Origin of the sequence: Corynebacterium gallinarum (assembly GCF_014837045.1) — a bacterium.
GTDB classification, from domain to species: Bacteria; Actinomycetota; Actinomycetes; order Mycobacteriales; family Mycobacteriaceae; genus Corynebacterium; species Corynebacterium gallinarum.
On record NZ_JACSPR010000008.1, the window covers coordinates 1 to 55,469 of the forward strand.

General features: G+C 62.3%; 59 protein-coding genes and 3 pseudogenes (1 of these 62 running past the window's edge). 28 read left to right on the top strand and 34 right to left on the bottom strand.

Going from position 1 to position 55,469, the window contains the following annotated elements; genetic code table 11:
- The 7 genes from H9627_RS10795 to H9627_RS10825 all read right to left on the bottom strand — a co-directional run.
- The coding region (locus tag H9627_RS10795) for an AAA family ATPase (RefSeq protein ID WP_191734051.1) at positions 1-983 on the bottom strand (983 nt) is incomplete at its 3' end.
- Positions 984-1,238: 255 nt separating this feature from the next.
- Positions 1,239-1,700 carry a hypothetical protein gene (locus tag H9627_RS10800; RefSeq protein WP_191734052.1) on the bottom strand — a complete coding sequence of 154 codons (462 nt, stop codon included), beginning with the start codon at positions 1,698-1,700 and terminating at the stop codon, positions 1,239-1,241.
- Positions 1,701-1,702: 2 nt separating this feature from the next.
- Positions 1,703-1,972 (bottom strand): hypothetical protein, encoded by a 270-nt coding sequence (locus H9627_RS10805; protein WP_191734053.1) that lies wholly within the window; start codon positions 1,970-1,972, stop codon positions 1,703-1,705.
- Between the two features lie 2 nt (positions 1,973-1,974).
- A complete protein-coding gene (locus H9627_RS10810) occupies positions 1,975-2,244 on the bottom strand; it encodes a hypothetical protein (protein ID WP_191734054.1) in 270 nt (89 codons plus the stop codon).
- A gap of 9 nt (positions 2,245-2,253) precedes the next feature.
- Positions 2,254-2,829: a hypothetical protein gene (locus H9627_RS10815; RefSeq protein ID WP_191734055.1), complete on the bottom strand. Its 576-nt coding sequence runs from the start codon at positions 2,827-2,829 to the stop codon at positions 2,254-2,256.
- A 5-nt stretch (positions 2,830-2,834) separates the two neighbouring features.
- Entirely contained in the window at positions 2,835-3,095 is a 261-nt protein-coding gene (locus tag H9627_RS10820; protein ID WP_191734056.1) for a hypothetical protein, read from the bottom strand.
- A 1-nt stretch (position 3,096) separates the two neighbouring features.
- Positions 3,097-3,309, bottom strand: a complete 213-nt coding sequence (locus H9627_RS10825; protein WP_191734057.1) for a helix-turn-helix transcriptional regulator — start codon at positions 3,307-3,309, stop codon at positions 3,097-3,099.
- 148 nt (positions 3,310-3,457) lie between these two features.
- On the opposite strand from H9627_RS10825, the gene H9627_RS10830 reads away from it, so the two are divergent.
- The 4 genes from H9627_RS10830 to H9627_RS10845 all read left to right on the top strand — a co-directional run bounded on the left by H9627_RS10830 (position 3,458) and on the right by H9627_RS10845 (position 7,437).
- Positions 3,458-4,066, top strand: a complete 609-nt coding sequence (locus H9627_RS10830) for a helix-turn-helix transcriptional regulator (RefSeq protein ID WP_191734058.1) — start codon at positions 3,458-3,460, stop codon at positions 4,064-4,066.
- Complete coding sequence (locus H9627_RS10835) at positions 4,053-5,264, top strand: tyrosine-type recombinase/integrase (protein WP_191734059.1); 1,212 nt, start codon at positions 4,053-4,055, stop codon at positions 5,262-5,264. Before H9627_RS10830 ends, H9627_RS10835 begins: the two co-directional genes overlap by 14 nt.
- A gap of 247 nt (positions 5,265-5,511) precedes the next feature.
- Positions 5,512-6,510 carry a helix-turn-helix transcriptional regulator gene (locus H9627_RS10840; RefSeq protein ID WP_191734060.1) on the top strand — a complete coding sequence of 333 codons (999 nt, stop codon included), beginning with the start codon at positions 5,512-5,514 and terminating at the stop codon, positions 6,508-6,510.
- Positions 6,511-6,618: 108 nt separating this feature from the next.
- Positions 6,619-7,437, top strand: a complete 819-nt coding sequence (locus H9627_RS10845; protein WP_191734061.1) for a Bax inhibitor-1/YccA family protein — start codon at positions 6,619-6,621, stop codon at positions 7,435-7,437.
- Between the two features lie 94 nt (positions 7,438-7,531).
- Here H9627_RS10845 and H9627_RS10850 read toward each other — a convergent pair whose 3' ends face one another.
- The 3 genes from H9627_RS10850 to H9627_RS10860 all read right to left on the bottom strand — a co-directional run bounded on the left by H9627_RS10850 (position 7,532) and on the right by H9627_RS10860 (position 9,209).
- Positions 7,532-8,008 (bottom strand): hypothetical protein, encoded by a 477-nt coding sequence (locus H9627_RS10850; RefSeq protein WP_191734062.1) that lies wholly within the window; start codon positions 8,006-8,008, stop codon positions 7,532-7,534.
- Between the two features lie 15 nt (positions 8,009-8,023).
- Positions 8,024-8,548: a transcription elongation factor GreA gene (gene greA, locus H9627_RS10855; RefSeq protein ID WP_191734063.1), complete on the bottom strand. Its 525-nt coding sequence runs from the start codon at positions 8,546-8,548 to the stop codon at positions 8,024-8,026.
- 175 nt (positions 8,549-8,723) lie between these two features.
- The gene (locus H9627_RS10860) at positions 8,724-9,209 is read right to left on the bottom strand and encodes a DUF4307 domain-containing protein (RefSeq protein ID WP_191734064.1); all 486 of its coding nucleotides are present in this window, start codon (positions 9,207-9,209) and stop codon (positions 8,724-8,726) included.
- Positions 9,210-9,439: 230 nt separating this feature from the next.
- On the opposite strand from H9627_RS10860, the gene mca reads away from it, so the two are divergent.
- From mca to H9627_RS10885, 5 genes are all read left to right on the top strand, one after another.
- On the top strand, positions 9,440-10,315 hold the full coding sequence (gene mca / locus H9627_RS10865; protein ID WP_191734065.1) for a mycothiol conjugate amidase Mca: 876 nt from the start codon (positions 9,440-9,442) through the stop codon (positions 10,313-10,315).
- 56 nt (positions 10,316-10,371) lie between these two features.
- Complete coding sequence (locus H9627_RS10870; protein WP_191734066.1) at positions 10,372-10,692, top strand: hypothetical protein; 321 nt, start codon at positions 10,372-10,374, stop codon at positions 10,690-10,692.
- Positions 10,693-10,930: 238 nt separating this feature from the next.
- On the top strand, positions 10,931-12,025 hold the full coding sequence (locus tag H9627_RS10875) for a 3-deoxy-7-phosphoheptulonate synthase (RefSeq protein WP_191734067.1): 1,095 nt from the start codon (positions 10,931-10,933) through the stop codon (positions 12,023-12,025).
- Positions 12,026-12,244: 219 nt separating this feature from the next.
- Positions 12,245-13,015: an isoprenyl transferase gene (locus H9627_RS10880; protein WP_191734068.1), complete on the top strand. Its 771-nt coding sequence runs from the start codon at positions 12,245-12,247 to the stop codon at positions 13,013-13,015.
- A gap of 26 nt (positions 13,016-13,041) precedes the next feature.
- Positions 13,042-13,560 carry a flavodoxin domain-containing protein gene (locus H9627_RS10885; RefSeq protein WP_191734069.1) on the top strand — a complete coding sequence of 173 codons (519 nt, stop codon included), beginning with the start codon at positions 13,042-13,044 and terminating at the stop codon, positions 13,558-13,560.
- Between the two features lie 39 nt (positions 13,561-13,599).
- On the opposite strand, the gene coaA is transcribed toward H9627_RS10885, so the two are convergent.
- On the bottom strand, positions 13,600-14,586 hold the full coding sequence (coaA, locus tag H9627_RS10890; RefSeq protein WP_191734070.1) for a type I pantothenate kinase: 987 nt from the start codon (positions 14,584-14,586) through the stop codon (positions 13,600-13,602).
- Between the two features lie 225 nt (positions 14,587-14,811).
- On the opposite strand from coaA, the gene glyA reads away from it, so the two are divergent.
- From glyA to H9627_RS10905, 3 genes are all read left to right on the top strand, one after another.
- Complete coding sequence (glyA, locus tag H9627_RS10895) at positions 14,812-16,116, top strand: serine hydroxymethyltransferase (RefSeq protein WP_191734071.1); 1,305 nt, start codon at positions 14,812-14,814, stop codon at positions 16,114-16,116.
- A gap of 88 nt (positions 16,117-16,204) precedes the next feature.
- Complete coding sequence (gene pabB, locus H9627_RS10900; protein ID WP_191734072.1) at positions 16,205-18,073, top strand: aminodeoxychorismate synthase component I; 1,869 nt, start codon at positions 16,205-16,207, stop codon at positions 18,071-18,073.
- Complete coding sequence (locus H9627_RS10905; protein ID WP_318247784.1) at positions 18,070-18,807, top strand: aminotransferase class IV; 738 nt, start codon at positions 18,070-18,072, stop codon at positions 18,805-18,807. The genes pabB and H9627_RS10905 overlap by 4 nt, the downstream gene beginning before the upstream one ends.
- On the opposite strand, the gene H9627_RS10910 is transcribed toward H9627_RS10905, so the two are convergent.
- Complete coding sequence (locus H9627_RS10910) at positions 18,804-19,157, bottom strand: DUF5997 family protein (protein WP_225213794.1); 354 nt, start codon at positions 19,155-19,157, stop codon at positions 18,804-18,806. The two genes, H9627_RS10905 and H9627_RS10910, sit on opposite strands and share 4 nt — an antisense overlap.
- A 63-nt stretch (positions 19,158-19,220) precedes the next feature.
- Between H9627_RS10910 and H9627_RS10915 the strand changes: the two genes are divergently transcribed.
- The gene (locus tag H9627_RS10915) at positions 19,221-19,901 is read left to right on the top strand and encodes a type 2 periplasmic-binding domain-containing protein (protein ID WP_191734075.1); all 681 of its coding nucleotides are present in this window, start codon (positions 19,221-19,223) and stop codon (positions 19,899-19,901) included.
- A gap of 68 nt (positions 19,902-19,969) precedes the next feature.
- Complete coding sequence (locus H9627_RS10920; RefSeq protein WP_191734076.1) at positions 19,970-20,503, top strand: GNAT family N-acetyltransferase; 534 nt, start codon at positions 19,970-19,972, stop codon at positions 20,501-20,503.
- On the opposite strand, the gene H9627_RS10925 is transcribed toward H9627_RS10920, so the two are convergent.
- The 4 genes from H9627_RS10925 to H9627_RS10940 form a co-directional block, all read right to left on the bottom strand.
- Positions 20,500-21,387: a 5-oxoprolinase subunit C family protein gene (locus H9627_RS10925; protein ID WP_191734077.1), complete on the bottom strand. Its 888-nt coding sequence runs from the start codon at positions 21,385-21,387 to the stop codon at positions 20,500-20,502. The two genes, H9627_RS10920 and H9627_RS10925, sit on opposite strands and share 4 nt — an antisense overlap.
- Positions 21,384-22,043, bottom strand: coding sequence for a 5-oxoprolinase subunit B family protein (locus H9627_RS10930; protein ID WP_191734078.1), 660 nt, complete (start codon positions 22,041-22,043; stop codon positions 21,384-21,386). Before H9627_RS10930 ends, H9627_RS10925 begins: the two co-directional genes overlap by 4 nt.
- Positions 22,033-22,800: a 5-oxoprolinase subunit PxpA gene (locus H9627_RS10935; protein WP_191734079.1), complete on the bottom strand. Its 768-nt coding sequence runs from the start codon at positions 22,798-22,800 to the stop codon at positions 22,033-22,035. Before H9627_RS10935 ends, H9627_RS10930 begins: the two co-directional genes overlap by 11 nt.
- Before the next feature lie 82 nt (positions 22,801-22,882).
- Positions 22,883-24,061 (bottom strand): NRAMP family divalent metal transporter, encoded by a 1,179-nt coding sequence (locus H9627_RS10940; protein ID WP_225213796.1) that lies wholly within the window; start codon positions 24,059-24,061, stop codon positions 22,883-22,885.
- 299 nt (positions 24,062-24,360) lie between these two features.
- On the opposite strand from H9627_RS10940, the gene H9627_RS10945 reads away from it, so the two are divergent.
- Both H9627_RS10945 and H9627_RS10950 read left to right on the top strand, forming a co-directional pair.
- Positions 24,361-25,038 carry a GntR family transcriptional regulator gene (locus tag H9627_RS10945; protein ID WP_191734080.1) on the top strand — a complete coding sequence of 226 codons (678 nt, stop codon included), beginning with the start codon at positions 24,361-24,363 and terminating at the stop codon, positions 25,036-25,038.
- Between the two features lie 165 nt (positions 25,039-25,203).
- Positions 25,204-26,466, top strand: coding sequence for a hypothetical protein (locus tag H9627_RS10950; RefSeq protein WP_191734081.1), 1,263 nt, complete (start codon positions 25,204-25,206; stop codon positions 26,464-26,466).
- Positions 26,467-26,569: 103 nt separating this feature from the next.
- Here H9627_RS10950 and H9627_RS10955 read toward each other — a convergent pair whose 3' ends face one another.
- On the bottom strand, positions 26,570-27,979 hold the full coding sequence (locus H9627_RS10955; RefSeq protein ID WP_191734082.1) for a class II fumarate hydratase: 1,410 nt from the start codon (positions 27,977-27,979) through the stop codon (positions 26,570-26,572).
- A 262-nt stretch (positions 27,980-28,241) separates the two neighbouring features.
- On the opposite strand from H9627_RS10955, the gene H9627_RS10960 reads away from it, so the two are divergent.
- Positions 28,242-29,006 carry a GntR family transcriptional regulator gene (locus H9627_RS10960; RefSeq protein WP_191734083.1) on the top strand — a complete coding sequence of 255 codons (765 nt, stop codon included), beginning with the start codon at positions 28,242-28,244 and terminating at the stop codon, positions 29,004-29,006.
- 75 nt (positions 29,007-29,081) lie between these two features.
- Here H9627_RS10960 and H9627_RS10965 read toward each other — a convergent pair whose 3' ends face one another.
- Positions 29,082-29,426 (bottom strand): CoA transferase, encoded by a 345-nt coding sequence (locus tag H9627_RS10965; protein ID WP_225213780.1) that lies wholly within the window; start codon positions 29,424-29,426, stop codon positions 29,082-29,084.
- On the opposite strand from H9627_RS10965, the gene H9627_RS10970 reads away from it, so the two are divergent.
- Entirely contained in the window at positions 29,425-29,619 is a 195-nt protein-coding gene (locus tag H9627_RS10970) for an antitoxin VbhA family protein (RefSeq protein ID WP_191734084.1), read from the top strand. The genes H9627_RS10965 and H9627_RS10970 overlap by 2 nt on opposite strands.
- Entirely contained in the window at positions 29,606-30,292 is a 687-nt protein-coding gene (locus tag H9627_RS10975) for a Fic/DOC family protein (RefSeq protein WP_191734085.1), read from the top strand. Before H9627_RS10970 ends, H9627_RS10975 begins: the two co-directional genes overlap by 14 nt.
- A gap of 195 nt (positions 30,293-30,487) precedes the next feature.
- On the opposite strand, the gene H9627_RS10980 is transcribed toward H9627_RS10975, so the two are convergent.
- From H9627_RS10980 to glpX, 10 genes and pseudogenes are all read right to left on the bottom strand, one after another.
- Positions 30,488-31,300, bottom strand: coding sequence for an SDR family oxidoreductase (locus H9627_RS10980; protein ID WP_191734086.1), 813 nt, complete (start codon positions 31,298-31,300; stop codon positions 30,488-30,490).
- Positions 31,301-31,372: 72 nt separating this feature from the next.
- On the bottom strand, positions 31,373-32,197 hold the full coding sequence (locus H9627_RS10985) for an N-acyl homoserine lactonase family protein (protein WP_225213781.1): 825 nt from the start codon (positions 32,195-32,197) through the stop codon (positions 31,373-31,375).
- A gap of 45 nt (positions 32,198-32,242) precedes the next feature.
- Positions 32,243-32,626: an oxidoreductase C-terminal domain-containing protein gene (locus tag H9627_RS14240; protein WP_263599146.1), complete on the bottom strand. Its 384-nt coding sequence runs from the start codon at positions 32,624-32,626 to the stop codon at positions 32,243-32,245.
- A pseudogene (locus H9627_RS14245) lies at positions 32,600-33,481 on the bottom strand (NAD(P)/FAD-dependent oxidoreductase); the annotation flags it as partial. The gene H9627_RS14240 and the pseudogene H9627_RS14245, both read right to left, overlap by 27 nt.
- A 313-nt stretch (positions 33,482-33,794) precedes the next feature.
- On the bottom strand, positions 33,795-34,367 hold the full coding sequence (locus H9627_RS11000) for an NADPH-dependent FMN reductase (RefSeq protein WP_191734089.1): 573 nt from the start codon (positions 34,365-34,367) through the stop codon (positions 33,795-33,797).
- Positions 34,368-34,471: 104 nt separating this feature from the next.
- Positions 34,472-35,533 (bottom strand): AbrB family transcriptional regulator, encoded by a 1,062-nt coding sequence (locus H9627_RS11005; protein WP_318247785.1) that lies wholly within the window; start codon positions 35,531-35,533, stop codon positions 34,472-34,474.
- 135 nt (positions 35,534-35,668) lie between these two features.
- Positions 35,669-37,105, bottom strand: a complete 1,437-nt coding sequence (locus H9627_RS11010) for a TRAP transporter large permease (protein ID WP_191734090.1) — start codon at positions 37,103-37,105, stop codon at positions 35,669-35,671.
- Positions 37,066-37,866, bottom strand: a complete 801-nt coding sequence (locus tag H9627_RS11015; protein ID WP_191734091.1) for a TRAP transporter small permease — start codon at positions 37,864-37,866, stop codon at positions 37,066-37,068. Before H9627_RS11015 ends, H9627_RS11010 begins: the two co-directional genes overlap by 40 nt.
- Before the next feature lie 56 nt (positions 37,867-37,922).
- The gene (locus H9627_RS11020; protein ID WP_225213782.1) at positions 37,923-39,191 is read right to left on the bottom strand and encodes a C4-dicarboxylate TRAP transporter substrate-binding protein; all 1,269 of its coding nucleotides are present in this window, start codon (positions 39,189-39,191) and stop codon (positions 37,923-37,925) included.
- Between the two features lie 618 nt (positions 39,192-39,809).
- On the bottom strand, positions 39,810-40,817 hold the full coding sequence (gene glpX / locus H9627_RS11025; protein ID WP_191734092.1) for a class II fructose-bisphosphatase: 1,008 nt from the start codon (positions 40,815-40,817) through the stop codon (positions 39,810-39,812).
- A 268-nt stretch (positions 40,818-41,085) separates the two neighbouring features.
- On the opposite strand from glpX, the gene H9627_RS11030 reads away from it, so the two are divergent.
- A complete protein-coding gene (locus H9627_RS11030; RefSeq protein ID WP_191734093.1) occupies positions 41,086-41,661 on the top strand; it encodes a DUF4245 domain-containing protein in 576 nt (191 codons plus the stop codon).
- A gap of 52 nt (positions 41,662-41,713) precedes the next feature.
- Here the strand turns inward: H9627_RS11030 and H9627_RS11035 are convergent, their stop codons facing one another.
- Positions 41,714-41,989 carry an exodeoxyribonuclease VII small subunit gene (locus H9627_RS11035; RefSeq protein WP_191734094.1) on the bottom strand — a complete coding sequence of 92 codons (276 nt, stop codon included), beginning with the start codon at positions 41,987-41,989 and terminating at the stop codon, positions 41,714-41,716.
- Positions 41,990-42,017: 28 nt separating this feature from the next.
- A complete protein-coding gene (gene xseA, locus H9627_RS11040; protein ID WP_191734095.1) occupies positions 42,018-43,259 on the bottom strand; it encodes an exodeoxyribonuclease VII large subunit in 1,242 nt (413 codons plus the stop codon).
- Positions 43,260-43,381: 122 nt separating this feature from the next.
- Between xseA and H9627_RS11045 the strand changes: the two genes are divergently transcribed.
- A complete protein-coding gene (locus H9627_RS11045; protein WP_191734096.1) occupies positions 43,382-44,359 on the top strand; it encodes a 4-hydroxy-3-methylbut-2-enyl diphosphate reductase in 978 nt (325 codons plus the stop codon).
- A 47-nt stretch (positions 44,360-44,406) separates the two neighbouring features.
- Here the strand turns inward: H9627_RS11045 and H9627_RS11050 are convergent, their stop codons facing one another.
- From H9627_RS11050 to H9627_RS11065, 4 genes are all read right to left on the bottom strand, one after another.
- Positions 44,407-45,171, bottom strand: coding sequence for a DUF6542 domain-containing protein (locus H9627_RS11050; RefSeq protein ID WP_191734097.1), 765 nt, complete (start codon positions 45,169-45,171; stop codon positions 44,407-44,409).
- Positions 45,172-45,281: 110 nt separating this feature from the next.
- Positions 45,282-46,685 (bottom strand): AI-2E family transporter, encoded by a 1,404-nt coding sequence (locus H9627_RS11055; RefSeq protein ID WP_191734172.1) that lies wholly within the window; start codon positions 46,683-46,685, stop codon positions 45,282-45,284.
- A 109-nt stretch (positions 46,686-46,794) separates the two neighbouring features.
- Positions 46,795-46,977 (bottom strand): methionine/alanine import NSS transporter subunit MetS, encoded by a 183-nt coding sequence (gene metS / locus H9627_RS11060; protein ID WP_191734098.1) that lies wholly within the window; start codon positions 46,975-46,977, stop codon positions 46,795-46,797.
- Complete coding sequence (locus tag H9627_RS11065; RefSeq protein WP_191734099.1) at positions 46,974-48,671, bottom strand: sodium-dependent transporter; 1,698 nt, start codon at positions 48,669-48,671, stop codon at positions 46,974-46,976. The genes metS and H9627_RS11065 overlap by 4 nt, the downstream gene beginning before the upstream one ends.
- A 193-nt stretch (positions 48,672-48,864) precedes the next feature.
- Between H9627_RS11065 and H9627_RS11070 the strand changes: the two genes are divergently transcribed.
- From H9627_RS11070 to H9627_RS11100, 7 genes and pseudogenes are all read left to right on the top strand, one after another.
- Complete coding sequence (locus H9627_RS11070; RefSeq protein WP_191734100.1) at positions 48,865-49,620, top strand: amidohydrolase family protein; 756 nt, start codon at positions 48,865-48,867, stop codon at positions 49,618-49,620.
- A gap of 14 nt (positions 49,621-49,634) precedes the next feature.
- Positions 49,635-50,720 carry a redox-regulated ATPase YchF gene (gene ychF, locus H9627_RS11075; protein WP_191734101.1) on the top strand — a complete coding sequence of 362 codons (1,086 nt, stop codon included), beginning with the start codon at positions 49,635-49,637 and terminating at the stop codon, positions 50,718-50,720.
- Between the two features lie 262 nt (positions 50,721-50,982).
- Positions 50,983-51,423 (top strand): YtoQ family protein, encoded by a 441-nt coding sequence (locus H9627_RS11080; protein ID WP_191734102.1) that lies wholly within the window; start codon positions 50,983-50,985, stop codon positions 51,421-51,423.
- Positions 51,424-51,618: 195 nt separating this feature from the next.
- Positions 51,619-51,858 carry a helix-turn-helix domain-containing protein gene (locus tag H9627_RS11085; protein WP_225213783.1) on the top strand — a complete coding sequence of 80 codons (240 nt, stop codon included), beginning with the start codon at positions 51,619-51,621 and terminating at the stop codon, positions 51,856-51,858.
- A gap of 47 nt (positions 51,859-51,905) precedes the next feature.
- A pseudogene (locus H9627_RS11090) lies at positions 51,906-53,112 on the top strand (IS3 family transposase).
- A gap of 625 nt (positions 53,113-53,737) precedes the next feature.
- The gene (locus tag H9627_RS11095; protein ID WP_191734103.1) at positions 53,738-54,298 is read left to right on the top strand and encodes a hypothetical protein; all 561 of its coding nucleotides are present in this window, start codon (positions 53,738-53,740) and stop codon (positions 54,296-54,298) included.
- Positions 54,299-54,675: 377 nt separating this feature from the next.
- Positions 54,676-55,469, top strand: a pseudogene (locus tag H9627_RS11100) (IS5 family transposase) (it continues 94 nt past the right edge of the window).

A 55,469-nucleotide genomic window follows, 5' to 3' on the forward strand; every position in this document is an offset into this window, starting at 1 on the left:
GTGGTGACCTCATGGAAGAACACCCGGTTTAAGTCAGCACCAGCAGCAACCAGGCGCGGCTTGACTACCTGTTCAATGGAGTCTTCGGAGGCGAGGTAGACCACGTTCATTTTCTCTCCGTACTCACCACGGGTGCACCTCGCACACAGATCCGCGGCGATGGTGGATTTACCGATCCCCTCACGTCCAGCCAGGAGGGAGAACATCGAGCGTGGCAACCACTGGTCGATCAACCACACCACGGCCTGCATGGTGTACTCAGTTGCAGGCTTGAACAGCACTCGTCGGCGGGCGATGGGCTCACCTACCGGAATAAGTTCCTCGATGGTCTTACCCGCTGCGATGTGATCGGAAAGATCCTTCCCGGCCGCGGCTTTCGCCATGGTGATTGATGCCGGCATATCGGCCAGGGACTGGAGGTGAGCGACAACCTTCTTGGCGCGCTTTTCCCCCGGTGCGTCATCGTCTTGGACCACGATGACATCCCTGCCCTTGAGAACGGACCAGTCGGCCTTTTCCGGGGCATTGGAGGCACCACCGGCCTGCGAGACCGCGGCGACACCGCAGACGTTCTGGGCGGTGAGCTGATCGTTTTCGCCTTCCACGATATAAACCGGGCCCGGCGCGGTAAGGGAGGACAATCCGAACAGGGCGGTTCCTTGTTTGTTGCCGTCTTGGCGGAACTTCTTGTCCACGGTGCGGAACACCACCCGGCCGTCGTCGTAGCGGTATTCAGACCCGCGTGGATGGTCAAACAGATCCCGGTGGGTGAGTCCTAGTTCGGCCAGGACGTCATCGACGTCGCCGTTGTGGCAGTAGACCAAGGTGCGGTCCTGGTTGTAAGTCGCCGATGTTCCCAGATCACGTGGTGAGTGTCCTGGTGTTTGGATACTGGCTTGTTTGCCCTGGGTGGTCTCCCTGACGGTCAGGCCGGCGCTCTCGGCGGCGTGGATGAAGCGTTGGTAGGAATTCTGGGTGTTCAACCCCATTCCCCTTTCGTGTGTGATCGTGAACGCCGGGGCACATGTCAACGCGCCCCGGCGTGTGGGTTAAAGCAGAATCAAGTTATCCAGGAGGTCCTGGGCGTCCTCGGTGAGGATGCGGTCAGCTTCTTCGAGAAGATCAGTGACCAGCATGTGACCACCTCCTCATCGGGAGTTCTGCGAGGTGTTGCCACCCCAGGGCGAGGACCAGGGGGCCGATGAAGAACACCAGATGGATGATGAACTCAGTCATGGTCATGGCTTCTTCCCCATCTCTTCGAGGACGGCATCAACCTTCTTGTCGATCTGGTCATAGATCACCGTCGCTTGGGCGTCGAGGTGGGCGAGATGTTCCTCGAAACCTTCTTCTTCAGTGATCCGGTCAGCGATCCTCCGGCGCAGCTCGGCGCGCTCCCTACGTTCCTCTTCTTCCCGGACTTTGCGGGCCGCTGCGGATTGAGCCGCGACACACTCAGGGTTCAGTGCCACCAACTGGGGACCATCGGCGAACATGGTCCGCGCGGCCTCCATCGAGATGATGATGGTGATGTGGTCATCCTGCGGAATGGATTTCCCCGACCAGGTGCCGAAGGTGTGGCGGGTGTTGTCGCCATGCTTGGCGAGGTAAGCTGTGGTCACCGAGCGCTCTGGAATGCTCTTGGTTCCCTCGTTGACTGTTGGCGCAGTCACGGGGGTTTTCTCGTTGTGAATGGTCATGATTACTGCTTTCCTTCCGACTTGATTGATTGAATGAGGTCGTCAACACTGTCCTTGATGTGCCGGTTCTCGGTGACCAGCTTCAGATAATCGAGCTGTTTCTCATTCAGCGATACGAGACTTGAATCAGCTATCGCCTCGAGAAGTTCCTTGATCCCCAAGAAACTTTGAAGAATCGCTTGAATACCTATGAGGTTTTCGTGCATCAGTTCGAGACGAAAGTTCAAAAGATCAGCCTGATTTTCAGCGGGGGTCTTGTCATTGGCAGCCATGATTACTGGTCTCCTTGGATGTCTGCGAGGTATTGGGCGGTGGTTTCGATTTCGTAGTTCTGGGCCCAATGCTGAATATCAGCGGCTGTGAGATTACGAATGAGGGTGATGTGAACCTCTTCGGTTTCGGGATTCTTGACCTCAAGGGGGAGATCAAGAAAGTCGGACCAGTTCGGCGGCAACGCTCCGTGCTGGGATTGGTACCTCGCCATGTAGAGCCACGCCTCACGGCCCTGGGCGAGCTGGTCACCTGTATGAGTTGTGTTCATCATGTGGTGCTCCTATCGGAATGCGGGGTGGTTGTGGTGGCCGTCGGGGTACAGGCCGTAATGAACGTCATGCATCACAAGGCGGGTAGTTCCGTCATCCTGCGGTTCCCGTCCCGGTTCCTGTCGCACCTCACTGGTCGGGGCCCCGGTGCTGTAGGTGGCCTTGTTCCGTGCCCCATGCAGGCCGGCTTCCATGCGGATCAGCTTGATCGCGGTGTGGATCATCGACACGGCGTCTTGGACATGCTCTGGAAGGTCGGGGGTGTCCACCATCGACAGGGTGGATACCCCGTGGATCTCCTCGTCGGCGGCTTCGAGCAGTCCGACGGCTTCCCGGTCCAGGAACGTCAGTGAGTCCTCGGCGGTGTGCGGGGGTTCCACCTCGTACCTGTTGAGGTCCAGGCCGGCGAGGTCTTCGAGGACTCCGGGAACAAGATCATCAGCCAGGGCCACGACTGCGAGGTCGTCATCTCCGGTGAACTCGAGAAGTGCTTCACCCATGGCTGAGACGAGATATTCCTCCAGGGTGATGCCGTCCTTCTCTTTCTCGAGGAGATCACGGGCGGCGGTAGGTGAATACTTGGACATGAGAATCAGTTCCTGTCTGCGAGCTTTTCGAGCTGGCGGTCTGTGAGGATGGGGCGCTTGAGTGTGAGGGCGTAGTCATCAAGGTTGAACATCGCGGCCATGCGGGTGAAGTTCTGGGCCATGTCCGCGGCGAGTAGATGAAAGTGCACATCCTCGCGGTCGGGGAACTGTCGGCGCAGGTCCTTGGTGAGATGCGCGGTGAGACGTTCCTCCGGGGTGGTGGAATGCGTAGCTGGTCGGACTTCGGTGAAGTCGAGGTTGGGCATGTTATGCCACCTGCGGGTCGTTGTTGGGCATGGGAAGTTCTTCCAGGCCGAGGAGCGCAAGCAACGGCTTAATTGGGACGACGTAGCGGCCCCCAATCTTGATGACTGGAGTAGGAAATTCATTTTTTCGGACCGCATCGTAGGCAGTACTAGCGCCAATGCCGATAAGCTCAGCAGCCTCACGGAGAGTGACCGTGGCACGGAGAGGGGTCATTTAATTGAACCTTTCGAAATAGGATAGCGGTTGATTTCCGCAATATTGAGCATAGGGGGGAATGGCCGGAAAGGCAAGCTCTATTCAACATGGTTCGATTTTCAACATTTATTTAATGCGGAGATGGCAAATATGGAACACTTGCGATATGGGCAACATTGAGGCAATGAAGGGTCAAATCGCAGAGCGTGTGAAGCGGGCACGCAAGAATAAACAGCTCACTCAGCCGGAATTATCCGAAGCATTAGCCGAGGAGGGAATCTTTATATCTCCGTCTGCGATTGCGAAGATTGAGAACAACAAAAGGGGGATTGAATTAACCGAAGCGGCCGCGATTGCGAAAATCTTGGGGCTTGGTCTCGATCTTCTGGTAAAGCCAGATGAGGACAATGAGGAATATCGGGGCTCCCAGCTCCAGGAGCAAGCGTTCGCTAGTGGGCTCACTGTCGTTGGGAACTTTCACCACACCATTACCGCCATTGATAACCATCTAGAAATCGTTGCTGAGCGTGTCAAATTATCAACTGGGAATGCCTACTGTGTGCCGCTTGAAGCTGCGCAACGTGCCCAAATGATGGCAGAAAAAGTTGTCTCCCTACTTAATGAAGCTTCTAACGCATGGAGGGAAGTTCTTGTTCATGGAGGAACGTTGAAGGAGAGCGTTCTTGAAAAAGGCCCGTCAACATCTGGCTATGGCGGGGACTGGTCAATCCCGTCACTGGAATCGCGCTTGGATGATGAGAATGGCAAGGGGTAGACCAGCTACACCGCTTGGTTCCTACGGCGAGATCAACACCAAGGAACTAGCCACCGGCCGACATCAAGCGGAGACGCGCTTACGGTTGTGGAACGGCGACACCGTACGCCTCCAGGCGCGGGGGAAGTCCAAGACCGCGGCCGTCAACGCCCTGAAAACCAAGTGCGCGGAACGACTCGGCGCGACAGACACCGAAGTCCTCACTACCACAAGCCCCGTCTCGGCCCTCATGGAGCACTGGATCGAGACCAAGACCAAGATCCGCCCCCAGACCCGGGAACGCTACCGAAACGCCATCGACAACCACATCATCCCTGCATTCGGCAACATGCGGATCAACGAGGTGACCCCGGCATTCCTCAACCAGTGGTTGCACGGGAAAACCCAGGGAGTAGCCTCCAATGCCCGAAGTGTCCTCAACGGTGCGTTCAACATGGCCACCCGCTACGGACTCATCCCCGCCAACCCCATGGCCGTCATCGAGCCCCTGGCCGTAGCGCCGAAAGACGTGCGCGCCCTGGCCGTCGAGGAGATCCAACCCTTCCGTGAACAAATTGCTAGATCCAAGGATGAACTGCTCATCGACGTCACGGATTTCTGCCTGGCCACCGGCCTGCGAGCGGGGGAGGTCCTGGCCTTGAGATGGGAAGACGTAGACCTCGAGCATGAACCCCCGATCATGCGAGTCACCGGCACCTTGACCTACTCCAAGGAAACCGGACACGTCAGGCAAGAGGAGGGCAAGACCACCACCGCGGGGCGTCCAATCCAGTTACCAGCCGTGGCCGTCGAGATCCTCCAGCGACGACACCGGAAGTTTGGAGAACATCTCGAGATGGTGTTCCCCTCCGGCTCCGGGACATACGTGTGGGAGAACAACCTCAACCGACTTCTCCGGGAAGCGAGGGGGGAGCGGTTCAACTGGGTGACTATCCACTCCCTGCGAAAGACTCTGGGCTCTGTCGTGGCCGATGAACTGGGCCCACATAAGGCCGCCGATGTCCTCGGTCATGCTGACAGCCGGCTCACGGAAACGGTCTACTACCAACGCAACCGGCGAGGTGTTCCTATCGGGGAAGTCGTTGACCAGGTGCTCAAGGTCTCCAAAAAGTCTCCAGATAATGCGACAGGCCAACCGGAAGTATCCAGTGAGGGTGGAATAGATAACTCCGTTACCAGCAATAACGGGAATGGCTAATCCTAAAAAGTTAGAACGCTTGATCTAACTTACTCCAATTCAGTGTGGGTTCGAGTCCCACTGGGGGCACAGTAGTGAAGTCCTGAGACATCCCTTGTCTCGGGACTTTTCGCATTCCCCGGGGGAGCGGTGAATCACACTGTTGCGTGAGGGGTGAGGTGGGACGTAGTATCGCTGGCATTGATCTTTTAAGGTTAGCGTTACCTAATCTGGGGATGCTGACGGTTCGGGAGAAAGTGAGTCGCTGATGAACAATGCGTGCCTGTTGTGGTGCCATTCCGGTGTGGTGAATGTGTGTCTCGGAGAGCAGACCTTCACGCTGGTGGCCGGGGACCTGCTGTATGCACCCGAGGGTGCCTTCTGGTCGGACACCGGATCGGGTCTGATCCTGGATCTGCGTTTCCGCAGCATCGGCATTGATGGCCCGGCACGGCGCATTCACCTGGGGCGGTCGTGGGATGAGCGCATGGTCCATGAGTATTCCCGTTCGCTGTTCGGGGAGGATGGGGTGAGCGGGGACGTCGCAAAGCTCTTTGAGGACCGCGTGCCCACCCCACCCCTGCCCGCCCCCAGGCACGCCCGGGCGGTGGCGCAGGCGCTGGCGGCCAACCCCGCCGACCAGACCAGCCTCGAGGAGTTCGCCGCGCAGCGGGGCGTGTCGGCACGCACCCTCCAACGCCAGTTCCTGAGCTCCACGGGGTATTCCTTCAGCGAGTGGCGTGCGGCGCAGCGCGTGTGCGTCGCCACCAGCCTCCTGGCGCACGACTTCAGCATCGCGGTGGTGGCCAACCTGGTCGGATTCTCGGCCACCAGCAGCCTGACCCGAGCTTTTCGACGCCACACCGGCACCACCCCATCCGCCTTCACCACCGGGGCGATCGGCATGGGCGTGACGGGCACCCCGGCGGCGATCCCCTCGCGCACCACCTTCGCCGAGGCCACACGCGACCAGCAACTGTGGATCTACACCGGCGCCGCCACCGTCACCACCCCCGGTTACTGCCGGTTCCTCACCCAGGGCGACATGGCCACCATCCCCGCGGGCACCCACACCCGCATCGACGTGGCAGCAGGATCCATCGCCATCCCGGTGCCCATCGGCGTGGGGGAGCGGGGCATGAGCCTGCAGGAGGTGGCCACCCTGCGCAATCAGGAGCTCTCCACGGGACTGACACTCGTCGAGGAATCCCGGTGGGCGCACCTCAGCGGGGAACTGCTGCCCGCCCCGGCGCCACTCCCGCTCTGACCCTCCACCCCTATGGATTACTCGGGTGGTAACGGGAACAAAAACCGATAAACTTTCGTTGTCTTAGCAGTAGTAGTAGAAAAATCAACGAAAGGATCGGGGAACCTCTTGCGCAGCAGCAATCCCGTTTTCAGTTCACTGACCGACACCCAACGGAGCCACGGCCAGAACTCCTACGCCGGTTATGATCAGTTCGGCGGGCAGTACCAGACCCAGTACAACGCCCCCCAGCAGACTGAGCGTCCCATGACGGTCGATGATGTGATCACCAAGACCGGCATCACGCTCGCGATCATTGTTGTCTTCGCTGTCTTGACCTTCGGCGTCTCCCTGGTGAACCCGGGCATGGCGATGATCCTGACCATCATCGGCGCCATCGGTGGTTTCATCACCGTGCTGGTGGCCACCTTCGGCAAGAAGTATGGCTCCGCACCAGTGACCATCACCTATGCGGCCTTTGAGGGTTTGTTCGTCGGTGGTATCTCCCTGCTGTTCTCCGGATTCCTGCAGGGTTACGACGGCGCCGGTGCCCTTATCGGCCAGGCCGTTCTCGGCACCATCGGCGTGTTCTTCGGCATGTTGTTCGTCTACAAGACCGGCGCCATCAAGGTCACCCCGAAGTTCAACCGCATCATGACCGGCATGATCTTCGGTGTGCTCGTCCTGGTGCTGGGCAACCTCGTCATGTCGCTGTTCGGCTTCGGCAGCCCGCTGCGTGATGGCGGCATCCTCGCCATCGTCTTCTCCCTGTTCTGCATCGGCCTGGCGGCGTTCAGCTTCCTCACCGACTTCGACGCAGCCGACAAGATGGTCCGTGAGGGCGTTCCCGCCCGCATGGCCTGGGGCGTGGCCCTCGGCCTGGCCGTCACCCTGGTCTGGCTCTACACCGAGATCCTGCGCCTGCTGAGCTACTTCACCAACCGCTAGCTCACGCGTCTCAAGCGCAAGAAAAGCTCCGGCCCGCCCCCTGTGATCAAGGGAGCGGGCCGGAGCTCTGTGTCTGTCTGGTGCGACCTGTGTATTACAGGGCGACGACCTGACCGTCAACCTCAACCTGGGAGAAAACCAGGCCCTGGGAGGTCTCGGTCACGGCGGAGAGTTCCACGTCGACGTCCTCGATGACTTCCTCATCACCGACGGTGGCGGTGACGATACGGGTGCCGGTGCCGGTGGCACCGTCCTCATCCCAGGACACCCACTCGATCGCGGTGAGCTGATCACTGTTGTCAGCACAGTTCAGGGAGATCACCTGCGGCTCGCGGGTGGGAGCCGCGACGCAGTCGATGTAACCGGGCAGCTCGGCACTGGCAATCGCGGTGGTGGTGCCCGCGGTGGTGGTCGTCCGGGCGGAGGTTTCCGTGGTCGGGGCGGCTACGCCGGTGGCGGTGTCGACCTTCGCATCGGAATCATTCTCGTTCGGAGGGGTACACGCGGTGATGGCCAGAGCCGCAGCAGCGGTGACACCGGTGATCAGGAGCTTTCGGGAAAGGGAAGTCATCAAAGATCAAAATCCTTAGTTCTCGCCGCGCGGGGTCGCGGCCTTCTCAGAATTGTATGGCTCAGCGGAAACAATCGTAACTGATACAGCGGAGCCATTGGGAGTAGTGTACTCACGGGTTTCACCCTCGTGTGCACCCAGGATGGCTGCACCGAGCGGGGACTGCTCGGAGTAGGTCTCCAGATCGGGGTTGTCCGTCGCGGCGGCACGGGTGCCGATCAGGAAGGTCTCCTTGTCGGACTGATCGCCGTCGTAGTAGACGTGGACAACGGAACCGACGTTGGCCACACCCTCGACGATGCCCTCACGCTCGGTGGTGGCGTTCGCCAGCACCTCGGAGATCTGCTTGATGCGGGCCTCCTCCTGGTCCTGCATCTCGCGGGCCGCGTCGTAGCCGGCGTTCTCCTTGAGGTCGCCCTCTTCACGACGTTCGTTGATCTCCGCGGCGACAATCGGGCGACGGGCGATGAGGGTGTTGAGCTCCTCCTCCAGCTTGGCCTTCATTTCAGGCGTGATGTACTGCTTATCTGCACTTGCCATGGTTATAACCCTCCCGGGAACTGTAGAGATGTCCCACCGGGTCAACCCCCGGCGCACATGACACAGGCCCCGGGAAAACCGGGGCCAACATTCAGATATGCGCGCGTGGAAGTCGACCAGCGATGTCAACGTACGTTTTCTGGGTGTGATTTTAGCACAGCCCGACCCCCGCGAATTACAGGTTCATATGCGAGGGGATGGTGGTGGAACAACCATAGACCCCACCGGAGACCGCAGGCTCCCTGGTGGGGATCTGCGTGGTGATGCGCACAACGGACTCGGTGCTCGGCTCCACCAGGATCTCCCGGCGACCAACCTCAGCATGGGAGTAATCCAACGCGGTCACAATGCAGTAGGTGGGCAACTCGGGGTTCTCGCGGGTGACATCCACATTCATCTGGAAGGTCGAGTCGTCGATACGCTCAAAGGCACCCATGGTGCCGGTCACCGTCTGCGCCTCCCGACGCTGCATGAACTGCACCAGCGCGATGACCAGGGCTACGACGATGACCACCGCCAACACCGCGATGACCTTGCCGGACCAGTTGTTGGTGGCCATGGTCTCCCGGTTCCCCCGGTACCGTGAGGACGGACGCTGCGTGACGTCAGGAATTTCCGGGGTGCCGGGGACGTTGGGGGAGGAGTTGGGGTTGTTGCTCATAGCGGAATTCGTCGACATCCTAAACAGCCGTTCGGGGACATACCGCCCAGCCGTGGCGGGACGTATGAATAGACATCTCAACATCTTAGTCACAGTTGTCCAAAGCGATAACCGGGGTCGACGCGGTTACGTCTATCATTGACTGGATACGTATCAACAAAATATTTCATGAGGTTTTCCGTCCAGCCATCCCAGGTTCCGGGAAAACCTCAAGGAAAGGATGAATACACGTGAGTGGTCTGCGCCTGTTGGCGATCCACGCCCACCCCGACGACGAGTCCAGCAAGGGCGCCGCCACCATGGCCCGCTATGTCGCTGAGGGCAACCGGGTCATGGTGGTCACCTGCACCGGTGGTGAACGCGGTGACATCCTCAACCCCGCGATGGAAAAGCCCGGTGTTCTGGAGAACATCCCGGCCATCCGCCGTGAGGAGATGGCGAAGGCCATGGAGGTCCTCGGCACCGAACACCGCTGGTTGGGGTACGCCGACTCGGGTCTGCCCCAGGGTGATCCACTGCCACCACTGCCGGAGGGCTGTTTCGCACTCGAGGACAATGAGGTGATCGTCCGCGACCTGGTGGAGATCCTCCGCGAGTTCCGCCCGCATGTGATCATCACCTACGACGAGAACGGTGGCTACCCGCACCCGGATCACCTCAAGGTCCATGAGGTGTCCATACTGGCCTGGGATCGCTCCGGCGACGAGTCCTACGCACCCGAACTGGGCGAGGCGTGGACCCCGTTGAAGCTCTACTACTCCCACGGTTTCATTCGCCAGCGGATGGAGCTGTTCCACGAGCGGCTCGTGTCCATGGGCCAGCCGAGCCCCTACGCACCGATGATCGAGCGGTGGGAGAAGAACAAGGCCGACATCATGGCGCGCGTGACCACCCAGGTCACCTGCGATGCGTACTTTGAGCACCGTGATGATGCGCTGCGCGCCCACGCCACCCAGATCGATCCCGCCGGGGCATTTTTTGGAACTCCGGTGGAGGTGCAGCGTAGGCTATGGCCTACAGAGGAATTCGAACTGGCCCAGACACGGGTCAGGACCGCCATTCCGGAAGATGACCTGTTCGCCGGTATCAACCCGGATGCGGACTAGTTGAAACCCCTCTGAATCCATTAATGGATCAGTTCCTTCAGGAAGGACGCTCAGGCGTGATTGACATCAGCCCCGTGTTGACTACCGCAGCCAGCGTGTACAACGACACGACTTTCTTCATCCTTGCCCAGCAGCAGAGTGGTGGCCCCCTCGGCCCGGAGTTCGGTAAGGCTTCACCGATCGGTCTGCTCATCCTGGCGTTGATGGGTGCGGCCATCCTCACCCTCGGTTGGATGTTCCACCGACGCTGGTCACGGATGAACCGCCGCCGGATCTTCGCCGAGCGCAACGGCCTGGATCCCTTCGATATCGAGGGCATTCAGAAGGCCATGGCTGAGGTCGGCCTGAATGATAAATCCAAGAAGGGCTTCCTCTAGATAGGAAATGTGTTAAAGTCTTCCTCATGTTCGCAGCACGATTTTATTTTCCGACCGGCTCCGGGGTCTTCCCGCGTCAGCTGGCCGTTGATCGTGCCTAGCTAGAACGCGAACAGAACCGGAGCCGAGCAGCACCTCCCCGCAAGGGTCGAGGGGCTGCTTTTTTGTTTCCCCACATGATTTCCCCCATAAACGGTTATCCACCGATATCACCGCCCGAAAGGCAGATCCCAGCACCATGAGCGCCCCAGTGTCCCTCCCCAATCCGGCATCCACCAGCAACAAACGGGTGGTTGCCTTCCATGAGCTGCCCAGCCCGGCTGAACTGATCGCCGACAATCCCTTAAGCCCCCGCCAGGCGGAGAAGGTCGAGCGTGACCGCCAGGAGATCGCCGATATCTTCGCCGGCGATGATGACCGCCTCGTGGTCGTCGTCGGTCCGTGTTCGGTCCATGACCCGGAGGCCGCGATCGACTACGCCAACCGTCTGGCACCCCTGGCCAAGCGTCTGGACAAGGACCTGAAGATCGTCATGCGCGTCTACTTCGAGAAGCCACGCACCACGGTCGGATGGAAGGGCCTGATCAATGATCCGCACCTCAACGAGACCTACGACATCGCCGAGGGACTGCGCCTGGCGCGCAAGGTGCTTATCGACGTGGTGAACCTCGATCTGCCCGTCGGCTGCGAATTCCTCGAACCCAACAGCCCGCAGTACTACGCCGACGCCGTGGCCTGGGGCGCCATCGGTGCCCGCACCACCGAATCCCAGGTCCACCGCCAGCTCGCCTCCGGGATGTCCATGCCCATCGGTTTCAAGAACGGCACCGACGGCAATGTCCAGGTGGCCATCGACGCGGTGGAATCCGCCCGGAACCCACACTTCTTCTTCGGCACCTCCGACCACGGCGCCCCCTCCGTGGTGCAGACCGCCGGTAACTCCAACAGCCACATCATCCTCCGTGGTGGCACCGCCGGGCCGAACCACGATCCGGCCTCCGTCGCGCAGACCGTGGAGAAGCTGAGGGAGAGCGCACGCCTCATGATCGATGCCTCCCACGCCAACTCGGGCAAGGATCATGTCCGCCAGGTGGGTGTGGTCCGTGAGATCGCCGAGCAGATCACCGCCGGTGATGAGGCTATCGCCGGCATCATGATCGAATCCTTCCTCGTCGGTGGGGCCCAGAACCTGGATCCGGCCAAGCTGAAGATCAACGGCGGTGAGGGTCTGGTCTACGGTCAGTCCGTCACCGACAAGTGCATCGACATCGACACCACCGTCGATCTGCTCGGTGAGCTCGCCGCCGCGGTCCGTACCCGCCGGGAGGCCTGAGCCCAGGGAGATACGCAGTTCGATTTTTCCGACACACCGGGGCCCCACAGCCTGGCCTGTGGTGGAATAGTCGAACGCAACCGGGGGCGGACATGAGACTTTTTCGACACACCCCCAGCCGCCGGCCCGGACTGTGTAGCAATAGTCGCACAACCCCCAGACAGGAATCACGGCGCGGGGGTGCGCGACATCCCGGTGGCGGGGACTACACTGTTAAACGTGTTGAACCTGCCCAGACTGCTCTATCCCCTCTATGAACGCCGGCTCCTCAAGGAGCTCAACGGCGCGAAGCAGCCTGGGCACGTCGCGATCATGTGTGATGGCAACCGCCGCTGGGCCAGGGAGGCCGGTTTCGTTGATCTGAGCCACGGACACCGTGTGGGTGCCAAGAAGATCGGGGAGCTGGTCCGCTGGTGCGATGACGTGGATGTGGATCTGGTCACTGTCTACCTCCTGTCCACGGAGAACCTCGGCCGGGATGAGGCTGAACTGCAGCTGCTCTATGACATCATCGGTGATGTCGTCGCCGAGCTCTCCCTGCCGGAGACCAACTGCCGGGTGCGGCTGGTCGGCCACCTGGATCTGCTGCCCAAAGAGTTCGCCGAACGCCTGCGCGGAACCGTATGCGAAACCGTGGATCACACCGGCGTGGCCGTGAACATCGCGGTCGGGTACGGCGGGCGCCAGGAGATCGTCGACGCGGTGCGTGATCTGCTCACCTCCGCCCGCGATGAGGGCAAGACCCTCGATGAGGTCATTGAGTCGGTGGATGCCCAGGCCATCTCGACCCACCTGTACACCTCCGGGCAGCCGGATCCGGATCTGGTGATCCGCACCTCCGGTGAGCAGCGACTGTCCGGGTTCATGCTGTGGCAGTCTGCCTACTCGGAGATCTGGTTCACTGATACCTACTGGCCTGCATTCCGCAGGATCGACTTCCTCCGGGCACTGCGTGACTATTCGCAGCGCAGCAGGCGGTTCGGAAAATAGTCACCCGCTTCTTATAAAGGAGAGCAATGTCCCAGCCGATTGTTGCGTTTGAATCCGTCTACGGATCCACCCGGCAGTACGCGAACGAACTGGCCACGCGCTGCGGTGTGGAGGCGGTGCCGCTCAATGAGGCACAGGCGCGTCTATCCGCTGACCCGCAGGCACCCCTGATCGTGTTGAGCCCGGTCCACGGCCCGATGAATGCGGGCGCGAAATTCATCACCGATACCGACCTGGGGGATCGTCGCGTGGCGCTGTGCACCGTCGGCATGACCCTGGATGATATCGCGGTGAAGAAGGACGGTTCCGCCCGGGCGCTGGGCAACAAGGTCGACCGCGTCACCCGTTTCTACCTTCCGGGTCGCCTGAATTACTCCGAGCTGTCCGGCGCGCACCGCACCACCATGTGGACCGTGGTCAACATGCTCAAGGCCAAGCCGATGAAAAACGCCAATGACAAGATGATGATCGAGACCTTCGACACCGACGTGGACCGGGTTGATCCTACCCGTCTGGATGAGGTCGTCACCTGGGCGAACGGCTGAATAACCGGCGGGCGGGTCGGTTCGTCGACAAGCAGCGTTCTAGAGTTTACGCATCCGCACTCGCTCGACGAGGTGGTCGGCGCTCTTGCGCAGGACCAGGGAGGCGCGCACCCGGGTGGGCAGGATGTTCTCCACCAGGTTGGGCAGGTTGATGGACTGCCAGATCTCGCGGGCCACGGCGGCGGCCTTCTCATCGCCGATGTCGGCGTAGTGCCGGAAGTGTGCGTCGGGGTGGCGGAAGGCGGTGTCACGCAGCTGGAGGAAACGCTCGATGTACCAGCGCTCGATGTCCTCGGTGCGGGCGTCGACGTACACGCTGAAATCGAACAGGTCACTGACCATGAGGGTGGGGCCGGTCTGCAGCACGTTCAGTCCCTCGACGATGAGGATGTCGGGTTGATCCACCGTGATGTACTTGCCGGGCACGCGGTCATAGGCGGTGTGCGAGTACACCGGTGCCCGCACATTGAACTTGCCTGATTTCACATCGGTGACGAAACGCAGCAGGGCCCGCTGGTCGTAGCTCTCGGGGAAACCCTTGCGGTTCATGATGCCGCGGCGTTTCAGTTCCTCACCGGGGTAGAGGAAACCGTCGGTGGTCACCAGATCCACCCGCGGGTGGGAACTCCAGCGTTGCAGCAGCACCTGGAGCAGACGCGCGGTGGTTGATTTACCCACCGCCACCGAACCGGCGACACCGATGACAAACGGCACATGGGCGCCGGGGAACATGCGCGCGGAGGAGGTACCCAGGAAGGTCTCCGTGGCCACGGTCAGTTCCTGGCGGGCATTGACCTGCAGGTGGATCAGACGCGACAGCGGCAGGTAGACCTCGGCGACCTCATCCAGGTCGATGTTCTCGCCCAATCCGCGCAGCGCCACGACCTCCTCCTCGGTGAGGACTTGGGGCATGGATTTACGCAGTTCCCGCCACTGGGCACGGTCGAAGTCGAGGTACGGACTGAAATCCGGGGCGCGACCGGTTGCCTGGGGTGCACGGGTCTGAGCATTGAGTGGAGCTGCCATAGGTCCTATTGTGCCCCCTGACCCACGACACCGTGCCGTCGGGGTTGTGATTGGGGCAACAGACGAGGGAATGTGGGCCCCGCCGCACACCCGCGGAGTGCAGGGGAATTAACCCAGCCCCCACACTTTCTCATCTGGGGGGTGGGGGGCTATGCTGAATTTGTACCTGTCCCGCGCGTGAGGTCTTACACGCGGGATTCGTCTTGTGAAAGGTTAGCTGACCTGATGACCGATGCCCACCATGCGGATGATGTCCGTTACCAGCCACTGAGCGAGATCGATCCGGAGGTGGCCCAGGCCATCGCTGGCGAGCTCAGCCGACAGCGCGACACCCTTGAGATGATCGCCTCCGAGAACTTCGTGCCCCGTTCTGTTCTGCAGGCCCAGGGTTCCGTTCTCACCAACAAATATGCAGAGGGTTACCCCGGCCGCCGTTACTACGGTGGTTGCGAGCAGGTCGACATCATCGAGGACCTGGCCCGTGACCGTGCCAAGGCCCTGTTCGATGCCGAGTTCGCCAATGTCCAGCCGCACTCCGGTGCCCAGGCCAACGCCGCGGTCCTGATGACCCTGGCCGAGCCGGGTGACAAGATCATGGGTCTGTCCCTGGCCCACGGTGGTCACCTGACCCACGGCATGAAACTGAACTTCTCCGGCAAGCTCTACGATGTCGCCGCCTACGGCGTGGACCCCGACACCATGCTCGTTGACATGGATCAGGTTCGTGAGCAGGCAATCAAGGAGCAGCCGAAGGTGATCATCGCCGGTTGGTCCGCCTACCCGCGTCACCTGGATTTCGCGGCCTTCCGCGAGATCGCCGATGAGGTCGGAGCCACCCTCTGGGTGGATATGGCCCACTTCGCTGGCCTGGTTGCTGCCGGTCTGCACCCCAGCCCGGTTCCGTACGCCGATGTGGTGTCCTCCACGGTCCACAAGACCCTGGGTGGCCCCCGTTCCGGCATCATCCTGGCCAAGCAGGAGTACGCCAAGAAGCTGAACTCCTCGGTCTTCCCGGGTCAGCAGGGTGGTCCGCTCATGCATGCGATCGCCGCCAAGGCCACCGCCCTGAAGATCGCCGGCACCGAGCAGTTCGCCGAGCGTCAGGCCCGCACCATCGAGGGTGCCCGCATCCTCGCGGAGCGTCTCACCGCCTCCGATGCCAAGGCCGCGGGCATTGATGTCCTCACCGGTGGCACCGATGTGCACCTGGTGCTGGCTGATCTGCGCAACTCCGAGATGGACGGCCAGCAGGCCGAGGATCTCCTGCACGAGGTTGGCATCACCGTCAACCGCAACGCGGTTCCCTTCGACCCGCGTCCGCCGATGGTCACCTCCGGGCTGCGTATCGGCACCCCGGCGCTGGCCACCCGTGGTTTCGATGCCGCCGCCTTCACCGAGGTCGCCGACATCATCGGTACCGCCCTGGCACAGGGCAAGTCCGCGGATCTGGAGTCCCTGCAGGCCCGCGTGACCAAGCTGGCTGAGCAGTACCCGCTGTACGAGGGTCTTGAGGACTGGACCATCGTCTAGTCTGTCCCCTCTGCCGTGTTGAGAAGGCATCGCCGGATGTTCCCGGCGGTGCCTTCACCCATTCCCAAAGGACCCCACGAAGGACACCGTGCGCGTACTGATCATCGATAATTATGATTCCTTCACCTTCAATCTCGCCACCTATGTGGAGGAGGTCACCGGTGCCGCACCGACGGTGGTGCCCAACGATGCGGAGATCGATGAGACGCTGTTCGACGCCGTCATCATCTCACCCGGCCCCGGTCACCCCGGGGTGGCGGCGGATTTCGGTATCTGCCGCGACGTGATCGAACGTGGGCTGGTCCCCATCCTCGGTGTGTGCCTGGGGCATCAGGGCATCGCGCTCGCCCACGGCGGCGCTGTGGGTCCGGCGCCGGTCCCGGTGCACGGTCAGGTCTCCCGCATCCACCACGACGGGTCAGAGCTTTTCGACGCCATCCCGCCCCAGTTCGACGCCGTCCGCTACCACTCCCTGGTGGCCACCGACCTGCCGCCGGAACTGGAGGTCACCGCGAGGACCGGGGACGGGCTCATCATGGCGCTGCGCCACCGCGAGCTGCCCCAGTGGGGTGTGCAGTTCCACCCGGAATCCATCGGCGGGCAGTTCGGGCATCGGATCGTGGCGAATTTCCTGGGCCTGGCGCGTCGACAAGCTCACCGGTGGGAGATCACCGAGCAGGTGGTGGAGACAACCGTCGACCCGGCGGCGGTGTTCGAAACCCTCTTCGCCGGGTCCCATCACGCGTTCTGGCTGGATGATCCGCAGGGCACCACCTATATGGGCGATGCCTCCGGGCCGCATGCCCGGATCCGGACCCACCAGGTGGGGGAGGGGGAGCTGTTCGACTGGCTGCGCGATGATCTGCGCCGCAACCGCGTGGCCCCGGGTGTGGGTTTCCGCCTGGGCTGGGTGGGATACCTCGGTTATGAGATGAAGGCCGAGTGCGGGGTGGACAACCGGCACACCTCACCGCATCCCGATGCGCACCTGATCTTCGCCGATCGGGCCATCGCCATCGAACCCGACCGCGTGCGGCTCATGGCGCTGGGTGAGCAGGGGGAGTGGTTTGCGGAGATGACCGCTGCGCTGCACGACCTGCGCCCACCCCGGGCGACCGCCGCACCGGCCGCCCAGCTCACCGTCCGGGATGACCGCGACAGCTACCTGAAGATGATCGCCCGCGCCCAGGAGCTGATCATCCGCGGGGAGTCCTATGAGATCTGCCTGACCACCCAGCTGCGCGCGGAGGTGGAGATGGACCCTCTCGCCGCCTATCTGGCTCTGCGGGCGGCCAACCCGACCTCCTATGGATCATTCCTGCAGCTGGGGGAGATGGCGGTGCTGAGCTCGTCGCCGGAACGGTTCATCACCATCGACGCCTCCGGGCGCGTGGAATCCAAACCCATCAAAGGCACGCGTCCCCGGGGTCGCAACCCGCAGGAGGATGCGGCCCTGATCGCCGATCTCACCGACAACCCGAAGGACCGCGCCGAGAACCTCATGATCGTCGACCTGGTCCGCAATGATCTGGCCCGCGGGGCCCAACCTGCGACGGTGCAGGTGGAGAAGCTTTTCGACGTCGAGACCTACGCCACCGTCCACCAGCTCGTCAGCACCATCACCGCCCAGCTCGGTGGAAAAGACCCCATCGACTGTGTGCGGGTGGCGTTCCCCGGTGGTTCCATGACCGGTGCGCCGAAGATCCGCACCATGGAGATCATCGATGAGCTGGAGACCGGCCCCCGCGGTGTCTATTCCGGTGGCCTGGGGTATTTCTCCCTCGATGGGGCGGTGGATCTGTCGATGGTCATCCGCACGGTGGTCTACACCCCCGGCGTCCTGGAGTACGGGGTCGGCGGGGCGATCCTGGCCCTGTCGGACCCTGCCGCCGAGTGGGAGGAGATCCGGGTGAAATCGAGGCCTCTGCTGGGTCTGCTCGGGGTCGAGTTCCCGTGAGGCACCTGCGGTGGGAGGCCGGGGAACTGGTCCCCGGCCCGGTGGTGGAGCCGGAGATCACCACGTCCTTCCTGCTGGATCACGGCCGGGTGGTGGGGTTATCCGCCCACCAGCAGCGCTTCGCCGGGTGGGTGCCCGGTGTGGTGCCGGTGGGATTCTTCGGGGCGGTGCGTGACGCCCTGCCGCGGGAGGGGCAGTGGTTCCCCCGGATCGGGTGGGACAGCCGGGATGGTCACGGCCGGTTCGGGGTGACCATCCGCCCCGCTCCGCCGTTGCGCCACACCTCGAGTCTGTGGATACCCGACCTGACCGATCCCCGCCGACGGCACACCGTCAAGGGGCCGGACCTGCCCGTGCTGGCCAGGCTGCGCACCCTGGCTACCGACTACCACTGTGATGACGCCCTGCTCATCGATGAGCACGGTGTGGTGCTGGAGGCCGCCAACGCCGCGGTGGTGTTCTGGCGGGATCCGCACACCGTCATCCTGCCGGCGCGTCCGGCGCTGCCATCGGTGACCCTGCGGCAGACCCTCCCGCTGTGGCGGGATGCTGGCATCACCATCATCCGCGCTGATACCCGGCAGCTCCAGCTGCCGGCCTGGTGTGGCAGTGCACTGCACGGGTGGACACCGGTGACCCACTGGGGCCGAGGCGCCGGGAGAATAAAAGCAGCGCCCGCCCCACCGGTTGAACGGTGGAACGAGGCGCTGTGGGAGCAGGCGGAGGAACTCTAGTCCTCTGACTCCTCCTCGGTGTCGTCTTCGGTGGCCGTGGTGCGACCCTCAGCCAGCTGGGTGCGTGCGGCACGCAGCCAGTCCGGCTGGTTTTCCAGCAGGGCCTTGATCTCAGCGGTGGTCAGGGGCTGGTCCATGTCGTTCTTCTTCAGTGCGGCGATGGTGATGCCCAGCTTCTGGGCGACCACGGGACGCGGATGCGGTCCCTCACGGCGCAGGGTTTGGAGCCACTCCGGCGGGTTGTCCTGCAATGCATTGAACTCCTGGTGGGTCAGCGCATTGTTCTGGAACTCCTCTGGCGTGGCGGGCAGGTACAGACCGAGTTTCTTGGCGGCGGTCTGCGGCTTCATGGCCGTGCCCGATGGCGTGCGTACAGATTCTTCGTTCACGCCCACAACGGTAGCATTACTTCCATGCTGACCTTAAGTTTCGTCACCGGTACCGAGCCGGGTAAGTGGTTCACCCGTTTCCGCGAACGCACCCGTCACGGCGGACTTGAGGCAATCGACACCGATGATGCCCTCGGTGAGCTGTTGGCGGGTAACGCCGCTCTCGCCTTGACGCGCCTGCCCGACGCGCGTATCGACGACCGGTTCCACGTGGTTGAGCTCTACCGGGAAACCCCGGGTGTGGCCTTCCCCAAGGACTATTTCCTCGCCGCCGCGGACGGGGCCGTGCGCCCGGAGGAGCTGACCGGGGAGATCATCAACTGGGAGCCCCCCGCCTCCGGTGAGGTGGATGCCGGTGCGGTGCGTGACGCCCTGCAGATCGTGGCGGCGAACGTGGGCGTGGTGATCGCCCCCCGCCCGCTGCTCAAGGTGCTGAGCAAGAAACTGGTGGAACACCGCGAGTACGCCGGTTCCCAGGCCACCCACATCGCGCTGGTGTGGAAACAGGATAACGACTCCGGCGCGATCCAGGATTTCGTCGGCATCGCCCGGGGCCGGACCATCAACTCCAGTCGACAGGTGGCCCCCAAGCGGTCCGCGCGGGAGAAAACCCTGGCCAAGCAGGCGCGCCGGGATGCGAACGGGGGTGGCAAGGGGCGGTCAGTGAAGAAAAAACCGGCTCCCAAGCCCCGGAAACGACGATAATTTGTGGGGTGGGTTACACCCGTGAATGTCTCGTTGCGGAGGTGGGCAATAGTAGGGAAAATCGGGGCATGGCTGAGACCGACTTCATCATCCGACCGATCCGCGAGGTGGATTTCCCTCAGGTTCGGGCTATCTACGAGATGGGACTGGAAACCGGGCATGCGTCCTATGAACGCACGGGCCCGACGTGGAAACAATTCACCCGCATGAAGATCATGGAAACCGTCTTCGTGGCCGCGGAGAAGAGGGATCCCGACTTCGTCCTGGGATGGGTGGCTGCGGCACCGGCATCAACGCGCGCGGTGTTCCACGGTGTGGTGGAGGATTCCATCTACATCCACCCACAGGGGCAGGGACGTGGCGTGGGTGGCGCCCTGTTGGACAGGCTCATCGGGGTCTGTCAGGACCTGCACAAATGGTCGATCCACTCGTGGATCTTCCCGGAGAACGTGGGATCCGCCAAGCTGCATGCCTCCCGTGGGTTTGAGAAGGTGGCCACCTTCCACCACCTGGCCAAGATGCCCTACGGGGAGATGGCCGGGGAGTGGCGCGATACCGATGTCTGGGAGAAACTGCTGCCCAAACCCGACATCAGGCCCTAGAGCTGCACTCTGAAACGGACCCTGTCGCCGGGCCAGAGCTGGGCGCAGCGGTCAGCTGAGCTGGCTGTCAGCACGGCGATGACGGGATAACCACCGGTGACCGGATGATCCGGCCCGAAGATCACCGGGTGCCCACCGGGCGGTACCTGGATGGACCCACGAACCATACCTTCACTCTTGAGCTCGCCCTCGATGCGGCGGCTCAGGGGTTTTTCTGCTTTCAGGCGGATGCCGATCCGGTTGGAGTCCGCCGATACTGTGAACCGCTGCCGGAAGAACCCGTCCAGGGCATCGTCGGTGAACCACCGATCGCGTGGGCCCCGGATGACGGTGAGGGTCTCGGTCATCGAGGGGTGACGCCACACGGTGGGCAGTTGTCGCATCGCCGGCCACCATTGTTTATCCGCGATGTCCCGGGCGATGGTGAGCTGGTCCCCCTCCCGGATCGGTGGCGGGCCGAGTGCGGAGAGCAGGTCGGTGGCGGCGGATCCGAGGACCTCGGGCACCTCGAAACCGCCCCTGACCGCCAGGTAGGCACGCATACCGTGGTCTGCGTTCTCCAGGCGGACCAGGTCGCCGTCCTCCACCTCCAAGATGGTGTTGGTGGTGGCGTTCTTGGATCGTCCCCGCCGGTCCACCGCCATGACGGTGGCGGCGGTGCCGGTGAATACGATGGTGGCGGGGGCATGGACCTCCAGTTCGAAGGAACCGATGAGGATCTCGATGACCGTGGCATTGGGGTCGTTGCCCAGGACATGGTTGGCCCGGGCGGCGGAGAGCCGGTCGAAGGCACCGGAGGAGCCGACCCCGGAGCCGGCGAACCCGAAACGCCCCCGGTCCTGGAACAGTGCCTGCGGTCCGGGTGAGAGAACGGTGAAACTCATGGGGTGACCTCCACGAAACGGATGGTGTCGCCGGCCTGCAGCAGGGAGGGCTGCCACCGGTCGACATCCCACATGGGGATGTCGGTGGTGCCGAGCAGCTGCCACCCGCCAGGGGATGGCTGGGGATAGACGGCACTGAATTCACCGGCGAGGGCCACCGAACCCGGGGGGATCTTCGTGCGGGGTTGATCCCTGCGGGGGATGTCCGGGAGGCGCCGCTCGCCACGCGGGACCAGGTAGTAGAAACCGGGGGCGAAACCACCGAAGGCGGCGGTCCACACCGTCTCGGTGTGGGCCCGGATCAACCCGGCGACGGTGAGCCCCGCGAGTTCGGCGACCGCGGCGAGGTCCGGGCCGTCGTAAAGCACCGGGATCTCCACCGTCTCCCGGGTGACACCGCCGCCGGCGGAGGCGGGGAACAGGGTGATCGCGTCGAGGATCTCCACGAAGCGGGCCGGGCTGATCTGGCGGGTGTCCAGGGTGACCAGGAGGGTCTGCGCGGCCGGGATCATGTCGATGATGCCGGGCACCTGCTGGGCCGTCAGTGCGCGGTGCAGCGACAGGACGGCATCCAGGACGGTGCCGCGGACGGCGTCGGCATCCTCACGCAGCAGGTCGATGAGCACCGCCTGATCACCACACGGTCTAGCGAGCACGACGCACCTCCACACCGTGGGCGCGCAGGGTGTCGATGATGGTGCGGACCAGGTCGAGGGCGGCGGGGTTGTCACCGTGGACACAGATGGAATCGGCGTGGACCGTGACCGGATCACCATCGATGGAGGTGATGGACCCGCCGGTGGCAAACGCCAGCGCCTGCCGGGCAGCCACCTGCGGATCATGATGCACCGCACCGGCCTGGGTCCGGGAGACCAGCCGACCATCGGAGGTGTAGGCACGGTCGGCGAAGGTCTCCTGGATGACGGTGAGCCCCTCGGAGATGGCCTGATCGACGATGGGGGCACCCGACAACACCATCAGGGGCAGCTCGGGATTGAGTTTCTTCATCGCCTCGATGACCGCGGCGGCCTGCGCCTCATCCACGGCGATACGGTTGTAGAGCGCACCATGCGGTTTGACGTAATCAACGGTGGCCCCGACGGTGGTGGCGGCGGCCTGGATCGCGCCGATCTGGTAGATCGTCTCAGCGACAAGCACCTCATGGTCGTATTCCATGGCGCGCCGCCCGAACCCGGTGAGGTCGTTGTACCCAATGTGGGCACCGATGCGCACATTCCTGGCCTTCGCCGCGACCACGGTTTTCAGCAGCACCGTGGCATCACCCGCGTGGAAACCACAGGCGATATTCGCACTGGAGACCAGGTCCAGGACGGCTTCATCATTGCCCATGACCCAACTGCCGTAGCTCTCCCCGAGATCGCTGTTGAGGTCGATGGAGTGTGGGGGATTCATGAGGATAATCCCTTCATGGGGGATAGGGGGAATAAGGATCGGCCTGCTGGGATCAGTCGGCCGTGGATCAGCTGGTCGTGGATCAGCTGGTCGGGGTGAGCAGGTCGAAGACCCCGCCGAAGGAGACATAGGCCAGGAACCAAGCGATGGCCAGACCGATGAGCCCGATGATGATCAACCAGAGCGGGTACTTGTATCCCCTGAGCAGATCCTTCTGACGGAAGATGGCGACGTAGATCATCAGGGTGAAACCGATCGGCAGCACCAGACCGTTGAACGCACCGGCGAACACCAGGAGCAGGGCGGGGGCGGTGCCGAGGAAGATGAACACAGTGCACGAGAGCAGGATGAAGATGATGGTGACCCAGTTCTGCAGTCGACGGGTCTCCGGCTTGTTCTTCACCAGGAAGGTAGCGGACGTGTAGCTCGCGCCAATGACCGAGGAGATCGACGCCGCCCACAGCACGGCACCGAAGATACGCAGACCGGCCTCGCCCGCGGCGTGCTGGAAGGCCTCCGCTGCGGGGTTGCCATCGGTGGACAGGGTGACACCCCCGGCGACCACGCCGAGCACCGCTAGGAACAGCACCACGCGCATGACACCGGTGATGAGGATACCGGTGACCGAGGAGGTGGCCACGGCCCGGACGTTCTCCGGCCCGGTCTTGCCCGAATCCAGCATGCGGTGGGCACCGGCGTAGGTGATGTAACCACCCACGGTGCCACCGACCAGGGTGGTGATGACCAACCAGTCGACGGTCTCCGGCAGAACGGCGTTGCGCAGCGCCTCACCGACCGGAGGTTGGGAGACGAACGCGACGTAGATGGTCAGGATGATCATGATCGCCCCGAGGAACACCAGGAACTTATCCAGGGCCGCGCCGAGGCGTTTGAACAGGAAGATCGCGATCGCGATAGCCGCGGTGATCACACCACCGATCTTGACGTCAAGACCAAGCAACGCATTCAGACCCAGGCCACCACCGGCGATGTTGCCGATGTTGAACACCGCACCGCCGACGCAGACGAGCACCGCCAGCACCCAGCCCAGGCCCGGCAGGACGGTGTTGCCCAACTCCTGGGCACGCAGACCGGAGACACCGATGACCCGCCACACATTCAGCTGGACGGCGATGTCAATGAGGATGGAGACCAGGATGGCAAACGCGAAGGCTGCACCCAGCTGGTTGGTGAACACGGCGGTCTGGGTGAGGAACCCGGGCCCGATGGCGGAGGTGGCCATCAGGAAGACGGCCCCCATCAGGGCGCTTCTCGACGTCGCCCCCACCGCCGCCTGTTTCAGCGTCGGGCTGGTGGCGCGCCGGGTGTCCGTGTGGGCATCCGCGCTGGCACCGGCCCCCTCCGGGGTGGTGTCGTTCGTGGTCGGGAGCGCATTGTTCTTCTCGGACACTGCCCCAACTCCTCTCGAGATTGTTCAACAATGTGGGTGATGTGCGATTGAGTGTAGACCCCATGTGGCCCGCGACACAAGAGGGGGCGGGGTGGGCATGACACCGTGATAGCGCCGACACCGTGGCAGCGGTGAAATACCATGGGGGCATGACCACGGCATTGGGAGTATCGACGCAGCTGGCCACCGAGATCATGGAACGCATCGACAGGGGAGAGGTGGCCCCCGGCACGCAGTTGTTGGAGATCCCGCTGGCCGAGGAACTCGGGTGTTCCCGCAACACCCTGCGCGAGGCCTTCCGGATCCTGGCCAGGGACGGCCTGGTGGACCACATCCCCAACCGGGGCGTGTTCGTCCACTCCTTCACCCACGAGGACGTCGCTGATCTCTACGCCTACCGTCTCTTCGTCGAACCCGCTGTGATCCGGGAGGCCGAGCACTCCCCGCATTTGGATGACTGCCTGATCCGCATGGAGGAGGCCTACCGGGCGGCGTGTGTTGCGATGGAGGCGCAGGAATGGCGCAGGGTGGGCATGTTCAACACCGCCTTCCACCAGGCGTTGGTGGATATCGCCGGGGTGAGACGCCTGTCCGTGGATGCCCGCAAGGTCCTGGTGTTGGCCCGGATCGGTTTCATCTCCACCGGCGGTGGTCGGAAAACCCACGGGCCCTATGTGGAGAAGAACGGTCAGCTGCTCAATTTGATGAGGCAGGGCAGGTTCCCGGAGGCGGAGTCCTTTCTGCGCGGTTATCTCGAACACTCCCGGAACAACCTCCTGGATCTGCTGCCCGCCGGGGGAAAGACAGCAGTCAAAACGGATGGGTAAAAATGCACTAATATGGATAGCTCAGCTGCGATATCGTGCCGTAGGCTGCGTTACACTGAGAAACCCTGTGAAGGTGCCCGGGGTGACCCCGCCGGCGCAATAGGGCGTAAGTTAGGATTTGCTGCAGGATCGCGTCAAAGAACGCCAGAGAAGGAGTCGGGATTCATGGCCTTCGGGTTTTTCGGACGACGTTTCAGAAAGAACCGCCGGGAGGAATCGGTGGAACATTCTGCTACGCCTGAAAACACCCCCGATGACACCAACCCGGATTTCACCCCCGTGCCCGGTCGTCGACCGGGTGACCCGGTGGAGCAGAAGGTCGAGCGGGATGGCAATGGCATCCTCACCCCGGCGGATTTCCTCCCCGACACTGACCTGCCCCAGCTCAACCGCTCCCGGGCGAACATTCTCCGCCGCGAACTGGAGTACCGTTTCGCGCTCAAGGACGCCGAGATCACCATCGACGGTTCCTCCGCGATGGTGCACCGACCCGATGGTGGTGCCGCACATGTCTCCCTGCGGACCCTGGCCATGAACGCCGCGGGCCTGGATGATCTGGGACAGTTGCCTGAGCTGGTGGACAACTTCGTGCACGGCACCCTGGCAGATGCCACCCTGAGCACCCTGTCCACCGCGGACCTGTACAAGAGCCTGCGCCTGCGCCTGCTGCCCAACCCGGAGCAGGAGGACAGCATCCTCGAACCGAATGATGGGGTGGAACGCCAGATCCGGGAGACCTCCGTGCTGCGGGACTTCACCGCGGACACCTCCATCGCCCTGGTTCTGGACACCGAGCACGCCATCCGCATCCAGCCCCTCCATGAACTGGAGGAATTTGATTCCCTCGATGCCCTGGAACGGGCGGCCGACCGCAACACCTGGCAGGAACTGCTGGACGCGGACGTGGACGTCACCTACATCAACAACGATGAAGGTGGCGAGGGGTCGGATTTCTGGGCGTTTGAATCCTCCTCCTACTACCTGGGCAGTTCGCCGTTATTCCTCACGGACCTGTTGCAGCGCTGGGCACCGGACCTTGATCAGAGCAGAGGCGTGATCTTCGCCGTGCCGGACCGCGATCTCCTCATCGCCCGGCCTGTCACCACCGGTGAGAACCTCATGAACGGCATCACCTCCATGGTGCGCATCGCCATGCGTTTCGGTCTGGGCAACCCCACCTCGATCAGCCCCCGGCTGCACCTGCTGTACGACAACCAGATCAACACCTTCACCGACTACCGGATCATCGAACCCACCGAGGATGAGGAATGGGCGGTCCCCACCGCCGATACCCCTCAGCCGGGGTCCATCGGCATCGAGGTCCGCCCGGATGCCTACCTCATGGAGATGCTGCAGCAGGACGGATTCGGGGACAGTTTCGATGATTTCGGCCCCCGTGACCTGGGGCCCGACGACTTCCGTTACTAACCGCGCAGCCAACCAGCCACGCAATTAACCAACTCAGGGTCAAAACAGAAAAGGGGCAGGGCACCGAAGTGCCCTGCCCCTTATCTAGTTGCTAAACGGGTGTTTAGAACTTCTGCTTGCGGTCGGTGTTGGCCATCGCGAGAACGTCCAGACGTTTGTCCAGCTCTTCCTCGGTCAGCTTCTCACCGTCGACAAAGCCCATGTCGATGACGGTCTGGCGGATGGTCTTGCCCTCTGCCAGCGCAGCCTTGGCGACCTTCGCGGCGGCTTCGTAGCCGATGGCGGAGTTCAGCGGGGTGACAATGGACGGGGAGGACTCGGCCAGCTGCTTCATGTGCTCCTCGTTGGGAACAATGCCATCAACCAGGCGGGTGGCGAACACGCGTGCGGTGTTGGCCAGCAGGCGGGCGGACTCGAGGACGTTGCGTGCCATCACGGGGATGAACACGTTGAGCTCGAACTGGCCCTGGGTGCCGGCGAAGGCGACAGCGGCGTCGTTGCCGATGACCTGGGCGGAGACCTGGGTGGCGGTCTCGCACAGGACGGGGTTGACCTTGCCCGGCATGATGGAGGAACCTGGCTGCAGGTCGGGCAGCTGGATCTCGCCGAGGCCGGTCAGCGGGCCGGAGCCCATGAGGCGGATGTCGTTGGCGATCTTGTAGAAGGAGACGGCGACAACGCGCATCGCGCCGGAGAACTCGACGAGGGCGTCGCGGTTGGCCTGTGCCTCGAAGTGGTTGGCTGCTTCCTGCAGCTGGGTGACACCGGTGAGCTCGACGAGCTCGGCGACAACCTTGCCACCGAAGTCAGCGGAGGTGTTGATGCCGGTGCCGGCAGCGGTGCCACCGATGGCCAGCTCACCCAGACGTGGCAGGGTGGCCTCGATGCGCTCGATGCCCAGCTGGATCTGGCGTGCGTAGCCACCGAACTCCTGGCCCAGGGTGACCGGGACTGCGTCCATGAGGTGGGTGCGGCCGGACTTGACCACGGAATCCCACTCGGTGGCCTTCTTGGCCAGGGACTCGTGCAGCACCTTCAGGCCTGGGATCAGGTCGTTGACGGCCGCCTCGGTGGCGGCGACGTGGGTCGCGGTGGGGAAGGTGTCATTGGAGGACTGGCCCATGTTGACATCGTCGTTGGGGTGGACCTCGGTGCCGTTGGCCTTCGCGATGGAGGCGATGACCTCGTTGGTGTTCATGTTGGAGGAGGTGCCGGAACCGGTCTGGAAGACGTCGATCGGGAACTCGGCGTCATGCTTGCCGGTGGCGATCTCCTTGCCGGCGGCGATGATGGCATCAGCCTTGGCGCCGTCCAGGGCACCGGAGTCCTTGTTCACCTGCGCGCAGGCTGCCTTCAGCAGGCCCATTGCGCGGATCTGTGCGGATTCCAGACCACGGCCAGAGATCGGGAAGTTCTCCACGGCACGCTGGGTCTGTGCCTGCCACAGAGCCTGTGCGGGGACCTTCACTTCACCCATGGTGTCGTGTTCAATGCGGAATTCCTGCTCGGTCATGAAATCACTCATTTCTAGCGTCGAGTTAAATATGGCTGGAGCCAAGCTTACCCGGCCGGTAAGTGATTCTCACCGGCATGTCAACGGAAAGTGGTCTGGGTCCACAACAATTATGGCGCACGCCGGTACAGGCCGGTGGAATATGGTGCGGCAATTCACCGGTGGGGTGTCTCCACGGGGTGTCTGCTCACCAGATGCACCCTGTTCGGCCCGGAAACGACGCTAATATATACAGTGTGCACGGACCACAAAGGAGTAGACCATGACTGATCACCTCGGGGACGTTGAAACCGTGGAGCCCCAGGCGATGCCTGAGGATGAATTCCGGGACAGCCTGCGCCAGCTCCTGGTGCGCAGCCTGGGGGTGGATGACCGCGGGGATTCGCTGGTGGCGCAGATCGCCGGTGATGTGGGCCTACGGATCATCGAAGGCGAGTTGCTGCCCGGGGATGAGGTCAATTCCGTTGACCTGGCCAAACAATTCGGAACCAGTCGCACCCCGGTGCGTGAGGCCCTGTTGATGTTGGAGAAACACCGCATGGTGGAGGTGCCGGCGCGCCGTCGACCGCGTGTGTCCGGTTTCCTCGATGTGCCGATCCGGGAGCTCTATCATGCGCGCGCACTGTTGACCGGGTTCATGTCGGATGCGGTGTGCATCAACTGGCAGGGCAGTGAGCTGGAACCGATGCGGGCCCAGGTGGACAATATGGGCGCAGCCTGGAAAAACGATGATGTCAACGCGTTCTTCTGGGCGAATATCTCCTTCGGTGAGGCGGCAACCGGGATCGCCGGCAACAGCCTGATCGCCGGGTTTATCGATTCGATCGGCATGTCCAGTCTGCGTCTGCGCCGTCAGTCGATGGCGTTGCCTGGTCGCATGGAGGAGTCCTACCAGGATCACGTGCGGCTGCTGCGCGCCTTCGAACGCCGTGACCGCCAGCTCGCCCGCGCGCTGTCGATGGGCATCATCCGGGATGCCTACCTGGCGTTGACCGGGGAGAGTCCCTCCACCTGGCAGCTCAGCTGAGTGCTTATCGACGAACAACCCAGCCCGTCCCCATAAGGGGGACGGGCTGGGTTGTTTTCTGTGGCAGGGCAGGGGTTAATCCACCGCCACCTCCTGGCGAGGTGCGACGACGATGCCGGAGGCCAGCAGATCATCGATATCCGAGGAGGATTTACCCAGCACGCTGCGCAGGATGTCGGTGGTGTGCTCACCCAGTGCCGGTGGGAAGGAATCCGCCCCGCGTGGGTTGCGGGAGAGCTTGATGGGGTTGCCCAGGGTTGTCACGGAGGAGCCGTTCCCGTCCTCGAGTTCCACGACCATCTCGCGGTGGAGCACCTGCGGTGAGACCCGGACGGGGCGCAGGGTTCTGGGTTGGTGGGGTGGTGCCGGGACACGCGGTAGGATGGTGACAAAGAAGAACGACACGAGAAGGTGAGACATGGCTACGTCAACGTCGACTGCCACCACGGCGACCCAGCGCGCACAACGCGTGTCGGAGGCCATCCACAGTGGTGAGATGGAGGGCCTGACCGTCACCCCGGCCGGTCGCGCGGATGCTGACGAGTACATCGCTGGCCACATAGATTCCGACGAGCTCGTCGCCCGGGCCCGCGCCCGCTATGGACTCGACTGAGTTTAGCGACCCGTACCTCGATCCCGAGACGGGAATCCTGCGCAATATTATCGGCGCCCGAACACAGATCGCCCTCGACGAGGCCGAGGGCGATCTGTCCTTTGCCCGACTTCTTCAGCTCATGGATCACCCACCGCGGGCCACGGGGGATCTCGAGGAATTACGTGCCATTCACCGGTACCTGTTCCAGGACGTCTACCCGTGGGCGGGGGAGTTGCGCACGGTGGACATCCGCAAGAACATCGAAGGCGGTGAGCCCTTTCTGCCTGTGTCCATGATCGAACGCGCCGCCGCCCACGTCGCTGCGGAGCTGCGTACCGACCACCATCTCCGAGGTATGGCCCGGGAGCGGTTTATCGAGCGCCTGGCCCACCACTATGATCAGCTCAACTACGTCCACCCGTTCCGGGAGGGCAACGGCCGGGTCCAACGCGTGTTCTGGAACCGGGTGGCTCGAGACGCGGGCTGGCAGCTGGACTGGCGCGGGGTCTACGGAGCCATCAATGATCGGGCATGTCGTATCGCCGCCGAGCACCGCGACCTGGGTCCCTTGAAAGAGATGTTCGACCAGATCGTCACCCTGGCCCCCTCGCTCGAGGAACGGGATAAGGATTGGTACGCGGCGGAACGTGCTCGTCTGTCGTTCCCGATCAAGCATGATCCCTGCTCATGAGGACATCCGGGGGATGTTTGTGGGACGAATTGAGGAACATTCCGATGTAATTTGAGCGCTGCACGCAGCTTCCCAGGCTGCCCCTGCACCTCCTCCGTCCAGATCCACGTCAGTGGGGTTGATCCCACACACCCGAGAGGCAGCTCAATCAGTGGTGCCCGGGTGGTGTTTTCCGGAACCGGTACCGCACTCCAATTAATCCAATTCGGTGGGGCCAACGTGCTGTCCGCCGCCGTCGATGTTGATGACAGCACCGGTGACATAGCTGGAGGATGTCGAGGCGAGGAAGATCGCCAGGCCCTCAAGCTCATGCATCTGACCTGAACGCTTGACCGCGGACATCTTGGCGAACGCCCCGTCGAGTGCCTTGGCGGCGGGGTTGTTCTTGCGGATATTCGTCTCAAACAGGCCCGGGGCGATGGCGTTGACGGTGATGCCACGGGTGGCCAGCTCGAGCGCGGCATTGCGCACAATACCGATCACACCGGTCTTGGAGGCGGCGTAGGCGTAACCGACGAGCGGATCGGCACGCACGCCCGCAAGCGATGCCGTGACAATGATGCGTCCCCGGCCGTTCGCGCTCATGTGGCGGCTGGTGATGGACAGGGTGTTCATGGCGCCGGTGAGGTTGACGTCGATGACATCGCGCCAGCGGTCGCGGTCATAGTTGTCCAGGGTGCCGGTCTCATTGACCGGCCCGGGGCCTGCGGAGATGCCGGCATTGGCGAAGACCACCTGGAAGGGGTGCTCGGCGGCGTGGGCGGCCAGGGTGGAATCGAAGGTGTCGTAATCGGTGATGTCAAGCGCGAGGGCGTGGGTGGTAATTCCATCGTCGACAAGCGTCTTTTTGGCCGCCTCGAGCGGCTCGGGGTTGCGGTCGATGAGGGTGACCTCGGCACCCACGGCACCCAGGGTGCGTGCGATGTGGAAACCGATGCCGCTGCCGCCGCCGGTGACCAGGACGTGGGTGCCGGTGAGATCGAAGAGTTCAATCAGTTTGTTGTTCATGGAGGTTCCTTCGTGAAATGGGTGTGCGCGGGGAAAGCGGTGGCCTTCCCCGCGCACGGGAGTGGGGTGGGTTTAGCGGACCGGGGTGAGGGGAGCGCCGAACTCTTTCCAGTCACGGTAATCGTGGATGATCCAGAGCTTCGCGTTCTCCTCCTCGACGATCGTCACCAGCTTGCGGATGCTCTCCACGGCCTGCTCCGGGTCGGTGTCGGTGGGGGCGGGGGCGAGCATCTCGACGGCTTCACGCAGGTGCACCACATCGGCGGAGAGCACCACGTTCTGCTCGGGCAGACGGACGAGCACCGCCAGCTGGCCGGGGGTGTGGCCCGGGAGGTGGAGCAGCTCGATGGCACCGTCACCGAAGAGGTCGTGGCGCTCCCCGGTGATCTCGGTCCAGTTGAAGTTGCGGACCTCATCGCTGAGGAAATCGCGCTCCATGACCAGGTGTGCGGACTCCGGGCTCGGGTTCCTGCCATAATCCAGCTCGCCGGGACCGACGATGAACTGCGCATTCGGGAACTGGAAGAGCCCGCCGGCGTGGTCGGTGTGCAGGTGGGAGACGATCACATGGGTGATGTCCTCCGGGGTGTAACCAAGTTTGCGCAGCTGGGGTTCGATGGCCTCCTCCGGCTTGGATACGATCATGTCCGTCTCGGGGCGGTCACCGAACAGCAGCGCCGGGTCCTCGCAGACACACGGGTGGAAACCGGTGTCCACCATGATCAGGCCCTTGTCATGCTCGATGAGGAAGGCGGGCAGCGGAATCTCAACCGGACCCTCGGCACCGACCACCATGTGCTCGGCCATCATGGTCATGTTGGGGGAATCGAAACCATAGAGGACATTCGCCGTCTTGCGGGCGACATCGGTGGTGGTCTCAGGGGTTACGGCAGTCATGGGGGTTCCTTAGTGTGTAGGGGTGGTTCAGGCGATGGGGATCGCTCAGGCGACCTGGGCCGCGGGGGAGATGGCATTCTTGAGGTGGCTCCGGAGATCAAAGCAGGCGTCCTGCGCCTGGTGGAGATGTAGGGGAATGTTCTCGGTGAACATCCGGCGCACGATGGTCTGATCCGCCGGCTGGTTCACCGATTCGGCGCCCACCAGCTCACCGTCGCGGAACGCCAGGACGGAGAATTTCTTCGCCTCCGGGTTTCCGATCACGGTGATCTCATCATCCGGGTGGATGATGCCGGTCATCTGCAGGCGGTACCTGCCCTGCGTGGACCAGAACCAGGGGGTGACGGTGTAGGGATCCTGGATACCCAGGATCTCTCGTGCCACATGCTTGCCCTGATCCGTGGCGTTCTGCACGGACTCCAGGCGCATGCGGGTGGATCCGGTGGGGAAGGACGCGCAGTCGCCGAGGGCGAAGATCTGCGGGTCGCAGGTGCGCAGGTGCTTGTCGACGACAATCCCATTGTCAACCTCGAGTTCTGCCTCAACGGCGATCTCCACATTGGGTTGCACACCGATGCCCACGACGAAGAGATCAGCCGCATAGCGCTGACCCGTGGTGGAGATGACGGCGGTCGCCTGCCCGGTGGCGTCTTTCTCCACGAAGGCCAGGCCCTCGCCGAACCGCATGGTGATGCCGTGCTCGGCCTAGCGCTCCGCGAACCACTGGCTGGTGTAGGGGGTGAGGGCACGGCTCATGGGGCGGTCTGCGAACTCCAGTACGGTGACCTCGCAGCCGTGTTTGAGCGCTGCGACGGCGAATTCCATTCCGATGAATCCGGCACCGACCACCACCACGCGGGACACCTCGGCGATGCGGGACTTGAGGGTGACGGCGTCCTCGAGGGTCTTCAGCGTGTGGATGCCGGTGGCATCGGCGCCCTCGCAGCTCAGGGGCCTCGGGCGGGCACCGGTGGCGAGGACCAGATGCTCATAGGCGAAGGTGTTGCCACCGGCGTGGACGGTGCGGCTGTCCCGGTCAATCGAGGTGACGGTCGTGCCCCGCCGGAGGGTGATGTTGTTCTCGCGGTAGAAGGACTCCTCCCGGATCGGCAGGGGGGCGGCGTCGAAGTCGACCTTCATGTAGTCCTTGGACAGGGGTGGACGCTGGTAGGGCAGCTCCGGGCAGGAGTCGAGGATGGTGATGGGGTGGTGGTAGCCGCTGGCGCGGAGGGTTTCTGCAACCTGGACGCCGCCGTGCCCGCCGCCGATGATTACGGTGTTCACTGTCGATTCCTTTCGTCGTGGACTGGAACCGCCCCGGAAGGCGTTCTGTCGACACTTTGTGATGGGAATAATAATGTGTCACCGAACACACTTTGTCAAGGTTTGTGATGTGGATTTAGTTTGGTGCTGACGTTCGGGGACGGATTAAGGCCTTTTTCCTGCGAATATAGGGCAATGTTGACCGCGGGATGGGGTGGCCCGAGGGGGTGGACACCTGTCCAAGTGTGTGCAGATGCTCTGGTGGGAAAAGGAAAAAGCCGCGAACCCCTCGATGGGGTTCGCGGCCTGCTAACCGGGCGCGGTCTGATGCGGACTAGGCGTTGCTGAGCTGTTCCGCCCGTACGGTTTCCATAGCCCTGGTCCAGACGACGAGCTGCTCGAGCATGGTATCGACGGATGAGGCACCGTGCTCGGAGGGCGCGAAGGTGGGGTAGTCGAAGTCCGTGAAGATGGAGAACATCCCGGTCTTCTGCACGTGGGCGATCTGCAGTTCGGAGAGAATGCCACGCAGGTGCTCGGCGGCGCGGACGCCACTGGCGGAACCGTAGGAGACGATGCCGGCTGCCTTGTTGTTCCATTCGGCCGCGAGGTAGGACAGTGCGTTGGTCAGAGCTGCCGGAACGGAGTGGTTGTACTCGCCGGTGATGAAGATGAAGCCGTCGAAACCGGCGATTTTCTGGGCGAAGGCCTTGGTGTGCTCGCCGGCGTACTGGCCGTAGCCGGCCGGCAGGGTTTCATCGAGGAGGGGGAGGTTGAAATCAGCAATGTCGACCAGCTCATAATCGGCGTCACCACGCTGGGTGGCGCGCTCGAGGACCCAGTTGGCCACATCGAGGTTGACGCGGCCTGGACGGGTGCTGCCGGTGATGATTGCGATCCTGCTCATAAAAAAACTCCTGACATTGTGACGGTGAATAGGTTTATGTTGATGTATCAACAAACTGCTACGCTCCATCATAATAAACTTTCTACAGAAAGCAAGGGGAGCGGTCAGGATCGTCTGAAGAGGCGGAGAATACGGGGGATGGAGGACGCGGCAAACAGGATGAGGATCATCCGGATGAGCTGGATGGTCACCACGGCGGGACTAGTCCCGGTTTCACTGGAGATCGCCAGCACCGTGTCCATCGCACCCGGACTGGTGGCCAGGTAGGCATCGAAGTACGTGATGCCCACCCACCGGGCGATGGGGAAGGCCAACAGGGCGCAGCTGATGATGAGCACCACGATGAACACCAGGATCGTCGGCAGCTGGCTGGCGAACTGTTTGAGGGACTTCTTGGACATGGTGCCACCACAGAGCCAGCCGATCGAGAGGAACGCCAGGATCCGCAGCGGCTCGGGCGGGTTCATGTTCAGCTCAAACGGCAGGATGCTCAGCAGCAGAATGGTCAACAGCAGGGGACCGAGGACGGACGGGACCGGCAGCCGGATCCTCCGGGCGACCGGCGCGCCGACCAGCGCCACCACCACGATGAGGCCGATCATCCACCAGGTCTGCTCCCCGGCGGTATCAGTCGACCCGGTGCCCTGCTCCTCCCGGGGCAGCAGGCCGGTGACCAGAGGGAGGGACACCGCCACGGCCAGCAGCCTCAAGTACTGGGTGAGGGAGCCGAACCGGAGGTCCGCGCCGATCTCCTTGGCGATGGCCGGCATGAACGCGGCACCACCGGCCAGCATCGAGATCATCCCCGTCTCCTTCGACACCCCGTCCTGGAACCGGGAGAGCAGGTATCCCGTGGTCAGGCCGATGATGATGGTGAACAGACCCACCACCAGGCTGGGCAGGATATAGCTGAGGAGATTGTCCAGCGATTCATTGAACAGCGGAACCGCGGCGAGCACGGAGACGATACCGGCACCGAAGGTGTAGAGCACCTTGTTCACCGGCAGCTCTGAACCGTTGACCAGCGCGGAGGCCCCGGCCGCGAGGATGCCCGCCAGGATCCATGCGGCCGGAACATTCAGGGCGGTGAACACCCACCCCAGCAGCAGGGAGAGGGGAATCACCACCATCCACCGCAGATACACCCGGTCGCCGAATGTCTTCACTTGCCACCTCCATGGATCGAAATCAAAGATACGTGATTATGGCCCCGCCGGCGCGGGGCCACCACCCGTGAAAAAGAGAGGAACCCGACCATGGCAGGTCGGATTCCTCGCAGGTTGGTCGTCGACAAGCTCCGGTCAGACTGCCGCGTTGCCGCTGGTGACCAGCCAGGTCGCCAGCTCCGGGAAGAGCATGATCAAACCGATGACCAGCAGCGCGAGCGGGACGCCCAGCAGGGCGGCGGTGAACACATTGCCCAGTGTGATCCGCTGACCCAGGTTCACATCCGGGTTCTGCGAGATCTTGTGCACCAGGAAGACCAACACACCCACCGGCGGGGTCAGCATGCCGATCTCGGCGGCCAGCACGGTCAGGACACCGAACCAGACCAGATCCACATCGAGCGCATTCAGGGTGGGCAGCATCACCGGGACGCTCAGCAGCATCAGGGAGATCGGGTCCATGAACATACCCAGGATGATCATGATGATCAGGGCCGCCAGCACGAACTGCATGGAGGTCAGACCCATCGTGTCGATCCACTCCGTGAACAGGAACGGGACACCGCTCAGGGCGAGCATGCGGGTGATGAACGCCGCACCGATGAGCAGGAAGAACACACCACCGGTGGCGTAGACGGTACCGGCCAGTGCGCTGCCGATGGTGGGCAGGAACTCACGGCCCTTGTAGAACAGGGTGATGAGCATGGCACCGATGCATCCGATGGCGGCGGCCTCGGTGGCGGTGAAGAACCCGCCGTACATGCCACCCAGGATGATGGTGACCAGGATGGGCAGCGGCCAGACCTGGCCGAGGGATGCCCACCGGGCGCGCCAGCCCACCGACGGCAGCTTCTCACCGGCGATGGACGGGAAGATGAGCGCCAGGATGATGATCGCCACATTGACCACCGTGGCCAGGAGGATGCCGGGGACCACACCGGCGAGCAGCTGGGGACCGACCGGGAGGTTGGCGATGCCGGCGTAGACCACCAGCAGCAGACTCGGTGGGATGAGCTGCCCCGGCAGACCCGCCATGATCACGGAACCGAGGGCCAGGCGCCTGTCGTAGCCTGATTTGAGCATCTCGGGGATGCCGATGCGGCTGATCGCGTAGGCGATGCCGATGGTGGAACCACTGGCCGCGGCAAGCCCCGCACCGGCCATGTTCGTGGTGACGGCCAGGCCACCGGGCAGCCAGTTCAACCAGGCCCGGGCGGCGTCGAAGATGCGGGTGGTGGCCCCACTCTTCCACAACAGCAGACCCATGAAGATGAACATCGGGATGACCGAGAGGGACCAGCTGGCGGCATTGGCGGCCGGCAGATCCACCAGGCTGCGCTCCACCACGGAGGTGCCACTGATGCGCCAGATACCCAGCAGCCCGGCGACACCCATGGCCACCGCGATCGGCACACGCCACGCCATGAGGGTGAGCAGCAGGACGAGGCAGACCAGCGCCACCTGCAGTTTGGTGGTCAGGGCACCGGAGAAGATCAGCCCGATCTCGCCGATGAGGATCGCCGCCATGATGGTCAGCGTGATGGCGGTGGGCCTGCCTGCTTTGCGACGCAACCCTGGCCCACCGGGTGCCCTGGGCCGGCCGGTTCGGGTGGTGGATGCGGGGGAAGTGGTCTGCGTGCGGGGTGAGGTATCCACGGACGGCACTGTTGCGGTCCTGGGGTCACGGTCCTTTCGGGTGCGCGTGAGGTGTCGGCGTCGGAGGACACCATGATGTTCTGCTCCTCGAGATCGGCCAGGACATCGGCCTCCTCGCCGAGGGCCTGCTGTTCAGCGGCGAGCACCGCATCCCTGTTGATGATGAGTTTGAGGATGTTGGCGATGATCACCAGGAGGAAGGCCAGGCAGGCCAGGGGAATGGCGAACCGGGGAGGCCACACGGTCACACCGGTGGAGGAGTCGTATTCACCGACGGCCATCTGCTCCAGGGCGTTGCCCAGGCCGGCCCAGCCGATGAAGACAACGAAGAGTCCGGTGAAGCACAATGCGACGATGGCCATGATCTGCTGCCCACGGGAGTCCAACCGCTCATAGACGATGGGCAGATCGGTGTGTTCACCGTAGTGCTGGGCGGCGGCCAGTCCAAAGAACACCAGGGGGAGCATCCACCAGTAGGAGACGAACTGGTTGGTGCCCTGGATCGGGGTGTTCATGCCGAACCGCATGCCCACGTCCAGGAACACGTTGATCACCATGCCCAGGGCAGCCGCCGCGCCCAGGAAGATGGAGAGCCGGATCAGGACTGTGACCGCGAGATCGATGCCACGGATCAGTCCGTTGGACCTCTCCGTCTGAATGGTGTGGGTGGTACTCATGTCAATCCTTACGCAGTGAGTGCAACAGTGAGTGCTGGTGTTGTGTGGTCAGGGCGTTACGGGAGCTCGTTGAAGATCTCTTCGTTGAGCCTGTCGGCCCACGGCTGGAGATCCACGGACTCTTCACCCAGGTCGGTGGCCCATTCCTGGTGGTTGGCGTAACCGCCGTCGTAACCCAGCTCCTCGAGGATGCCGACCCACTTCTCGCGCAGCTGCTCGTATTCGGTGACCGCGGCCTCCGAGTCGGAGACAACAGCCGGTGGGTTGTCGATCATGTTCTGGCGGACACCCTCGAAGTGGGCGTCCAGTGCCTGTTGCAGATCCGCCTCGGGAGTGATGTAGTTCAGGGACATGGAGTCCTGCTCCTGGTGGAAACGCTTCTGCTCATCGAAGTAGCCGGTGTAGTAGATGTTGAGGAATTCCGCGCGGTTGTCATCGAACGCGGCCTTCTGCTCCGGGGTGAGGGATTCCATGAAGTCATTGGAGGAGGCCAGGGAGATGGAGCTCCAACCGGGGAAGTCGACCTTGGTGAAGTTCTTACCGATCTCCCACAGGCCCAGGCCGGTCATATCCGGTTCGCCACCGACGAAGCAGTCAACCACGCCACGCTCGAAGCCCTCGTAGATTTCGGCGCCCGACAGGGTCACCGGGGTCATACCCAGTGCGGTGACGGCATTGGAGTAGAGCTCACCACCAACACGGACGCGTTTGCCCTGCGCATCAGCGAGCGACTCCACGGGATCCTTGCACAGTAACTGGTAGTTGTCGTGGTTCTGGAAACGGCGGAGCAGGGGATAGATGCCCTGGCTCTCCAGCTCCTCCGAGATCTCCGGGTGGTTGTAGGACCACTCGATCAGAGCGGCCGCATTGGCGAGCAGACCGATGACCGGTCGTTCATCGCTGCCGTAACCCATCTGGGATGCCCACGCATCAATGGGGAACGAGGCCGGGGTGTAGGCCATGCCCAGGTAACCCAGATCGATGACACCACCGGTGAGGCTGGTGGCCACCTCGGGCTGCTTGACCAGGGAATCGGCGTAGAAGTGCTCGAAGGTCAGCTCTCCGTTGGAGTCCTCGGTGACCACGTCACCGAACTGGGTCATCGCGGTGCTCATCATGTGGTCGGGGCCGTAGGGCGGATTCGCCTTGACCACGATGCTCTCGCCTGCGGCCGGTGACCCCTCGGCAGCCTGGCCACCCTCATTGAGTCCGCCGCCTCCACAGGCGGTCAGGGTCAGCGCGGATACGGAGAGCACGGCCGCGGTGGACAGGAAACCACGGTTGAAACGACCGCGACGGGCAGCCGACTTGGAACCAGAAAGCATGGTATTTCCCCTTTGGGTAAGTGAACCGAAATCAGTAGTTGTCGACAGTTTGGAATTGTGACACGGTTCACGCAAGTGGTTTGGTTCACTCTTTTGCATACTTTGTTACCCCCATCTCCATGAAGGGGGAGGGCCTGGTGTTTTTGATTTGATTTGTTAAAGAGCATGCTCAGTGAATTTCTGATAAACCTATCAATCCTGTGTGATCTGCATGTTTCACGGATAGGTTCCGATGGGATTTCCTCTGATGTCTGAAATTGACCGACTCTTCGGCGGTATCTGGACCCTTTCGCGATAGGGACCCCACCACTTCCGCCACCTTCTGATCGTCAAAGTTCATAATATTTCGGGGGTAAAAGAATAAGCTCCTGAGCTGCTGAATTCCCCCATCGCGCCCCTAAAGTCGACAGATCACGTTTTGTATTCGGTGAGCGAACGACCCGCTGCGCATCCCGGCACGCTCCTGCGGACAGGACAAAAAGGCATGAAAAAACCAGCCCCCACAATGAACTGGGGACTGGTTAATCAGCCAGACGGTGCAACCCGGACACCCATCAAGGGGCCGGGACCGTCGTCAGGCATCAGCCGGGTAGGCGTTTACCCGGGGTGGGGCTCCGGTTAGGGTGCCACGGTGTAGTCGATGACGGAGTACTCCTGCAGCTTGGCCAGCTGGTGCACGGACTCGATGTGGCGGATGGTGCCGGACTTGGAACGCATGACCAGGGAACGGGTGGTCGCGCCGTTGGCGCGGTAGGACACGCCGCGGAGCATGTCGCCGTTGGTCAGACCGGTGGCCACGAAGTAGCAGTTGTCGGAGGTGACCAGGTCGTTGGTGTGCAGGACGCGGTCCAGCTCCAGGCCTGCGTCAAGTGCCTTGCGACGCTCGAAGTCGTTCATCGGTGCGAGGATGCCCTGGATCTCGCCACCCATGCACTTCATGGCGCAGGCGGTGATGATGCCCTCGGGGGTGCCACCGGTGCCCAGCATCATGTCCACGGAGTTGGTGTCCTGGGCGGCTGCCACGGCACCGGCAACGTCGCCGTCGGAGATGAGACGGACCTTGGCACCGGCGCGACGGATGTCGGCGATGAGCTCGATGTGGCGTGGGCGGTCGAGGACCACGACGGTGACATCGGAGGCGCTGATGCCCTTGGCCTTGGCCACGGCGTTGATGTTGTGGGCGACGGGTGCCTCAATATCGACCTTGCCGGCAGCCTCCGGGCCCACAGCCAGCTTCTTCATGTAGAACACCGCAGAGGGATCGTACATGGATCCACGCTCTGCGGCGGCCAGGACGGTGATCGCGTTCGGGCGACCCTCGGCCATCAGGGTGGTGCCGTCGACCGGGTCAACCGCGATGTCGACCTCGGGGCCGAAACCGGTACCCACCTCTTCACCGTTGTAGAGCATCGGGGCTTCGTCCTTCTCCCCCTCACCGATGACGATGACACCCTTCATGCTGACCGAGTTGATGAGCTGACGCATGGCATCCACAGCGGCGCCGTCGCCCTCGTTCTTCATGCCACGGCCAACCCAGCGTCCGGCTGCCAGTGCTGCGGCCTCCGTAACACGGACCAGTTCCATGGCCAGGTTACGATCCGGTTGCTCGGGGTGATGTGCGTTCATAGTGGGGGGCCTCCTGAAGCCGGTGGAAAACAGTGAAGATCTTTTGACGATAGCGACGATAGCGGAGTGAACAACCCTGTCCCGGATGTGACACAGGCGTGGGATATGCCGGTGATCTCATCCCGGGGTGGGTACGCCTCTATTGTGGGCACGGATCCCGCCCACGCTGGGGTTGACCCGTGACTTCCCCTATTCTTGCACCTTTTTGTGTACGTGTTTGGTTTTACCGCACCCGAAAGAGGGAGGAGGGTATTTTTCGTGCCATACTATGCGGGTGGCTGACAATCGACCGAGAATCTTTCAGGGAAGCAGGGACATCGTGTTGTCCCTCATCGTCACCGGCATCGTGATGGTGGGTGCGGTGGGTTTCACCGGCATGTGCACATACAACCCGGGCGCCCCGGAACAGGGTCAGGTCCCGGAGATCGATGCCTCCACATTCATCTCCATGGAGGCCCGTGGCATGGACTTCGCTGTCCGTGAACCGGTGACCCCTGAAGGATGGGTGACCAACTCGGCGCGTCGGGCTGTCGTCGATGACACCCCCGCCCCCGTGATCGGTTATGTCACCACCGATTCCGGTTTCCTCCAGCTGACCCAGACCGGCGAGACCGTCCAGGATGCCGTGGAGGGATATGACGGCCGGTGGCGTGATTTCTCGGAGTCCTATGATCTGCAGGGCCGCACCGTGGAGATCTACACCTCACGTGAGAAGGAGGTCCGTGATCTCCGGGTGCTGGATCTGGGCGATGCCCGCATCCTCGTCTCCGGTGCCGCGACCGATGAGGAATTCAACGAGCTGCTCTCCGCGGCCATCGACGCGGATCCGCTCACCTCACCGTAGGTTACGCCCATCGACGCCCACCCGCCCCCGAGGTCACCGTGAGACGAGGGGCTCAGGCCTGCTGGTTGCCCTGATTGCCCTGGTTACCGGCGTTGCCCAGTGCCTGTTCCACCCGCCTGGAGGCGCCGGCGAGGTGTTCCTCGCAGCGGCGTGCCAGTGACTCACCGCGTTCCCAGTACCGCAGGGATTCATCCAGACCCATCTGTCCGAGCTCCAGGATCTTGACGATCTCCACCAGCTCATCACGCGCCTGCTCATAGGACAGGGATTCAACGGGCTCAAACTCGTAGTTTCCGGCACCGGATCCGATGACATCGGGGTTGGTCATAGTGGTGTTTCTCCTTGTGTTTCAGGGGTTAATCGGATTTCTGGGTGTTCATGGCCGCAGCGGTGATGGCACCGTCTGCCACACGGATACGCAATTGGCTGCCCGGTGGGGCCTGCTCAATGGTGGTGACCACCTCGGGTGGGGTGCCGTCGCGGGGAACCACCTGCACCACGGAATAACCGCGGGCCAGAGTCGCAGATGGACCCAGGGCGGACACCTGCGCACGCAGTGAGGCCACCAGGGACTGCTCGGTTCTGAGCATGTGGTTGACGTCGCGACGCAACAGCGCCACCGCGCGCTCAATCTCCTCGCGTCGGCGCACAATCGGGGTCATCGGATCTGCCAGCACCGGCCGGGTGCGGATGGAGGCCAGTGCCTGCTGTTCCCTCGCCACCCAGCCACGCAGCGCCGCGGCTCCGCGGTCGCGCAGCTGGCGGATGAGCAGACGTTCCTCATTGACATCCGGCACCACACGCTTGGCCGCATCGGTCGGGGTGGCGGCCCGCAGATCGGCCACATTGTCCAGGATCGGGGTGTCCGGTTCGTGCCCGATCGCCGAGACCACCGGTGTCCGCGCCGCGGCCACCGCCCGCTGCAGTGCCTCCTCGGAAAACGGCAGCAGATCCTCCACCGAACCACCACCACGGGCGATGATGATGACATCCACACCCGGATCCTGATCGAGCTCACCCAGGGCGGCGGTGATCTCCGGAACCGCAGAGGCACCCTGGACGGCGGTGTTGATCACCTTGAACTGCACTTCGGGCCACCGGTCACGGGCCACACTGAGCACATCACGTTCCGCGGCCGAACCACGCCCGGTGATCAGACCGACGCACTTCGGCAGGAACGGCAGGCGTTTCTTACGCGCCGGGTCGAACAGGCCCTCGGCGGCGAGTTGTTTGCGCAGCTCCTCGATGCGGGCGAGCAGCTGGCCGATGCCCACCGGGCGGATGTCGGTGACCCACAGTGAGAAGGAACCACGCCCCGCGTAGAAGGCGGGCTTGCCGTAGACGATGACCCGGTCGCCGTCTTTCAGCGGGGTGGGGCGGTTGCGGATGATCTCGGTGGGGCAGGTCAACTGCACCGAGACCTCCTGCTCCACGTCCCGCAGGGTGAGGTAGGACAGCTTCCAGTTCGGTTTGACGTTGATCTGGGCGAGTTGTCCCTCCACCCACAGGTGGCCGAGACGCTCGATCCAGTTCTTCACCTGATTGTTGACATCACGAACCGGCCAGGGCGTGTCCGGGGTTGATTTTGCAGACGGCACGGGTGTGTGACCCTCCTTATTCCATCGGCCTGTGGTGAGTTTCCCCGCTGAAAGCATCACCAGCGGGGAGGTATGGGTTCCTAGTCTAGGTGTTTGGCCAAAGGTTGGATACGCTGGGAGCCATGAGCTCATCTGTATCCAGCCCCAGCCCTGAAACCGGTAAGAAGATCCTGCTTGCCGCCCCACGCGGCTACTGCGCCGGTGTTGACCGCGCGGTGGAAACCGTGGAACGTGCACTCGAGGAATACGGTGCCCCGATCTATGTGCGCAAGGAGATTGTGCACAACCGTTATGTGGTGGACACCCTCGCCGACAAGGGTGTTATCTTCGTCGATGAGGCCTCCGAGGCTCCCGAGGGTGCCCACATGGTGTTCTCCGCCCACGGTGTCAGCCCCGCCGTCAAGGAGGAGGCAGCAGCCAAGAACCTGCAGTCCATTGACGCCGCCTGCCCGCTGGTGACCAAGGTGCACAATGAGGTCAAGCGTTTTGACAAGCAGGGTTTCCACATCCTCTTCATCGGCCACGAGGGCCATGAGGAGGTGGAGGGCACCATGGGTCACTCCCTGGACCGCACCCACCTGGTCGACGGCCTGGAGAGCATCCCCGGACTGCCGGCGTTCCTCGCCGATGAGCCGAACCTCATCTGGCTGTCCCAGACCACCCTGTCGGTGGATGAGACCATGGAGATCGTCCGTGAGCTGAAGAAGGTCTACCCACAGCTGCAGGACCCGCCGTCCGATGACATCTGTTATGCCACCCAGAACCGTCAGGTGGCGGTCAAGGCCATCGCCGAGCGCTGCGATCTGATGATCGTGGTCGGTTCCACCAACTCGTCGAACTCGGTGCGTCTGGTCGAGGTCGCCCTGCAGGCCGGCGCGACGAATGCCTACCTGGTTGATTACGCCCACCAGATCGATGAGGCCTGGTTGGACGGCGTGGAGACCATCGGTATCTCCTCCGGCGCGTCCGTCCCGGAGATCCTGGTCACCGGTGTCCTGGAGCGCCTGGAGGGCTACGGCTTCGATGACGTGGAGGAGGTCACCTCGGCTGCCGAGAAGATCGTCTTCGCCCTGCCGCGCGTGCTGCGAACGGCACGCTAGACGGTCGAAGCTGACAAGAGCCCGGGGTGATCCCCCGGGCTCTTCGTCTAGTTGTACAGGTCGTCATCCAGCGACGGGCGCCGGCGTGGTGGGACGGGTGGGGGAGCTGGTCGACGCTCCACCTGCCCCGCCCGTGGCACCTCCCGCTGGATCTGCTCCACAGGTCGGGATAGCTCACGACGCCGCTCCTGGTTGCGGCGGATCAGCTCATCCACGGTGACCTGGTGGCTGGTCAGCTCCGGGTCACCGGAGGACCTGCGGGACCGGGCCCTGGAGGCCTGTGCCCGCGCCCGGCTGGCCTCGGTGGCATTGGTGCGGTCGGCCTCGCGCTGGGCCCTGCGGGTCTGCTCACCGGTCACCTGCAGGTGCTGCTGATTGCGGCGCAGGAGTTTGATCCGGACCACACCGATGATCGTGGCCAGGATGGTCACCATGATCAGGGTGGGGAACATCTCGGCCAGGGGATAGATGGCGGTGAGGATCGCCGTGGTGGACAGACCCTGCCCACCGGAGATGCCCTGCTGGGACACCAGCCAGGAGGTCAGCGGGGTCATGATGCCGAACAACAACGGCATGGAGGCCACGGTGATAAACAGACCCCGGGCCTCGATCAGCAGGGTGATGGCCAGGCTGCAGATGATGAAGAACAGCTGGTAGGGCAGGCCGATGGTGCCGAACAGCAGACTCACCAGCAGTCCTGAGACCAGCGACGCCAGAACCACGGCGGGACCGGACCACGTCGGCAGACCCACGAAGGGTGTCTGCTGGTCCGGTCTTGATCTTCTCCTCGGCGCTGCTGATCCATGTGACACGAGTGATTACTCTACCGGTCTTGACGCTGGAAACAGGAGTGCACCACCCGGTGTGGGTGATCCGGGGCGGGGGTGTGGGGCGTCGACAAGCACGACGGTGACCCGCGCGCCTACTTCCGGCGACGCATCAGGTCGAGCGCCTGGGCGGTGAGCTTCCTGCCCTGGGACAGGCGTTTTTTCAACATGGCGCGGCGGAGCTCGTTGATGTCCGTGGTCGGTTCCTCCACCAGCACGGCGGCCAGATCATCGGGTTCTGCCACCGGGTCCACGGGCTTCTGATCGGGCAGCGCATTGCGGTAATAATCCCGGCGCAGCTGCACGCCACGCTCGGTGATACTGCGCCCGGCCAGACGCCCGTAGGGGGTGGCGTAGGTGAGGTCACGGTAGTTCTTCTCACCGGCCTGGACGGAGATGACCTCCTGGAAATAGCGGAACGCCACCGCGATCATCGCGGCGACCGGCACCGCCAGGAACGCACCGATGATGCCGAACAGCGTGCCACCCACCGTCACGGACAACAGCACGATCACCGGATGCAGGTTCATCGCCTTGGACTGCAGAATGGGGGAGAGGATGTTGCCCTCCAGCTGCTGGACGGCCACCACGATGATCAGGACGATCACTGCCTCGGTGAACCCGAGGGAGACCAGGGCCACGATGACCGCCAGTGCACCGGCGGTGAAGGCACCGATGATGGGGATGAATCCGGCGACGAACGTGATCACCGACAGCGCGAAGGCCATGGGCACGCCGACGATGACCAGGCCGATGCCGATGAAGACGGCATCCACCGCAGACACGATCGCCTGTGCCCGGATGAACCCGGCCAGCGTGTTCCACGCCCGGGTCAGCAGTTCGGTCAGGTGCCAGCCGGAGGTTTCGCCCACGGCCTGACGGCCCCAGGACAGGAACCTGTCGCCGTCCTTGAGGAAGAAGAAGGTGAGCACGAGCACCACACCGAGGGTGATGATCACGCTGGTGGCCATACCCAGGCCGGAGAAGATCTCCCCGGCGATCGTGCCCGCCTGGTTCTGCAGCCACCCGACGACCTCGTTGAAGAAGTTGTCCACGTCATTGGCATCCAGGTTGAAGGGATCACCCTGCAACCACAACTGCACGCTGAGGATGCCGTCGAAGACCTGGTAATAGAGGGTCTGGGACTGCCGGGCGATGCTCGGGGCAATCAGCCAGAACACGCCTGCGATGGCGGCGAAGAAGATGATGATGGTGGTCGCTGCGGCCAGGGCCGGCGGGAATTTCAGTTTGCGCAGCCACATGTTCGGGGTGGAGAGCACCGTGCACACGATCAGTGCGAGGATCACCGGCAGCACCCCACGCCACAGCTGGCCCAGGATCAGCCAGCCGACGTACGCGGCCACGGTGATGAACAGGATGCGCAGGCTCCACACAGACACCCGCCGCACACTGTCCCCGATCACCACTGACCGGTCGATGCGGGCGGGGTAGTCGACGTCCCCTGTGGAGTCCGCAGGGGAATCCTTCAGGTCATCCATGTTATCGCCCACAAGGGCGTCGAGTCGTTCTGGGAAATCTTCCGTCCTTGCCACGGTTTCCCATTCTGCCCCGAAACACGGTTCGGGGCACAAGACACCCCCGCGTTACCTACTGGGAGGAAGCCCGGCCCAGCTCCTGCCCGATCAGAACGGTGTCCGTGGCATGGGGAGAGGTGCCGAAGGCACCGGTGCGCTCATCGGGTTCCTTACGCAGGGCGATTGCGCTGATAATCAGCCCGCCCCAGATGACGACGATGAACAGGATCATCATGATGATGGCTGTGGTGCTCATGGTGTTGTCCTTCCCTCCGGGGTGGTGTTGGTGATCACCGGGACCGCCAGAGCGTTCTCGGTGGCGTCGAAAGGTGTGAACTCAGCATCCGAGTCCCAACGACGTGGACGGTGGTAGGCCCGTCTGAATTCGGGTAGGACACCGAAATCCGAACCGGGGGGACCATCGAGACTGACATTGCCCGGCCACGGGATCATCGGGGCGACGACGGCCACGACGATGATGATGCCGAGAACCGCCCAGCCGAACAGCGCCACCTGCAGCTCCGAATAACCACCGTATGGCTCCTGGGAGAGGGTGATCAGTTCCTGGATGAGGGTGAAACCCAGGACCAGGGTGGTGATGTTGACCACGCAGATGCGCCAGACGGTGTTGACCCGGAAGGAGGACACCGAGTTCAGGTGCATTGAGAATTCATCGATGCGACGCAACACCCAGTCGACCACAATCACCACGATCAGTGCGATGGCCACGATACCGACGTTGTTGGTGAACTTGTCCATGATGTCCAGGGTCGCCAAACCCGAGGTCGTGGAGAACAGCGTCAGTGACAGGATGGCCATGACCACACCGACGCCGATGGCTGCGGTCTTGCGCTGCAGAGCGAACTTGTCCTTGACCGCGGAGACCACCACCTCCAGCAATGAGAACAGTGAGGTGAAACCTGCGATGAAGAGGGAGGCGAAGAACAGGAACCCGAACAACCCGCCCAGGGGCATCTGGTTGATGATGGCAGGGAAGGCCACAAACGCCAGACCGATGCCGGAGGTGGCCACCTCATCGACTGCCACATTGGACTGAACAGCCATGAAACCGAGTGCCGCGAAGACACCGATGCCCGCGAGCACCTCGAAGGAGGAGTTGGCGAAACCCGTGACCAGACCGGTGCCGGTCAGGTTGGTGCGTGGCTTCAGGTAGGAGGAGTAGGTGAGCATGATGCCGAAGCCAACGGACAGGGAGAAGAAGATCTGCCCATAGGCGGCGACCCACACCGTCGGGTTGGTCAGTGCACTCCAGTCGGGGGTGAACAGCGCATCCAGGCCGACTTCCGCGCCCGGCAGGAACACTGCACGGACACAGACGATCAGGAAGATGATCACCAGGATCGGCATGAAGATCATCGAGACCTTGCCGATGCCCTTGTCCACTCCGATTGCCAGCACAATGATGGCCAGCAGCCAGACGACAAAGAGGGTGAGCGCGATCTGCGGGACGATATCCAGTGAGAAGGTCGATTCCGCATCGAACTGCAGGAAGTCACTGAAGAAGTAGGCATCCGGGTCATCACCCCAGGCCTGGGTGAGGGATTTGATGGCATACAACCCGGCCCAGGCGATGATGACGGCATAGTAGATGGTGATGAAGAAGGCGATGCCCACCTGGACCCAGCCGAGGGACTCGGTACGTTTCTTGAACCGTCGGAATGTGAGTGGCGCGCTGCCGCGGTAGCGGTGACCGAGGGCAAAATCGAGGAACAACAGTGGGATACCGGCGGTCAGCAGGGCGATGATGTAGGGGATCAGGAAGGCACCACCGCCATTGTCGTAGGCAATGTAGGGAAATCGCCAGATGTTGCCCAGTCCGACGGCGGAACCGATGGCCGCGAGCATGAAGACATAGCGGGAAGAGAAAACCTCGCGGCGCTGGGGGCCGCCTTGGGAAGGCTGAACAGCCTGTTGGGATGGCGAAGACATCGTTGACGCTCCATGAGTTAAGGAGTAACAAAGGGGAGGTGGTCGCCGGGCAGCACCACGGGGGTAGGTGTGGCATGCCGTGAAACCGATGAACGGATGTGCGATGAAATTACCATAGGAAGGTGACCTGGACTACAGATTGATCTTCTGGCACGGCACATAACCCCACCCATTCGGAAAGGTGGTCCCATGTATGGACACCGCGCTGTTTGATTCCCACCTCCACATCATTGACCCGGATTTCCCTCTGGTGGAGAACACTGACTATCTCCCGCCGGCCTTCACCGTGGGGGAGTACCGCACCCGGGTGGCAGGCCTGAATGTGGTCGGCGGTGCGGTGGTTTCAGGGTCTTTCCAGGCCTTCGACCAGGGCTACCTGCTCGATGCTTTACGACGCCTGGGCCCCGGTTTCGTCGGCGTCACCCAGATACCGGCCGACACCCCGGACGAGCGGATCCTTGAACTCAATGCAGCGGGTGTGCGTGCGGTTCGCTTCAACCTGGCCCGGGGAGGTTCAGCAGGGGTGGAGGACCTGGACCGTCTGGCGCGCCGGGTTCACGAAGTGGCCGGGTGGCACACGGAACTCTATGTCACTGACCTGGGGTCGGTGGCGGGGGTGGTGCGTGACCTCCCGGCGGTGAGTATCGACCACCTGGGGATGCGGTCGGAGAATCTGCCGGTGCTGCTCGATCTGGTGGAAGAGGGGGTCATGGTGAAGGCCACCGGATTCGGACGGGTGGATCTGGATCCGGTGGAGGCGATACAGGCCATCGTGAGTGTCAACCCCGGGGCATTGATGGTGGGAACGGATCTGCCGTCGACACGCGCCCGTCGGCCCTTTGCCGACACCGACCTCGAACTCATCGCCGAGGCGGTGGGTGCCGAACAGATTGAGGCGGTTTTCCACGGCAACGCCGAGGCTCTCTACCTGGGTGGGCACAACACTTGATAGGATGACTGCCCGTGAGCCTTACTCTTGGAATTGTCGGCCTGCCCAATGTTGGCAAGTCCACCCTCTTTAATGCCCTGACCCGTAACGATGTGCTGGCGGCGAACTACCCGTTCGCCACCATCGAACCGAACATCGGCCTGGTTGAACTCCCCGATGACCGTCTGCCCCGCCTGGCGGAGATCTTCGGCTCCGAGCGCATCCTGCCCGCCACCGTGTCCTTCGTGGACATCGCCGGCATCGTCAAGGGTGCCTCCGAGGGGGAGGGCATGGGCAACGCCTTCCTGGCCAATATCCGTGAGGCGGACGCCATCTGCCAGGTGGTCCGCGCCTTCAGCGATGACAACGTCATACACGTCGACGGCCGCGTCGACCCGGCCAATGACATCTCCGTGATCAACACCGAGCTGATCCTGGCGGACCTGCAGACCATCGAAAAGGCCATCCCACGCCTGGAGAAGGACTCCCGCAAGGACAAGTCTCTGGTGGAGACCCTCGATGAGGTGAAGAAGGCGCAGGCCGTCCTGGAGGATGACCGCACGCTGTTCTCCGCCGCGAAGAACGGTGAGGTTGATCTGGCCCTCATCCGCGACCTGCACCTCATGACCGCCAAGCCCTTCCTCTATGTCTTCAACTCCGATGAGGAGGTGCTGACTGACGAGGCCAAGAAGGACGAACTCCGCGCGCTCGTCGCACCGGCCGACTGCGTGTTCCTGGATGCCCAGACCGAGACCGAACTGCTCGAACTGGACGAGGAGGAGGCAGCCGAGCTGCTCGAATCCGTCGGCCAGACCGAACCCGGCCTGCACTCCCTGGCCCGCGCCGGCTTCGAGACCCTCGGCCTGCAGACCTACCTCACCGCAGGCCCCAAGGAAACCCGCGCCTGGACCATCCGCAAGGGTGATACCGCCCCCCAGGCAGCAGGTGTCATCCACACCGACTTCGAACGCGGCTTCATCAAGGCCGAGATCGTCTCCTTCGCCGACCTGGAGGCCGCCGGTTCCATGGCCGAGGCCAAGGCCCAGGGCAAGGTCCGCCAGGAAGGCAAGGACTACGTCATGGCCGACGGCGACGTGGTGGAGTTCAAGTTCAACGTTTAATTTGTTGCCTGCAGCGGCCCGAATTTAGGGTCTGGCAGCCGTCTCCCGCGCTTTCCCTGTTTGGTGAAAGCGCGGGTTTTTAATGTGATCCCCGGCATCGTGGCATGTGGGGCCATCTGGCTTCGTCTGAGGAGGAGGTAGGTGGTTAGTGGCGGTGTGCGTAGCGCCGCTAACGGTTATTGCTCCCTGGATACTGGTATGCGCTTATGAGATGGTGGACAAGGATAAGGTTTGTCCACACCTGACAAAGGAGCTTCTAACCATGAGTTTCAATGTTTATCTCTCCGGCGAGATCCATACCGATTGGCGTGAGGAGATCCAGCGTGGGGCCGAGGCTGCCGGCCTGGACGTGGTCTTCACCGCGCCGGTGACCGACCACCCGGCCAGTGATGCCGCAGGTGACCACCTCGGCGAGACCCCCAGCGATTTCTGGCGGGACCACCAGTCCGCCAAGGTCAATGCCATCCGCACCCGGACCCTCATCGAGAAGGCCGATTTCGTGGTGGTGCGCTTCGGCGATAAGTACAAGCAGTGGAACGCCGCCTTCGACGCTGGGTACTGCGCCGCGCTGGGTAAGCCCTACGTGACGCTTCACGACGCCGACCTCATCCACCCACTCAAGGAAGTCGATGCAGAGGCGCAGGGCTGGTGCCAGACCACCGACCAGGTGGTGGAGACCCTGCGCTACGTGCTCAAGGCTTAAACGTATGCGGGCGTGAGCCTCGTTCTGATGAGCTGTTTGCCATCAATGGGATGAACGGGGCAGAAAACTGGTCGCATTGGCTTAGGTCCTGTTACGAAAGTCGTCACTAAAAAGGTGTTGCGGTGACACACAATAAGGGAACTCCTATGTAGCGAAGAAGGTACCAATCCAATCTCGCTGCCACAGGAGCTCCTGTTGTCTACCCTCAACGCTGAAACCCGCCACGACCGGGCCCGCGGCCGAGTCGGAGGCCGACCCCCACTGCTCAGCGGCGTCAAGCTACGCACCGCGCGGAAACTCTATGAGCAAAAGGACATGACCGTGGAACAGATCGGCAAGGTCCTGGGCGTGAGCCGCACCACCGTGTATCGGGCGCTGCGCAAAGACACTGGCGCACTCCCCGAACGGCAGAAGGACCTGACCCCCGTTTGGTAGACACCTAACATCCCAACAATCTGGGACCGAAAGGTAATCTCCACACCATGCCAAGCAAGACCTACACAGAGGAGTTCAAGCGCGACGCCGTCACGCTGTACGAGAACTCCCCAGGCGTCTCAATCCACACCATCGCCACCGACCTCGGAATCAACCGAGCCACCCTGGCAAACTGAGTGAAAAAGTATGGAACTAAAACCCGTGCCACCAGCCCTGCGACTGCGAAATCCCCCTCTGCTTCAGTGACCGAAGCTGAGCAGATCCGGCAACTACAACGCGAAAACGCCCGGCTGAGGGAAGAGCGCGATATCCTGCGCGAGGCAGCTAAATATTTCGCGGAAGAGACGAGACTTTAGATCCGCTTCTGGTTCGTTGACGACGCCTCCACAACCTGACTGCGGTTAAGCGGTTATGCCAGGTCCTTAAACTCAACAGGTCCTCGTATTACAAATGGAAAAGAACTGCTCCTCTGAGGAAGAAACGCCTGCTCAAGGACTCACTTCTTGGCGCCAGAGTCAAGATCGTGTTCATCACTGAACGCGGCTGCTACGGGGCAAAACGCATCACCGCCGAACTCAAGGACCAGCCGGGTCATGAGCCCGTGAATCACAAGCGGGTTGCCCGGGTCATGAAGTCCTTGAAACTCTTCGGATACACCAAGAAACGCAAGGTCACCACCACCGTGTCCGATCAAAAGAAACCAGTGTTTCCTGACTTGGTGGGCCGGAAGTTCACCGCCGACAAACCTAACCAGGTTTACGTTGGGGACATTACCTACCTGCCGATTGCAGATGGGTCGAATATGTACCTGGCCACGGTCATTGATTGCTATTCACGCAGATTGGTGGGGTTTTCCATCGCAGACCATATGCGCACCTCCCTGGTCCAGGACGCATTGACCATGGCTAAGGGCCAGCGAGGGAGCCTTACGGGTGCGATTTTTTAACGAAGACCACGGCAGTGTGTACACCTCGAACGCGTTCCAGGAGACGTGTAAGAACCTGGGGATCAGACAGTCGATGGGATCAATCGGGACCAGTGCGGATAACGCGTTAGCGGAGTCGTTCAACGCGGCGATGAAGCGGGAAGTTCTTCAGGATTCCAAGACCTTTGAGAATCAATTGCGCTGTCGCCGGGACGTCCTGAAGCTGGTGCACCAGGTATAACACCACTCGCCGGCATTCCTGGTGTAAATATCTGGCGCCTGTGGTGTTTGAGGAACGCGGTCCTGCTATCCTGAAATCTGCTTCCTGATTAAATCCTCCGTGTCTACCATCCGGGGGTCGGGCCCGAAGAAACCCACGAAGACCACATAACCGGGCACCGCGACAGCCGTAGCCCACAGAATCTGTGCAAACGCCTTCTGACCTTTGTGCCCAACGTCTTCTGGCCCTGACATGGTGGCAGGAAAATATCAAAGCTATAGCAATATTAATTATATGTTGTGGTAATTCCTATAAAATGTAGTGTTGAACGGCAGATGCGATTCCCCTAGGGAACCTGTAGGGAGGATTAATCCGCCCGTTCCAGAAGGCCCACTGAGTGGTTCAGGACGGCGATTTTTCACTACGTCATTGCATCTGCGGTCCCTCTTCGGCGTCCATAGACATCCGCACGCAAAATATCCAAGGAAAGTAGGTAGGCATGGTAGCCGAGTGGCTAGGGGTTAACAGAAGTGCTGCGGATCGATCCCCCGACATCAAAACTCGGTCAGGACTGACCAAATCTCAGTTGATTTGGTCAGGAGCTATTTATCTACTTTCTTTCGCGTTCATCACATTCATTTCATACAGCACCGCACCGTCGGAAGTAGGTGATGATGCGCTATGGAAATGGGCTCCGCTTGGCATAGGGGCACTCTCGGCCTATCTGATAACCAGTGCTTTTAGAGCAGTACTGCGCCGTACTTAAGGAAGATATCCTCATAATGAAAAAGAAGTGCCTAGCTCTGCTTGTATCGGTAAGTGCCGCCATGGGATCTATCGCCATGGCCGCTCCCGCCAATGCAGGTGAGAATCCCCCGGCGCACGTTGATAGTTCGCTTACTGCCCACGATCAGGAATTTGATAAGTGCGCAGGAGACAGTTCACCGGAAGTTGAAGCACGTGTTACGTCCCTCGGCAGTGAACTAGGCCCCGGCATATCCCAGGAAGTCAATAAAGCCGAATTGGCAACCATCAATGAAGGACTCAATAAAGCTGGTCGGAGCCAGGTACCTGAAGAGACAGTGGCACTTCGCTACCTGGACACCGGGGAGACGGTGGCAGTTGATGAATCAGGTGAAGCTCTTGTCTACCTTGACGATGCAGCTGAAGGACCTACCATGACTACTTTCTCGGTCGGTGATGAGATTAAGAAGGTTGTCGGCGGATGTCTTGGGGTAGGTGTCGTTGGGGCACTACTTGGAAGGCGCTTGGAGAAGATGTGTTGGTTCAACTGACACGTTGGGATACAGCGGTGAAGTTTGTTGTACGTCGGGTCGGCCTGCTGGGAGCTGTTTCTTGCATGGGGGGCATTGTCTGGCAGTACATTTAGTTCGAACTCGAGCGACTTCGTCGTCAAGGACGGTCTGGTGCGGTTAGCAAGCAAAGGGCCACGTTGAAACTTTTGGGGAAAAGGCTCCATCGACCGTCACGGTTGGTGGAGCTTTTTGACGATTGGGACCTGATCTCCGTTTGGTGGACACGGGGTTCGGGCCCAGGCTAGGTCGTGTTACGAAATTCCGGTGAGTGAGCCCGGCGTGTCTTAAATACAAGCGAGGGTTTCCCCACGCACGCTATTGGTGTCTAATCATCAACGCTTGCAAGGAAACCCTCGTTGCCTACTTTACCGCCCTCGGCCCGCCACGACCTCACCAATACCGAATGGGGCCTGCTCGCACCACTCCTACCTACCCCATCACCGCGGGGACGCCCCCGCACCTGGTATATAAAATCCCTGGTCAACGGCATCTTCATTAGAATCCGCACCGGTTGCCCGTGGCGGGACGTCCCTTCAGCGCTACGGGCCCTGGTGGCGGGTCTATGACCTGTTCGTCCGCCTCCGGGCTGACGGGGTATGGCAGGAAGTACACACCCGATTGCTAAGCCACGCCCAGAAGCAAGGACAACTCTCTTGGGAGGTCAGTGTCGATTCCACGACCGCCCGGGGCCACATCCACGCCAATGGTGCGAGGAGAGACAGTGCCACCCGGCATCCAACCGAGCCCGCTGATCACGGTTTTGGACGATCTCGTGGTGGCTGGTCAACGAAGATCCACGTCGGGATCGATGCCGACTGTGGAGTGATGTCGCTGGTGATCACCCCAGGTCAGGCAGGAGATGGGCCGCAGATGGTGCCGGTGCTGGAGAAGATCCGGGTCCCGTCCACCGGGCCGGGGCGGCCGCGGCGACGGCCCGAGCGGGTGCTAGCGGATAAGGCGTATTCTTCACGCGCGAACCGGAAGTATCTCAGGTCACGAGGAATCAAGGCGACGATCTCCCAGCCGAGGGACCAGGTCGCGAACCGGAAGCGTCGGGGGTCTGCTGGTGGCCGACCCCCGGCCTTCGACACTGTGGCCTACCGGCGTCGTAACGTCGTGGAACGGGGATCAACCGGATCAAACAGTACCG

Excerpts from the sequence above, each read along its gene's own strand:
- H9627_RS10800 (WP_191734052.1), bottom strand. The coding sequence starts at position 1,700 with ATGACCATTCACAACGAGAAAACCCCCGTGACTGCGCCAACAGTCAAC.
- H9627_RS10805 (WP_191734053.1), bottom strand. The coding sequence starts at position 1,972 with ATGGCTGCCAATGACAAGACCCCCGCTGAAAATCAGGCTGATCTTTTG.
- H9627_RS10810 (WP_191734054.1), bottom strand. The coding sequence starts at position 2,244 with ATGATGAACACAACTCATACAGGTGACCAGCTCGCCCAGGGCCGTGAG.
- H9627_RS10815 (WP_191734055.1), bottom strand. The coding sequence starts at position 2,829 with ATGTCCAAGTATTCACCTACCGCCGCCCGTGATCTCCTCGAGAAAGAG.
- H9627_RS10820 (WP_191734056.1), bottom strand. The coding sequence starts at position 3,095 with ATGCCCAACCTCGACTTCACCGAAGTCCGACCAGCTACGCATTCCACC.
- H9627_RS10825 (WP_191734057.1), bottom strand. The coding sequence starts at position 3,309 with ATGACCCCTCTCCGTGCCACGGTCACTCTCCGTGAGGCTGCTGAGCTT.
- H9627_RS10830 (WP_191734058.1), top strand. The coding sequence starts at position 3,458 with ATGGGCAACATTGAGGCAATGAAGGGTCAAATCGCAGAGCGTGTGAAG.
- H9627_RS10835 (WP_191734059.1), top strand. The coding sequence starts at position 4,053 with ATGGCAAGGGGTAGACCAGCTACACCGCTTGGTTCCTACGGCGAGATC.
- H9627_RS10840 (WP_191734060.1), top strand. The coding sequence starts at position 5,512 with ATGAACAATGCGTGCCTGTTGTGGTGCCATTCCGGTGTGGTGAATGTG.
- H9627_RS10850 (WP_191734062.1), bottom strand. The coding sequence starts at position 8,008 with ATGACTTCCCTTTCCCGAAAGCTCCTGATCACCGGTGTCACCGCTGCT.
- greA (WP_191734063.1), bottom strand. The coding sequence starts at position 8,548 with ATGGCAAGTGCAGATAAGCAGTACATCACGCCTGAAATGAAGGCCAAG.
- H9627_RS10860 (WP_191734064.1), bottom strand. The coding sequence starts at position 9,209 with ATGAGCAACAACCCCAACTCCTCCCCCAACGTCCCCGGCACCCCGGAA.
- H9627_RS10875 (WP_191734067.1), top strand. The coding sequence starts at position 10,931 with ATGAGCGCCCCAGTGTCCCTCCCCAATCCGGCATCCACCAGCAACAAA.
- H9627_RS10885 (WP_191734069.1), top strand. The coding sequence starts at position 13,042 with ATGTCCCAGCCGATTGTTGCGTTTGAATCCGTCTACGGATCCACCCGG.
- coaA (WP_191734070.1), bottom strand. The coding sequence starts at position 14,586 with ATGGCAGCTCCACTCAATGCTCAGACCCGTGCACCCCAGGCAACCGGT.
- glyA (WP_191734071.1), top strand. The coding sequence starts at position 14,812 with ATGACCGATGCCCACCATGCGGATGATGTCCGTTACCAGCCACTGAGC.
- H9627_RS10910 (WP_225213794.1), bottom strand. The coding sequence starts at position 19,157 with ATGAAGCCGCAGACCGCCGCCAAGAAACTCGGTCTGTACCTGCCCGCC.
- H9627_RS10915 (WP_191734075.1), top strand. The coding sequence starts at position 19,221 with ATGCTGACCTTAAGTTTCGTCACCGGTACCGAGCCGGGTAAGTGGTTC.
- H9627_RS10920 (WP_191734076.1), top strand. The coding sequence starts at position 19,970 with ATGGCTGAGACCGACTTCATCATCCGACCGATCCGCGAGGTGGATTTC.
- H9627_RS10925 (WP_191734077.1), bottom strand. The coding sequence starts at position 21,387 with ATGAGTTTCACCGTTCTCTCACCCGGACCGCAGGCACTGTTCCAGGAC.
- H9627_RS10935 (WP_191734079.1), bottom strand. The coding sequence starts at position 22,800 with ATGAATCCCCCACACTCCATCGACCTCAACAGCGATCTCGGGGAGAGC.
- H9627_RS10940 (WP_225213796.1), bottom strand. The coding sequence starts at position 24,061 with ATGGGGGCCGTCTTCCTGATGGCCACCTCCGCCATCGGGCCCGGGTTC.
- H9627_RS10945 (WP_191734080.1), top strand. The coding sequence starts at position 24,361 with ATGACCACGGCATTGGGAGTATCGACGCAGCTGGCCACCGAGATCATG.
- H9627_RS10950 (WP_191734081.1), top strand. The coding sequence starts at position 25,204 with ATGGCCTTCGGGTTTTTCGGACGACGTTTCAGAAAGAACCGCCGGGAG.
- H9627_RS10955 (WP_191734082.1), bottom strand. The coding sequence starts at position 27,979 with ATGACCGAGCAGGAATTCCGCATTGAACACGACACCATGGGTGAAGTG.
- H9627_RS10960 (WP_191734083.1), top strand. The coding sequence starts at position 28,242 with ATGACTGATCACCTCGGGGACGTTGAAACCGTGGAGCCCCAGGCGATG.
- H9627_RS10970 (WP_191734084.1), top strand. The coding sequence starts at position 29,425 with ATGGCTACGTCAACGTCGACTGCCACCACGGCGACCCAGCGCGCACAA.
- H9627_RS10965 (WP_225213780.1), bottom strand. The coding sequence starts at position 29,426 with ATGTCTCACCTTCTCGTGTCGTTCTTCTTTGTCACCATCCTACCGCGT.
- H9627_RS10975 (WP_191734085.1), top strand. The coding sequence starts at position 29,606 with ATGGACTCGACTGAGTTTAGCGACCCGTACCTCGATCCCGAGACGGGA.
- H9627_RS10980 (WP_191734086.1), bottom strand. The coding sequence starts at position 31,300 with ATGAACAACAAACTGATTGAACTCTTCGATCTCACCGGCACCCACGTC.
- H9627_RS10985 (WP_225213781.1), bottom strand. The coding sequence starts at position 32,197 with ATGACTGCCGTAACCCCTGAGACCACCACCGATGTCGCCCGCAAGACG.
- H9627_RS14240 (WP_263599146.1), bottom strand. The coding sequence starts at position 32,626 with ATGCGCCTGGAGTCCGTGCAGAACGCCACGGATCAGGGCAAGCATGTG.
- H9627_RS11000 (WP_191734089.1), bottom strand. The coding sequence starts at position 34,367 with ATGAGCAGGATCGCAATCATCACCGGCAGCACCCGTCCAGGCCGCGTC.
- H9627_RS11015 (WP_191734091.1), bottom strand. The coding sequence starts at position 37,866 with ATGAGTACCACCCACACCATTCAGACGGAGAGGTCCAACGGACTGATC.
- H9627_RS11020 (WP_225213782.1), bottom strand. The coding sequence starts at position 39,191 with ATGCTTTCTGGTTCCAAGTCGGCTGCCCGTCGCGGTCGTTTCAACCGT.
- glpX (WP_191734092.1), bottom strand. The coding sequence starts at position 40,817 with ATGAACGCACATCACCCCGAGCAACCGGATCGTAACCTGGCCATGGAA.
- H9627_RS11030 (WP_191734093.1), top strand. The coding sequence starts at position 41,086 with ATGCGGGTGGCTGACAATCGACCGAGAATCTTTCAGGGAAGCAGGGAC.
- H9627_RS11035 (WP_191734094.1), bottom strand. The coding sequence starts at position 41,989 with ATGACCAACCCCGATGTCATCGGATCCGGTGCCGGAAACTACGAGTTT.
- H9627_RS11045 (WP_191734096.1), top strand. The coding sequence starts at position 43,382 with ATGAGCTCATCTGTATCCAGCCCCAGCCCTGAAACCGGTAAGAAGATC.
- H9627_RS11055 (WP_191734172.1), bottom strand. The coding sequence starts at position 46,685 with ATGGATGACCTGAAGGATTCCCCTGCGGACTCCACAGGGGACGTCGAC.
- metS (WP_191734098.1), bottom strand. The coding sequence starts at position 46,977 with ATGAGCACCACAGCCATCATCATGATGATCCTGTTCATCGTCGTCATC.
- H9627_RS11065 (WP_191734099.1), bottom strand. The coding sequence starts at position 48,671 with ATGTCTTCGCCATCCCAACAGGCTGTTCAGCCTTCCCAAGGCGGCCCC.
- H9627_RS11070 (WP_191734100.1), top strand. The coding sequence starts at position 48,865 with ATGGACACCGCGCTGTTTGATTCCCACCTCCACATCATTGACCCGGAT.
- H9627_RS11080 (WP_191734102.1), top strand. The coding sequence starts at position 50,983 with ATGAGTTTCAATGTTTATCTCTCCGGCGAGATCCATACCGATTGGCGT.